The 57,671-nt window shown below is 70.9% G+C and carries 41 protein-coding genes and 4 pseudogenes (1 of these 45 running past the window's edge); 22 read left to right on the top strand and 23 right to left on the bottom strand.

The genetic code is table 11. The annotated features are described in order from the left end of the window. Positions 1-1,585: the 5' portion of a Na/Pi symporter gene (locus PSEJ35_RS16220; RefSeq protein WP_037083252.1), read on the bottom strand. The gene continues 236 nt to the left of window position 1, outside the view; 1,585 of the gene's 1,821 nt are visible here — the first part of the coding sequence; it begins with the start codon at positions 1,583-1,585; its stop codon lies off the left edge, out of view. Between the two features lie 96 nt (positions 1,586-1,681). Here PSEJ35_RS16220 and recC point away from each other — a divergent pair, with 96 nt between their 5' ends. The 4 genes and pseudogenes from recC to rhuM form a co-directional block, all read left to right on the top strand. Beyond that, the gene (gene recC / locus PSEJ35_RS0112615) at positions 1,682-5,053 is read left to right on the top strand and encodes an exodeoxyribonuclease V subunit gamma (RefSeq protein ID WP_028918111.1); all 3,372 of its coding nucleotides are present in this window, start codon (positions 1,682-1,684) and stop codon (positions 5,051-5,053) included. Next, positions 5,050-8,655, top strand: a complete 3,606-nt coding sequence (recB, locus tag PSEJ35_RS16215; RefSeq protein ID WP_037083249.1) for an exodeoxyribonuclease V subunit beta — start codon at positions 5,050-5,052, stop codon at positions 8,653-8,655. Before recC ends, recB begins: the two co-directional genes overlap by 4 nt. Further along, positions 8,652-10,547: an exodeoxyribonuclease V subunit alpha gene (recD, locus tag PSEJ35_RS0112605; RefSeq protein WP_028918110.1), complete on the top strand. Its 1,896-nt coding sequence runs from the start codon at positions 8,652-8,654 to the stop codon at positions 10,545-10,547. The genes recB and recD overlap by 4 nt, the downstream gene beginning before the upstream one ends. A 32-nt stretch (positions 10,548-10,579) precedes the next feature. After that, positions 10,580-11,173, top strand: a pseudogene (rhuM, locus tag PSEJ35_RS16210) (RhuM family protein); the annotation flags it as partial. 5 nt (positions 11,174-11,178) lie between these two features. On the opposite strand, the gene PSEJ35_RS17680 reads toward rhuM, so the two are convergent. Further along, complete coding sequence (locus PSEJ35_RS17680) at positions 11,179-12,243, bottom strand: hypothetical protein (RefSeq protein WP_232207659.1); 1,065 nt, start codon at positions 12,241-12,243, stop codon at positions 11,179-11,181. 132 nt (positions 12,244-12,375) lie between these two features. Here PSEJ35_RS17680 and PSEJ35_RS17670 point away from each other — a divergent pair, with 132 nt between their 5' ends. Next, a complete protein-coding gene (locus tag PSEJ35_RS17670; RefSeq protein WP_028918108.1) occupies positions 12,376-14,487 on the top strand; it encodes a M13-type metalloendopeptidase in 2,112 nt (703 codons plus the stop codon). Positions 14,488-14,692: 205 nt separating this feature from the next. On the opposite strand, the gene PSEJ35_RS0112580 is transcribed toward PSEJ35_RS17670, so the two are convergent. Next, complete coding sequence (locus PSEJ35_RS0112580) at positions 14,693-16,570, bottom strand: 3'-5' exonuclease (protein WP_232207658.1); 1,878 nt, start codon at positions 16,568-16,570, stop codon at positions 14,693-14,695. A 315-nt stretch (positions 16,571-16,885) separates the two neighbouring features. Here PSEJ35_RS0112580 and PSEJ35_RS0112575 point away from each other — a divergent pair, with 315 nt between their 5' ends. Then, positions 16,886-17,104, top strand: a complete 219-nt coding sequence (locus PSEJ35_RS0112575; RefSeq protein ID WP_028918106.1) for a hypothetical protein — start codon at positions 16,886-16,888, stop codon at positions 17,102-17,104. A gap of 348 nt (positions 17,105-17,452) precedes the next feature. Here PSEJ35_RS0112575 and yjjJ read toward each other — a convergent pair whose 3' ends face one another. From yjjJ to PSEJ35_RS0112555, 3 genes are all read right to left on the bottom strand, one after another. Next, entirely contained in the window at positions 17,453-18,850 is a 1,398-nt protein-coding gene (gene yjjJ / locus PSEJ35_RS16205; protein ID WP_037083246.1) for a type II toxin-antitoxin system HipA family toxin YjjJ, read from the bottom strand. A 189-nt stretch (positions 18,851-19,039) separates the two neighbouring features. After that, positions 19,040-21,187 (bottom strand): M3 family metallopeptidase, encoded by a 2,148-nt coding sequence (locus tag PSEJ35_RS0112560; RefSeq protein WP_028918104.1) that lies wholly within the window; start codon positions 21,185-21,187, stop codon positions 19,040-19,042. A 319-nt stretch (positions 21,188-21,506) separates the two neighbouring features. After that, a complete protein-coding gene (locus PSEJ35_RS0112555; protein WP_028918103.1) occupies positions 21,507-22,553 on the bottom strand; it encodes an AI-2E family transporter in 1,047 nt (348 codons plus the stop codon). Positions 22,554-22,799: 246 nt separating this feature from the next. On the opposite strand from PSEJ35_RS0112555, the gene PSEJ35_RS0112550 reads away from it, so the two are divergent. Continuing rightward, positions 22,800-23,018 (top strand): hypothetical protein, encoded by a 219-nt coding sequence (locus tag PSEJ35_RS0112550; RefSeq protein WP_028918102.1) that lies wholly within the window; start codon positions 22,800-22,802, stop codon positions 23,016-23,018. Positions 23,019-23,130: 112 nt separating this feature from the next. Here the strand turns inward: PSEJ35_RS0112550 and arsN2 are convergent, their stop codons facing one another. From arsN2 to PSEJ35_RS0112520, 6 genes are all read right to left on the bottom strand, one after another. Next, the gene (gene arsN2, locus PSEJ35_RS0112545; RefSeq protein ID WP_051412673.1) at positions 23,131-23,562 is read right to left on the bottom strand and encodes an arsenic resistance N-acetyltransferase ArsN2; all 432 of its coding nucleotides are present in this window, start codon (positions 23,560-23,562) and stop codon (positions 23,131-23,133) included. Then, positions 23,559-24,605 (bottom strand): ACR3 family arsenite efflux transporter, encoded by a 1,047-nt coding sequence (arsB, locus tag PSEJ35_RS0112540; protein ID WP_024868333.1) that lies wholly within the window; start codon positions 24,603-24,605, stop codon positions 23,559-23,561. The genes arsN2 and arsB overlap by 4 nt, the downstream gene beginning before the upstream one ends. Before the next feature lie 13 nt (positions 24,606-24,618). Next, complete coding sequence (locus PSEJ35_RS0112535; protein ID WP_028918100.1) at positions 24,619-25,143, bottom strand: arsenate reductase ArsC; 525 nt, start codon at positions 25,141-25,143, stop codon at positions 24,619-24,621. Between the two features lie 8 nt (positions 25,144-25,151). After that, positions 25,152-25,628, bottom strand: coding sequence for an ArsI/CadI family heavy metal resistance metalloenzyme (locus PSEJ35_RS0112530; protein WP_028918099.1), 477 nt, complete (start codon positions 25,626-25,628; stop codon positions 25,152-25,154). After that, positions 25,625-25,972, bottom strand: coding sequence for a metalloregulator ArsR/SmtB family transcription factor (locus tag PSEJ35_RS0112525; RefSeq protein ID WP_028918098.1), 348 nt, complete (start codon positions 25,970-25,972; stop codon positions 25,625-25,627). The genes PSEJ35_RS0112530 and PSEJ35_RS0112525 overlap by 4 nt, the downstream gene beginning before the upstream one ends. Positions 25,973-26,184: 212 nt before the next feature. Beyond that, entirely contained in the window at positions 26,185-28,065 is a 1,881-nt protein-coding gene (locus PSEJ35_RS0112520) for a DUF885 domain-containing protein (RefSeq protein WP_028918097.1), read from the bottom strand. Between the two features lie 149 nt (positions 28,066-28,214). On the opposite strand from PSEJ35_RS0112520, the gene folE reads away from it, so the two are divergent. From folE to PSEJ35_RS0112485, 6 genes and pseudogenes are all read left to right on the top strand, one after another. After that, positions 28,215-28,808, top strand: coding sequence for a GTP cyclohydrolase I FolE (folE, locus tag PSEJ35_RS0112515; protein ID WP_024868328.1), 594 nt, complete (start codon positions 28,215-28,217; stop codon positions 28,806-28,808). A 7-nt stretch (positions 28,809-28,815) separates the two neighbouring features. Next, entirely contained in the window at positions 28,816-29,238 is a 423-nt protein-coding gene (locus PSEJ35_RS16200; RefSeq protein WP_051412672.1) for a YchJ family metal-binding protein, read from the top strand. Between the two features lie 64 nt (positions 29,239-29,302). Beyond that, positions 29,303-30,590: pseudogene (gene egtB / locus PSEJ35_RS16195) on the top strand (ergothioneine biosynthesis protein EgtB). Continuing rightward, positions 30,587-31,571, top strand: a pseudogene (gene egtD, locus PSEJ35_RS16190) (L-histidine N(alpha)-methyltransferase). Before egtB ends, egtD begins: the two co-directional pseudogenes overlap by 4 nt. A gap of 54 nt (positions 31,572-31,625) precedes the next feature. Then, entirely contained in the window at positions 31,626-32,708 is a 1,083-nt protein-coding gene (locus PSEJ35_RS0112490; RefSeq protein WP_084635546.1) for a D-hexose-6-phosphate mutarotase, read from the top strand. A gap of 95 nt (positions 32,709-32,803) precedes the next feature. Further along, positions 32,804-34,036, top strand: a complete 1,233-nt coding sequence (locus tag PSEJ35_RS0112485; protein WP_028918093.1) for a tetracycline resistance MFS efflux pump — start codon at positions 32,804-32,806, stop codon at positions 34,034-34,036. A 162-nt stretch (positions 34,037-34,198) separates the two neighbouring features. Here the strand turns inward: PSEJ35_RS0112485 and PSEJ35_RS0112480 are convergent, their stop codons facing one another. Beyond that, positions 34,199-34,669 (bottom strand): PepSY domain-containing protein, encoded by a 471-nt coding sequence (locus PSEJ35_RS0112480; protein ID WP_028918092.1) that lies wholly within the window; start codon positions 34,667-34,669, stop codon positions 34,199-34,201. Between the two features lie 142 nt (positions 34,670-34,811). Here PSEJ35_RS0112480 and PSEJ35_RS0112475 point away from each other — a divergent pair, with 142 nt between their 5' ends. Both PSEJ35_RS0112475 and bphP read left to right on the top strand, forming a co-directional pair. Further along, complete coding sequence (locus PSEJ35_RS0112475) at positions 34,812-35,459, top strand: biliverdin-producing heme oxygenase (protein ID WP_028918091.1); 648 nt, start codon at positions 34,812-34,814, stop codon at positions 35,457-35,459. Beyond that, positions 35,456-37,351 carry a bacteriophytochrome BphP gene (gene bphP, locus PSEJ35_RS0112470; protein WP_028918090.1) on the top strand — a complete coding sequence of 632 codons (1,896 nt, stop codon included), beginning with the start codon at positions 35,456-35,458 and terminating at the stop codon, positions 37,349-37,351. Before PSEJ35_RS0112475 ends, bphP begins: the two co-directional genes overlap by 4 nt. Positions 37,352-37,599: 248 nt before the next feature. On the opposite strand, the gene PSEJ35_RS0112465 is transcribed toward bphP, so the two are convergent. After that, positions 37,600-38,358 (bottom strand): NRDE family protein, encoded by a 759-nt coding sequence (locus PSEJ35_RS0112465; protein ID WP_028918089.1) that lies wholly within the window; start codon positions 38,356-38,358, stop codon positions 37,600-37,602. 10 nt (positions 38,359-38,368) lie between these two features. Then, positions 38,369-39,250 (bottom strand): hypothetical protein, encoded by an 882-nt coding sequence (locus PSEJ35_RS0112460; protein ID WP_028918088.1) that lies wholly within the window; start codon positions 39,248-39,250, stop codon positions 38,369-38,371. A gap of 137 nt (positions 39,251-39,387) precedes the next feature. Here PSEJ35_RS0112460 and adhP point away from each other — a divergent pair, with 137 nt between their 5' ends. Next, positions 39,388-40,413 (top strand): alcohol dehydrogenase AdhP, encoded by a 1,026-nt coding sequence (adhP, locus tag PSEJ35_RS0112455; RefSeq protein WP_028918087.1) that lies wholly within the window; start codon positions 39,388-39,390, stop codon positions 40,411-40,413. Positions 40,414-40,430: 17 nt separating this feature from the next. Here the strand turns inward: adhP and PSEJ35_RS0112450 are convergent, their stop codons facing one another. Continuing rightward, on the bottom strand, positions 40,431-41,621 hold the full coding sequence (locus tag PSEJ35_RS0112450; protein ID WP_028918086.1) for a benzoate/H(+) symporter BenE family transporter: 1,191 nt from the start codon (positions 41,619-41,621) through the stop codon (positions 40,431-40,433). 379 nt (positions 41,622-42,000) lie between these two features. On the opposite strand from PSEJ35_RS0112450, the gene PSEJ35_RS0112445 reads away from it, so the two are divergent. Continuing rightward, the gene (locus PSEJ35_RS0112445) at positions 42,001-43,365 is read left to right on the top strand and encodes a hypothetical protein (RefSeq protein WP_156924811.1); all 1,365 of its coding nucleotides are present in this window, start codon (positions 42,001-42,003) and stop codon (positions 43,363-43,365) included. A gap of 251 nt (positions 43,366-43,616) precedes the next feature. Next, the gene (locus PSEJ35_RS17295) at positions 43,617-43,895 is read left to right on the top strand and encodes a hypothetical protein (RefSeq protein ID WP_156924810.1); all 279 of its coding nucleotides are present in this window, start codon (positions 43,617-43,619) and stop codon (positions 43,893-43,895) included. Between the two features lie 193 nt (positions 43,896-44,088). On the opposite strand, the gene PSEJ35_RS0112440 is transcribed toward PSEJ35_RS17295, so the two are convergent. The 3 genes from PSEJ35_RS0112440 to PSEJ35_RS0112430 form a co-directional block, all read right to left on the bottom strand. After that, complete coding sequence (locus tag PSEJ35_RS0112440; protein WP_028918084.1) at positions 44,089-45,594, bottom strand: FAD-dependent oxidoreductase; 1,506 nt, start codon at positions 45,592-45,594, stop codon at positions 44,089-44,091. A gap of 127 nt (positions 45,595-45,721) precedes the next feature. Then, on the bottom strand, positions 45,722-50,179 hold the full coding sequence (gltB, locus tag PSEJ35_RS0112435; RefSeq protein ID WP_028918083.1) for a glutamate synthase large subunit: 4,458 nt from the start codon (positions 50,177-50,179) through the stop codon (positions 45,722-45,724). A 320-nt stretch (positions 50,180-50,499) separates the two neighbouring features. Continuing rightward, positions 50,500-50,886, bottom strand: coding sequence for an I78 family peptidase inhibitor (locus PSEJ35_RS0112430; protein WP_028918082.1), 387 nt, complete (start codon positions 50,884-50,886; stop codon positions 50,500-50,502). Between the two features lie 164 nt (positions 50,887-51,050). Here PSEJ35_RS0112430 and PSEJ35_RS0112425 point away from each other — a divergent pair, with 164 nt between their 5' ends. Continuing rightward, entirely contained in the window at positions 51,051-52,112 is a 1,062-nt protein-coding gene (locus PSEJ35_RS0112425; RefSeq protein ID WP_051412671.1) for a DNA topoisomerase IB, read from the top strand. Between the two features lie 43 nt (positions 52,113-52,155). Here PSEJ35_RS0112425 and PSEJ35_RS0112420 read toward each other — a convergent pair whose 3' ends face one another. Then, on the bottom strand, positions 52,156-52,503 hold the full coding sequence (locus PSEJ35_RS0112420) for a hypothetical protein (protein WP_028918080.1): 348 nt from the start codon (positions 52,501-52,503) through the stop codon (positions 52,156-52,158). Between the two features lie 171 nt (positions 52,504-52,674). On the opposite strand from PSEJ35_RS0112420, the gene PSEJ35_RS0112415 reads away from it, so the two are divergent. Both PSEJ35_RS0112415 and PSEJ35_RS0112410 read left to right on the top strand, forming a co-directional pair. Then, the gene (locus PSEJ35_RS0112415; protein ID WP_028918079.1) at positions 52,675-53,988 is read left to right on the top strand and encodes a sugar MFS transporter; all 1,314 of its coding nucleotides are present in this window, start codon (positions 52,675-52,677) and stop codon (positions 53,986-53,988) included. 13 nt (positions 53,989-54,001) lie between these two features. After that, positions 54,002-54,928 (top strand): carbohydrate kinase, encoded by a 927-nt coding sequence (locus tag PSEJ35_RS0112410; protein ID WP_028918078.1) that lies wholly within the window; start codon positions 54,002-54,004, stop codon positions 54,926-54,928. Positions 54,929-55,037: 109 nt separating this feature from the next. On the opposite strand, the gene PSEJ35_RS0112405 is transcribed toward PSEJ35_RS0112410, so the two are convergent. Genes PSEJ35_RS0112405 through PSEJ35_RS0112395 form a run of 3 tightly spaced genes read right to left on the bottom strand, consistent with a single transcriptional unit; the run spans position 55,038 to position 57,402 of the window. After that, entirely contained in the window at positions 55,038-56,231 is a 1,194-nt protein-coding gene (locus PSEJ35_RS0112405; protein ID WP_028918077.1) for an AGE family epimerase/isomerase, read from the bottom strand. Between the two features lie 11 nt (positions 56,232-56,242). Beyond that, positions 56,243-56,638, bottom strand: a complete 396-nt coding sequence (locus PSEJ35_RS16185; RefSeq protein WP_051412670.1) for a PGDYG domain-containing protein — start codon at positions 56,636-56,638, stop codon at positions 56,243-56,245. Next, positions 56,638-57,402 carry a hypothetical protein gene (locus PSEJ35_RS0112395; RefSeq protein WP_028918076.1) on the bottom strand — a complete coding sequence of 255 codons (765 nt, stop codon included), beginning with the start codon at positions 57,400-57,402 and terminating at the stop codon, positions 56,638-56,640. The genes PSEJ35_RS16185 and PSEJ35_RS0112395 overlap by 1 nt, the downstream gene beginning before the upstream one ends. A 16-nt stretch (positions 57,403-57,418) precedes the next feature. Here PSEJ35_RS0112395 and PSEJ35_RS17290 point away from each other — a divergent pair. Then, a pseudogene (locus PSEJ35_RS17290) lies at positions 57,419-57,541 on the top strand (IS5/IS1182 family transposase); the annotation flags it as partial. Positions 57,542-57,671: the final 130 nt, after the last annotated feature.

Below are 57,671 nucleotides of genomic sequence, written 5' to 3'. Positions count from 1 at the left end.
GCAGCCGCGCCGCACCGGCTCCCACGTCGCCGGTCCGGACGATGTCGTGGAGCGTGTGGATCTGCCCGAACAGCTGCCGGCGCAGTTCCACGTAGGCGTCGCGCACCGGCGAATCCGCGCCGCGCAGCTGCCGGCCCAGGTTCTTCTGCAGGTGCTTGGCGTCCTTGACCGCATTGACCAGGTGCAGCGCCGCGACCTGGCTGTTCGCCCAGAAGCGCTGGTGCGCTTCGTCCAGCGGCGCCTCCAGCCGGCCCATGAAGGTCAGCAGGTCGCCGTATACGCCCTTGATCCGCTGCTGGTAGAGCAGTTCCACGTCGTGGCAGCTGTCGCCGGGCGGGCGCGCCTCCAGCAGCGCCGGGTCGACCTCCGGCCGCGCGTACGTGTCCGCCGGCAGGCACAGCGCCTGGCTGATCACCTCCAGGCTCAGCTCGCCCAGGTGGCGCAGTTCCAGCGCCACCGCGGCGGCGGCGGCGTCGGGCGAGTTCAGTGCCGGGCCGCTGAGATGGCGCGCGCGCAACCGCTCGACTGGCGGCGCGGTCGGCGCGGCTGCCGGCACCGCCTGTTCGGCGCGTTCCGGCAGCCAGCGCTCCAGCCATGCGGCCAGCCGCGCCTGCCAGGGCCAGAACAGCAGCACGCCACCGGCATTGAACAGGGTATGGAACAGGGCCAGCTGCAGCAGCGCGTTGTCGCCGAAGCCGACCAGCCCGGCCAACGCATGCGTCAGCCAGGTCAGCGGCACCAGCAGGAGCAGGGCGAGCGTCGCGGTCACCACGTTGAACAGCACGTGCGCCAGCGCCAGGCGCTGGCCGCTGCGGTTGCCGCCGAGCATGCCGACGAAGGCGGTGCTGACGCTGCTGCCGACGTTGGCGCCGACCGCGATCGCCAGGCCCTGGTCGAGCACCAGCTGGCCGCCGGCCAGCGCCGCCAGGGTCAGCATCAGCACCGCATGGGTCGACTGCAGCACCACCGTGGCGACCAGGCCCACCAGCACGAAGGCCAGGGTCTGCCCCCAGCCTTCGCCGCCGACCGCCGACAGGTCCATGCCGCCGTTCATCGCCTCGAAGCCAGCGCGGAGCTGGTCGATGCCCAGGAAAATGAAGGCCACGCCCAGCACCACCCGCCCGGCCGCCTTGCCGCGCGCCCCGGCGATCCCGCCCAGCACGCCGAACACCAGCAGCGGCAGCGCCAGCGGCGACAGGCTCACGTTCTGCCCGGCCAGCGCCAGCAGCCAGATGCCGCTGGTCGCGCCGAGGTTGGCGCCGAGGATGATGGCGATGCCACCGGCCAGCCGGATCAGGCCGGAGCTGATGAAGGCGATCGCCAGCAGCGAGACCAGCGTGCTCGACTGCAGCAGCGCGGTGCCGGCCATCCCGAACAGCAGCCCGCGCAGCGGCGTGCCGGTGCTGCGCGCCAGCAGCCGTTCCAGCCGTCCGCCGGCGAGTTGGCGCAGGCCTTCCTCCAGGCACTGCATGCCGAACAGGAACATCGCCAGGCCCGCGCACAGCTGCAGCCAGCCGCCGTTGCGCCAGAACGACCAGCCCAGCAGCGCCACGGCCAGCAGGGCCAGGAGGATGCGCAGGTGCATGCGGTGCTCGGGCTCCCCTTCGGACGTGGCCCGATTATGGCCGGACCGGCGGCCCTGTCTCGCCCGATGCGACACCGCTGCGGCAAGATGGACGCGATGAGCCTCCCGACCGGCGACTTCCGCCTTTACCACTCCAACGCGCTGGAAGTCCTGGCCGGCATCCTGGCCGAGGTGCTGCGCGAGCCCGCGCCCGGCCAGCCGCTGCTGGCGCCGGACATCGTGCTGATCCCGCAGGTGGCGATGCGCCGCTGGCTGCAGGCCACCCTCGCCGCCGAGCACGGCGTGGCCGCCAACCTCGAGTTCCTCACCCCCGGCGAGTTCGTCGGCCGCGCGCTGGCCGCCAACCCGCCGCCGGGCGAGGCCGCCGCCCGCGACGAACTCGACGCCACCACCCTGCACTGGCACCTCTACGCGGCGCTGACCGACCCGGCGCTGCTGGCGCAGCCGGCGCTGCGCGCGATCGCCGCCCACGTCGGCGACGGCGACCCGCTGCGCGCCTGGTCACTGGCCGGCGAGCTGGCCGGCGTATTCGAGAAGTACCAGGCCTGGCGCCGCGACTGGCTGCTGCGCTGGGAGGCCGGCGCCGATCCGGACGACCCGCAGGCCATCCTCTGGCGCCGCGTCGCCAGCGGCCGCGTCCACCGCGCCCGCCGCATCCAGCAGTACCTCGAACGCTTCGGCGCGCCCGACGGCCCGCTCCCGCAGGGCCTGCCGCCGCGGCTGTCGGCCTTCGCCACGCTCAATGTCTCGCCGGACGTGCTGCGGGTGATCGCTACCCAGGCGCGCGTGGGCAGCCTGCACTGCTTCGTGCCCTCGCCGGTGGCCGACTACTGGGGCGACCTGCAGCGCCTGCGCCGCGGCGAGCTGCGCGACGAGGCCGGCGAGCACCCGCTGCTGCAGCGCTGGGGCGCGGCCGGCGTGGACTTCATGCGCATGGTCGGCGACTACGAGGTGGTCCACGCCTCGGCCGACTTCAACGTGCACGTCGATCCGGGAGAAGGCGGCGGGAAGCTGCACGGCAGCCTGCTGCGGCGCCTGCAGTCGGACCTGTTCCATCGCCGGCCCACCCCCGGCTGGGAACCGCGCGGGGAAGTCGACCGCGCCGACCCGAGCCTGCAGCTGCACGCCTGCCACACCCGCCTGCGCGAGCTTCAGGTGCTGCATGACCAGCTGCGCGGGCTGTTCGACGACCCGCGCTTCGACCCGCCGCTGCAGCCGCGCGAGGTCGCGGTGCTGGCCCCGGACATCGACCCCTACCTGCCTTACCTGGACGCGGTGTTCGGCCGCCGCGGCCAGGACGACGCCATTCCCTACGCGCTGGCCGACGCCAGCCCGCTGGCCAACGAACCGCTGGCCGAGGTGTTCCTGCGCCTGCTGGCGCTGCCGGTCTCGCGCTTCGGCCTGCACGAGGTGCTGGACCTGCTGGCGACCCCGGCGCTGGCCGAGGCCAACGGCCTGGACGCCGTTTCGCTGGAACACCTGCAGACCTGGCTGGAAGCGGCCGGCGCGCGCTGGGGCATCGATGCCGCCCACCGCGCCGGTCTCGACGCGCCGGCCGACGACGCCTGCACCTGGGCCTTCGCCCTGGACCGCCTGCTGCTCGGCCACGCCAGCGGCAGCGACGCGCCGATCGTGCTGCCCGGCGGCCAGGTGCTGGCGCCGCTGCCGCTGCTGGAAGGCGGCGCGCTCGATGCGCTGGACGTGCTGGTGCGCCTGCTGCGTGTGCTCGCCCAGCACGCGCGCCTGCTCGGCGAGGCGATGCCGCCGGCGCAATGGCGTGAACGCCTGCTGCACCTGCTCGAGGCGCTGCTGCCGCGCACGCCCTCCAGCCCGGCCACGCAGCGCGCGCTGGACCGACTGCGCAGCCTGGTCAACGACTTCGCCGAAGGCGCCGTGCGCGCCGGCTACGAGGCCGAAGTACCGGCCGAGGCGGTGCGCGCGCATTTCGCCGACGCGCTGGCCGAGGCCGATACCCGCGCGCCGCTGCTCACCGGCGGCGTCAGCATCGGCCGGATGGTGCCGATGCGCCTGCTGCCGTTCCGGGCGATCTGCGTGCTGGGCATGAACGACGGCGAGTTCCCGCGCCGCGACCCGGCCGCAGGGCTCAACCGCCTCACCGCCGAGCTCGGCACCGCCCACCGCCGCGCCGGCGACCGTTCCACCCGCGACGACGACCGCTTCCTGTTCCTGCAGCTGATGGTCGCCGCGCAGGACGTGTTCTACGTCAGCTGGATCGGCAAGGACCCGCGCGACGGCAGCGAGCGCGAACCGTCGGTGCTGGTCTCCGAGCTGGTCGATGCCGCCGCCGCGCAGCACCTCGACCCGCAGGCCGCCGCCCGCGACCTGGTCGTGCACCATCCGCTGCAGCCGTTCTCGCCGGCCGCGTTCGGCGCCGGCGGCGAGCCGCGCCGTTTCTCCTACCGCGAAGCCTGGCGCGAGGCGGCGGCGCAGCCGGCCACGCGCCGCACCGCCCTGCCGCCATGGTTCGCAGGCGAGGCGCTGGCCGGCGCCGAAGCCACGAGCGAACTGTCGATCGACGAACTGCGCCGCTTCCTGCTCAATCCCGCACGCGTGTTCACCCGCGGCTTGGGAGTGGAGCTGCCGGAAGTCGAGGAACGCGGCGAGGACATCGAGCCGCTGGGCGCCCCGGCCGGCGGGCTGGAACGCAACCAGCTGCAGCGCGCGGTGTTCGAGGCGCTGCTGCGCGGCGAGAATGAAGCGGACGTGCATGCCCTGCTGCGCGCGCGTGGTCTGCTGCCGTCCGGGGCGCTTGGCCGCAGCGTGCTGGCCGGCCAGCGGCGCGTGCTGGAACCGTGGCTGGACGCCTTCCGCCAGTGGCGCGGGAACGCGGAGCCGACTTCGATCGCCGCCGGGACGGTGATCGATGGCGTGCGCCTGCACGGGCGCATCGACGAGGTCTACCCGCATGGCATCGCGCGCCGGCGCTTCGGCGAATGCAACGGCCCTTCGGCGATCCGCGATGGCCTGGACTGGCTGCTCGCTTCCGCCGCCGGCCTCGACGTCGAACTGGTCCAGTTCCACAAGGACAAGGACGCCGAAACCCTGCATGGCCCGCATCGCCGCGCGCCGCTGCCGCCGGAGCAGGCGCGCGACGCCCTGCGCCGCCTGCTGCAGCTGCGTGCCGTCGGCCTGCGCGAACCGCTGCCGTTCGCCCCGTACAGCGGCTGGGAGCTGTACCGCAACAGCGCCGATTTCGAGCGCGCGGTGAAACTCGCCCACGGCCGCTGGAATGGCAACGGCCAGGGCTTCGCCGAAGGCGCCGATCCGGCGATGCAGCTGGCCCTGCGCGGGCGCGACCCGTTCACCGACGAGGCCACCCTGCTGCGCTTCGCCGATGCCGCCATGGCGGTGTTCGTCGCGGTGTGCGAGGGGCAGGTGTACGCAGGCGTCGATCCGGAGGCGCTGGCGGGACTGGCGCTCGCCGACGACGCGGAGGACGCCGCATGAGCGCGCAGGACGCCTACCTGACCCTGCCGCTGTCCGGCGTGCGCGCGATCGAGGCCTCGGCCGGCACCGGCAAGACCTTCACCCTCGCCACCCTGGTGGTGCGGCTGGTGCTGGAACGCGCGCTGCCGGTGGAACGCATCCTCGCGGTCACCTTCACCGAAGCGGCCACCCAGGAACTGCGCGCCCGCGTGCGCCGGCGCCTGCTGCTGGCCGCCGATATTGCCGGCGGCACGCCGTACGACGGCGCCAAGCCCGAAGCCGCGTTCACTGCCGCGCTGATCGACGCGCACGTCGCCGCCAGCGGCGAAACGCGCGAGCAGGTGGCGCGGCGCCTGCGCGCCGCGGCCGATGGCATCGACCAGGCCGCGGTGTTCACCATCCACGGCTTCTGCGCCCGCGTCCTGCGCGAACACGCACTGGAAAGCGGCCAGGGTTTCCACGCCCCGGAACTGCTGGCCAACGACCAGGCGTTGCGCGAGGCCATTGCCGCCGACCTGTGGCGCGCGCACGGCCGCGACGGGGACAGCGTCGATGACCTCGCCGCGCTGTGGCCGCAGGGCTATGCGGCGCTGGCTGCCGACCTGCCGCTGCTGGTGCGCGAAGCCGACCTGCAACCGCCGCCGCCACCGGCCGACCTGCCCGATCCCAAGCCGATGCTGCAGGCCGCCGCCGAAGGCCTGGTGGAATCGGCGCGTGCCCACGCCGACGGCTTCCGCGCCTCGCTGCTGGAGGCGGTGCAGGGCAAGGTCCTCAACGCCAACAGCTACAAGGCCGAGTGGATCGAGGACCTGTTCGCGCAGCTGCGCCGCTGGTGCGAGGCTGGCGATCCGGGCCGCCCGTTCGAACACGCCAAGCTGCCGCAGCTGCACCGCCAGACCCTGCAGTCGCGCACCGCCAAGGCCGCCGCCGGGCGCACGCCGGATTCGCCGCTGTGCGCCGCGGTCGAGGACTACGCCGCCGCGCTGGCGGCGATGGGCGACTACCGCGAGGCGCGCCGCGCCGGCCTGCTGCACCGCATCCGCGAGGACGCGCGCCGGCGCCTGGCCCTGCACAAGCAGCAGCTGCGCGTGCAGACCTACGACGACCTGATCGACAACGTCGCCAGCGCGCTCGATGGCCCGCACGCGCAGGACCTGGTCCGCAAGCTCCGCGGGCAGTACGCCATCGCCCTCGTCGATGAGTTCCAGGACACCGACCCGCGCCAGTGGAAGATCTTCGAGCGCGTGTTCGGCGCCGGCAGTGGTGAGCCGGCACTGTTCCTGATCGGCGATCCCAAGCAGGCCATCTATGGCTTCCGCGGCGGCGACGTGGAGACCTACCTGGCCGCGCGCGCCACCGCCGAGCCGGCGCCGCCGCTGTCGCACAACTTCCGCTCGCGCCCAGCCGTGCTTGGTGCGATCGAGGCGCTGTACGCGCAAGCCGCCGAAGGCAACGCCGCGCCCTTCATCGACGAACGCATCCGGTTCCATCCCGTGCAGCCCGGCGGCAAGCGTGCCGACGCCGACTACCTGCGCGACGGCCACCCGGCGCCGGCGCTGGTGCTGTGGCAGGCGCCGCCGCCGGCAGGCAAACAGAAAGTGCACAGCGCCGGCCGCTCGCGCGAACTGGCCACCGCTGCCTGCGTGGCCGCGATCCACGCCGTGCTCAGCGATGCCCGCGCCGGTCGCGCCACCATCGACGGCCGCCCGGTGCAGCCGGGCGACATCGCCGTGCTGGTGCGCAAGCACCACGAAGCCACCCGCATCCGCGAGGCGCTGGCCAAGATCGGCATCCCGGCGGTGGCCGCGGGCAAGCAGAGCCTGTTCGCCACCACCGAGGCGCAGGAACTGCACGCCCTGCTGCTGGCCCTGCTGCACGGCGACGACGACCGTCGCCTGCGCGCCGCCCTGGCCACCGTGCTGGTCGGCGAGCATGCGCACCAGCTCGCCGCGCTCGACGCCGATGCCAGCGCCCTGGACCGCTGGCGCGACACCGCGATCGACTGGCGCGATCGGCTCGATCGCGGCGGCCCGCTGGCCCTGGTCGGCGACCTGTGCGCGCAGCACGCCACGCGCCTGCTCGGCCTGCTCGACGGCGAGCGCCGCCTCACCAACTACCTGCAGCTGGCCGAACAGCTGCAGGAAGCGCAGCGCCACGCGCTGGGCCTGCACGGCCTGGTCGACTGGCTGGAACAGGCCATCGCCGCGGCCAGCGCCGACGACGAGGCGCAGCTGCTGCGCCTGGAATCCGACGCGCACCGCGTGCAGGTGGTGACCCTGCACAAGAGCAAGGGCCTGGAATACCCGCTGGTGTTCCTGCCCTACGCCGGTATCGGCGGCAAGCCGCCGGACGCCGGCCGCCGCGTGGTGGTCCACGAAGGCCAAGGCCGCGTGCTGCACTGGAAGCTGCAGGAGAAGACCAGCGGCTGGGGCGATGCCTGCGAAGCGTGGAAGACCGCGCAGCGCGGCGAGGACGCGCGCCTGCTCTACGTCGGCCTGACCCGCGCCCGCGACGCGCTGTGGCTGGCCACCGGCCCGTTCTACGAATACATGAAGTCGCCGCTCTACCCGATGGTGCGGGACCCGGCTGCGCTGGCGACGCGCCTGCCCGGCCAGATCGTCATCGATCCGGCACCGCCGCCGGCCTCGCTGCCGTGGCTGCCGCCGCAGGCCGAAGGCGAGGTGCCGCCGGCCCGCCGCGCCACCCGTTCGCTGGCCAGCGACTGGTGGGTCTACAGCTTCACCCAGCTGGCCAATGCCGACACCGGCCACGATCCGTCCAGCGCGGCCACGCAGCCGGCCGCCGGCGGCCGCGACGAACCCGGCGAATCCGATGCCGCGCCCGAAGCCGCCAGCGCCGACGACGGCTTCGACCCGCGCTTCGCCGGCGCGCGCTTCGGCGTGGTCATGCACGAGGTGCTGGAGAACGCCGACTTCGCCGCCTGGCGCAACTGGCGTGCCGGCGATCCGGCACCGGCCGGCGAGCACGAGCGCATCGTCGAGTCGCTGCGCCGCGGCGGGTACGGCGCCGACGAGATCGAGGCCGGCATCGGCGTGCTCACCGCGCTGGCCGGGCACAGCCTCACCGTCGCCCTGCCCGAAGGCACGCGCCTGGCCGAGGTGCCCGAATCGCAGCGCCGCCCGGAAATCGAGTTCCAGTTCGCGCTGGCGCCGACCCGCGTCGACCGCCTGCTCGCACTGCTCCATTCCCACGGCCTGCTGCGCGCCCGCCAGGGTTTCGGCGGCCGCCGCCAGCTCGAAGGCCTGATGACCGGCCTGATCGACCTCACCTACCTCCACGACGGCCGCTGGTACGTGCTCGACTACAAGTCCAACCGCCTGCCCGCCTACGACGCCGCGTCCATGGCCGAGGCGATGGAGCACAGCGAATACCCGCTGCAGGCGCTGATCTACACCATCGCCCTGCACCGCTGGCTGCGCTTCCGCCTTGGCGCGACCTACGACTACGCGCGCGACTTCGGCGGCGTGCGCTACCTGTTCTGCCGCGGCCTGGACGCGGCCCGCGCCGACTCGCCCGGCGTGCAGGCCTGGCGCTTCGATCCGGAACTGGTGCACGCGGTGGACGCGCTGTTCGCCGGTCAGGCGCAGGAGGCGGCGGCATGAGCCTGCTCGACACCCTGCGCCGCGACGGCTACCTGCGCACGGTGGACCACGCGCTCGGCCACGGCCTGCGCCGGCTCGCGCCCGATACGCCCGACGAAGTGGCCACCGCCGCGGCGCTGGCCTCGCTGGCGGTCTCCGCCGGCCATGCCGGCTTCCGCCCCGCGCAGCCGCAGGACCTGGTCGATGCCGCGGTGCAGTGGCCGGAACCGGAGCAGTGGCAGCGCCTGCTCGAAGCCTCGCCCTGGGTCGCCACGCCGCAGGCGCGCGACGCCGAGACCGCGGCCGACGCGCCGCTGGTGCTGGAGCACGGCCTGCTTTACCTGCGCCGCTACCGCGAGTACGAACGTCGCCTCGCCGCCGGCCTCCGACGCCTCGGCGGGGCCGACGCCATCGACGAAGCCGCCCTCGCCGCGCTGGCGCCGCTGTTCGCACGCCTGTTTCCGCACGCCGCCGGCGGCGACGACCGCCAGGCCCGCGCCGCCGCGGTCGCCCTGCGCCAGCGCCTGCTGCTGGTCACCGGCGGCCCCGGCACCGGCAAGACCACCACCATCGCCCGCCTGCTGGTGCTGCTGGCCGCGCGCGCCAGGGCCACCGGCAGCGAGGCGCCGAAGATCGCCCTGGCCGCGCCCACCGGCCGCGCCGCCGAGCGCATGGCCGAGAGCCTGCGCAAGGCCGCGCAGCTGCTCGCCGGCGAAGGCATCGAGGAAGAACTGCTGGCGCCGCTGTCCACCGCCGGCTCCACCCTGCACCGCCTGCTCGGCACGCGCCCGGACGTGCCGGAGTTCCGCCACCACGCCGGCAATCCACTCGAGTACGACCTGGTCGTGGTCGACGAAGCCTCGATGATCGATCTGCCGCTGATGGCCAAGCTGGTCGAGGCCGTGCCCGATGGCGCGCGCCTGATCCTGCTCGGCGATCCGGACCAGCTGCCCTCGGTGGAAGCCGGCGACGTGCTCAGCGGCATCCTCGCCGCCGCCGGCGACGGCCTGCGCCTGGCGTCCGACGATGCCACCGCGTTGCATCCCCTGCTGGGCGACATCGATGCCGCGGCCACCGACGACGCGCGCAGCGCCTTCCCCGCCCGCCACGTGCACCTGCTGCGCGGCTGGCGCCAGTCCGCGGCGCTGGACCTCGCGCCGCTGGCCGCCGCCGTGCGCGCCGGCGACGCCGGCGAAGCGCTTCGCCTGCTGCACGCCGACCAGCTCGACGGCGTGCACTACCACCCTGCCCTCGCCGACCCGCTCACCGAGCCGGTACAGCGCGAGCGCCTGCTCGCCCACTGGACCGCGCTGGCCGACGCGCCCGACCCGGCCGCCGCGCTGGCCCGCGCCGGCGAACTGCGCCTGTTGACCGCCGTGCGCGAAGGCCCGCAGGGCGCGCGCAGCCTCAACGCGCGGATCGAAGCGCTGCTCACCGGCCGCCTGTCCGCCGCAGCCGCGCGCGGCCATGCCCGCCACGCGCGCGACGGCGGCTTCTTCCACGGCCGCCTGATCCTCATCACCGAGAACAGCTACCGCCGCGGCCTGTTCAACGGCGACACCGGCATCTGCCTGCGCGACGACAACGGCCAGCTGATGGCCTGGTTCCCCGGCGGCCACGACGGCGCACCGCGCGCGTTCCACCCGGCCACCCTGCCCGCCCACGACAGCGCCTTCGCCATGACCGTGCACAAGGCGCAGGGCTCGGAGTTCGACGCGGTGTGGCTGCTGCTGCCGGCGCGCGACAGCCGCGTGCTCTCGCGCGAACTGGTCTACACCGGCCTCACCCGCGCCCGCCGCGAACTGCACCTGGCCGCCAGCCCGGAGATCCTCGCCACCGCCCTGCCCCGCCACGCCCGCCGCGTGTCCGGACTGGCGTGGCGGCTGGGCGCGGATGAAGAGGCGTTAACCTGATGTCGACCCGTGCTTCTGCGCCCCGAGGTGAAATGAAGCCCCAGGACATGGACCGTCCGAAGTCGGAGCTCATCCTGTACCGCACCGGCGATGCGCAGACCCGCATCCAGGTGCGGCTGGAGGGCGATTCGGTCTGGTTGACCCAGGCGCAGATGGCGGAGCTGTATCAGGTCACGCCACAGAACATCACCCAGCATCTCCGGGCCATCTACGCCGAGGGCGAACTCGAGGAAGGGGCAACTTGTAAGCATTTCTTACAAGTTCGCCAGGAGGGTGGGCGTGAGGTCGGGCGCCAACTCAAGCACTACCATCTCGACGCCATCCTCGCCGTCGGCTATCGCGTCCGTTCACCACGGGGCACGGAGTTCAGGCAGTGGGCAACGGCCCAGCTGCGCGAATACCTGGTCAAGGGCTTCGTCATCGACGACGAACGCCTGAAGAATCCCGGAGGATGGGACTACTTCGACGAGCTTCTGGCCCGCATCCGCGAGATCCGGGCCTCGGAGAAGCGCTTCTACCAGAAGGTCCGGGACCTGTTCGCCCTGAGCGTCGACTACGGCGACAGCGAGGCGCAGTCCAGCCAGTTCTTCGCGGAAGTCCAGAACAAGCTGCTCTACGCCGTAACGGGACATCAAGGAATTCGATTACGACTCTTTTCGAGATGGGCTGAGATTGGTCTTTGAGGCCAATGGATACCCTGACCACTACAAACAAATGGCGAAGATTGGTCGACGCTGAAGCTGGCTTCCAGTAACCCTTGCATCCGCCGCCGGCGTCTTCCCGAATGGGCGACCGCACTCGCAGGTGAACTGCGGAGCGTTTTGTAACCGGACGCATACGCTACGCGGCTGGCGCTGGTGACGCATACTGTCTCACGCGTCGCGTCGCGTCGCGTCGCGCCGTCGGTGAGGTGAGGTGAGGTGCTCAGGCCTGGTCCATCGGCCCGGGCTAGCAGATGGTCGCGCTGCTGGCCGATGGCGGCCGCATCGTCAACTTCTCCAGCGGCCTGACCCGCTTCGCCTATCCGGGCTACGACGCCTACGCCGCGGCCAAGGGCGCGGTGGAGACGCTGACCGTGTACATGGCCAAGGAGTTCGGCAAGCGCGGGATCACCGCCAATGTCGTCGCGCCGGGTGCCATCGCCACCGACTTCGGCGGCGGCGTGGTCCGCGACAACGCCGAGGTGAACCGGCAGCTGGCCGCGATCACCGCGCCGCCACGAGGCCTGGCCGAACAACATATGGCTGGCCCTGTTGAACAGCCTTGGCGGGGTGAACGGCAGGAACGGCGAGGCGAAGGCCGTCCTCGGCGAGATCGGGATCAGCATCGTGCCGATCGCCGGCACGCCCAGTGCCTCGGCCACCGACAGGCCGACGAAGGCAGTGAGCCCGGAGACGATGACCGCGTCGCAGCCGCGGCCGGCCTCCAGCGCCTGTCGCATCCAGTCGCCGGTGTGCCCGATCGCCAGGCGGCTGAGGTTGGCGGTGATCCGCTTCATCGCGCCCTCGGCGGCGAGGGTGGCGCGGATGTCCCCGGCCAGCGCGCTGCAGGGCAGGCCCATGGCCTGGGCGGTGTCCAGCGTGGACACGTCGGCCAGCAGGTGCACCGAATGCCCGGCCTGGACCAGGGCATGGCCCAGCGCGGCCAGCGGGCGGGTGTCGCCCTCGGTACCGTAGGTGAGGATCAGCAGGCGCATGCGGCCATGGTAGGCGGGTGGGTGCATGCCTGCCGTGGCGGCCGCCCCCCACTTCCGGCACCCGTGCGCGGTGTCGGCTGCAACTATCCTGAAGGGCCAACCGGCCTCACCGCCCGCACCGGAGACCCTCCCTTGAAGAAGACCCTGCTGACCGCCGCGACCCTGCTGGCCCTCGGCCTGGCCGCCCAGGCCAACGCCCACGAATCCCATGCCTGCGCCGACGAGTCTTGCACCCTGCAGGCGCTGTACGAGGCCGGCGATACCGGTGCCGGTGCCGCCACCGCCGCGACCCGCTTCGGCACCTGGGGCTTCGACACCGCCGGCATGGACACCAGCGTCCCGCCGGGCACCGACTTCTTCGCCTACGCCAGTGGCACCTGGGCCAGGAACACCCAGATCCCGGCCGACCAGTCCAGCTACGGCGCCTTCCGCGCGCTGCGCGACCTGTCCGAAGTGCGCGTGCGCGCGCTGGTAGAAGGCTACGCGCTGGGCGACCCGGCCACCGGTGGCGACACCGCCAGGATCGCCGCGGTCTACCAGGGCTTCATGGACGAGGCGACCATCGAGAAGCTCGGCGCCGCGCCCCTGCAGCCGGTGCTCGAGCGCGTCCGCCAGGCCGACAGCCACCTGGCCCTGGCACGGCTGATGGCCGCGCGCGACACCTTCAACGCCACCCTGTTCGGCCTCAGCGTCGCCGACGACGCGCGCGATCCGGACCACTACACCCTGTACATGAACCAGTCCGGCCTGGGCCTGGGTGACCGCGAGATGTACCTGCGCGAGAACTTCGCCCCGCAGCGCGAGCGCTACGTCGCCTACATCGCCCAGCTGCTGGAGCTGGCCGGCTGGGAGAACCCGAAGGCCAGCGCCGAGGCGGTGATGGCGTTCGAGACGAAGATCGCCCAGGCGCACTGGACCCGCGCCGAAAGCCGCGACCGCGACAAGACCTACAACCCGGTGCCGTTCGAGCGCTTCGACGCCTACGCGCCGGGCTTCCCGTGGGCCGAGTACTTCAAGGCCGCCGGCGTCGACCACGGCACGCGCGCGGTGGTGCGGCAGGGCACCGCGGTGCCGAAGATGGCGAAGATCTTCGCCGGCACCGACGTGGCCACGCTGCAGGCCTGGCAGGCGTTCCACGCCGTCGATGGCGCCGCGCCGCTGCTGTCCAGCGCCTTCGCCAACGCCCATTTCGAGTTCCGCGACAAGTTCATGTCCGGCCAGCCGCTGCCGCGCGAGCGCTGGAAGCGCGCCGTCGGCCTGGTCGAGTCCAGCCTCGGCGAGGCGGTGGGCCGCGAGTACGTGAAGCTGTACTTCCCGGCCGATTCCAAGGCCAAGATGGATGCGCTGGTGGCCAACGTGAAGGCGGCGATGGGCGCGCGCCTGGAGACGCTGGAGTGGATGAGTCCGGCGACCAAGGCCGAGGCCCAGGCCAAGCTCAAGGGCTTCGGCCTGAAGATCGGCCACCCGGAAAAGTGGCGCGACTACAGCGGCCTGCGCATCGCCAACGGCGACGTGGTCGGCAACGCGCTGCGCTCGCGCCAGTTCGAGTGGGATTACCGCCGCGCGCGCCTGGGCAAGGAAGTGGACAAGGGCGAGTGGGGCATGACCCCGCAGACGGTCAACGCCTACTACAACTCGGTCAAGAACGAGATCGTGTTCCCGGCGGCGATCCTGCAGCCGCCGTTCTTCGATCCCAAGGCCGACCCGGCGGTGAACTACGGTGGCATCGGCGGCGTGATCGGCCACGAAATCATCCACGGCTTCGACGACCAGGGCCGCAAATCCGACGGCGCCGGCGTGCTGCGCGACTGGTGGACCGCCGAGGACGCCGCCAAGTTCGAGGCGCAGGCGGCGAAGCTGGGGGCGCAGTACGAGGCCTACGAGTTCCCGCAGCTGCCGGGCCTGCACATCAACGGCCGCACCGCGATGGGCGAGAACATCGGCGACCTCGGCGGCCTGACCATCGCCCTGGAGGCCTACCGCCGCTCGCTGGGCGGCAAGCCGGCGCCGGTGATCGACGGCTTCACCGGCGAACAGCGCCTGTTCCTGGGCTGGGCCCAGGTGTGGCGCACCCTGTGGCGCGACGACGCCCTGCGCCAGCAGCTGGTCAACGGCACCCACTCGCCCGGCCACATCCGCGCCTTCGCCCCGCTGCGCAACATCGACGCCTGGTACGACGCCTTCGGCATCAAGGAAGGCGACCCGCTGTACATCGCCCCCGAAGACCGCGTCCGCATCTGGTGATGCCTGCTTGAGCCCCTCCCCCCGGAGGGGGAGGGAGCAGCACAAAGGCCCGCTCGCGCGGGCCTTTCTTTGTCGATCTTCGCCACCTTGAACCCCTCTCCATCCGGGAGAGGGGCAGGGGAGACGGCCGGCACCCGGCGAGGCCGGGTTCGCCGGCACTCCACCCCCGCCTCTGAGGGAGACTGGGCCCCTGTGCCGTGCCGCGTCAGGCCGCCAGCCGCTGCGACACGCTGTCGACGACGCGGCGGATCTGTTCGACCACCGGCCCGTCGCCGTGGTGCGAGATCTCCAGCTGGCGCAGCGCCCGGGTCATCGCCACGTACAGCAGGCGTACCTGCTGCTGCCGGCGGTCGGCGTCGGTATCCAGCGAGGCCATCTCGCAGATTCCGGGGATGAACACCGAGTCGAACTCCAGTCCCTTGCTGGAATGCATGGTCATCACCTTGACCGCCGGCTGGCCATTGAACAGCTCGCGCCGGCGCTGGTCGGTGGCGACCAGGACCGGCAGGCCGCGTTTCTGCAGCTGGTTGCCGACCAGGTTGGCCAGCCGGTTCGAGTGGCACAGCACGGCGAAGTCGTTCGGGTTCGCGCCGTTGGCCAGCGCCTCGCCGATGCGTTGCGCGATCAGGTCGGCTTCGCCCCAGATGCTCCGCGCGCGCCACACTTCCGGCATCGGGCCGCGGCGCCCGGCGCTCTCCGGCGGGATGACCGGCACGTGGTCGTCGTCGGTTTCCTGCGGGGTGAGGACCTCCTCGGCGAAAGCCTTGGCCACCGACAGGACCTCCAGGGTGTTGCGGTAGTTCAGGCGCAGGATCGTGGTGCGTCCACGGGCCTGGATGCCGACGCTGGCGAAGCTGAACTTGCGACGTCCGCCATTGCCGTAGAGCGTCTGCGCGTCGTCGTACAGGAGCAGCAGCGAATTGGTCTCCGGGTCGACCATCTGGGTGACCAGCTGCAGCCATTCCGGGGCGAAGTCGTGCCCCTCGTCGATCAGCACCGCGCCGTACTGGGCCCGTGGAATGGCCCTGGCTTCCACCGCGGCGACAACCGCCTCGACCAGCAGGGCGACGTAACGTTCGGCGCTTTCCTGGGGCGGCGGCAGTGGCACGCCGTAGGTCTTCAGCTGCTCGGCGCACCAGCCGTGGAAATGGCGCACGGCCACGCGGTCGTGCACGCCGTGGGACACCATCAGGTGCTCGAGGCGGCTGGCGAGGGTCTTGTTGAAGCACAGCACCAGCACCGGCATGTGCAGCGTGCGGGCCAGTTCCACGCAGCGGTAGCCGAGGATCATGGTCTTGCCGGAACCGGCGACGCCGTGGATGACCCGGTGCCCTTCGCCCAGGGACCGGGCCAGCTGTTCCTGCTGCAGGTCCATCACCCGGATGATGTCCGGAATCTCCACCGGTGCCGGCTGTGGCTCCGGTGTCATCGGCGGCAGCAGTTGCCCCTGCTGCTGGATCCGCAGCTGCGGGAACAGATGCCAGCGCACGCGGTCGATCTGCGGCAGGGTCAGCTGGCAGGGGAACGGCATCATGAACATGTCCCACAGCCGCTTCTGGAACGCTTCGCCGTCGACGCCCTCGGTCATCTCATCGCGGCAGATCACGCTGGCGGCGCCGATGAAGGCATCCAGCTCCATCTGCTCGAACTGGTTGCGGGTCACGCCCGTGAGCACCACCCCGAACCCCCAGGGCATCACCAGCTTGCCCTCGCGCCTGTGGCCGGGTGGATGCAGCAATGCCGGATCGGACTGGAGGAGGCGCTGGATCTCCATGGCGTAATCCCGCGCCTGGCGTAGCGGATTGGCCTCGACCACGCGTCCGCGCCCGGTGTTGAGCACGACGCGATCGCGGTCTATTTCCGCCAGCGTTTCCGGCTTCCAGTCCTTGACCTCCAGGACCAGGATCCCGCGGTTGGGATGCAGCACGACGAAGTCCGGGTGCCGGTAGCTGGGTCCGACCGGGACGTCGTACCAGCACACGTAATCGTCGTCGAGTTTGTCTTCCAGGCGGGCCGCGAAGCGCCGTTCGCCGGCGGTCATCCGCCCGCCGCACGCGCTGCGGCTGGGAATCAACGTGGCCATGGCTTCCCCCGTTCCATGGAACGGGAAATATACCCAAGCCGCCCGGCCGCGTCCCAGCCCTGGGGGGCGCGGAGTCTGGCGATCTGGCGCCACAACCCTCTCTCCCTCGGGGGTAGGGAAGGACCCGGCGAAGTCAGGTTTGCCGGTACTCCGCCCTCTCCCCCGGTCCCTCCCCCGGAGGGGAGGCCCACTTTCCGGGGGCTCCCTCCGTCTATCCGGCTGCGTGCCACGCGCCTGCTGGACAGGCCACCTTGTCACCCTGGCGCGGTGCCGCATCAGGCAAGATGGCCGCCCCAGGCCTGATCCGGAAGTTCCATGGACGTTGAAGAAGTGATGCGCGCCGCGCTGCGCGAAGCCGGCTATGGCCCGGACGTGGTCGGTTCGGCCTTGCCGAGGATCATGCGCATCCTGCAGGCGGAGGACGTGCGCCTGGAAGTCGGCCGCACGCTGTCGCGCAAGGAACGCGAGTACGTGCGCGTGCAGCTGGAGATCGGCCTGACCGTCTCCGAGATCGTCGCCAGCCTGAAGCGCTGACGCTGCATTGGATGCCGGCATGTTGCCGTGCGCCGCTCGATGCACTCCATGACCCGCAAAAGGCCGAAGGCCGCATCCGGGGAGTCGTCCGGCAGTGAGCCGGCAGCGCGTGGGGACGGGCCACGCCTCGCCAGCGCCACGGGCACTGCAGCAGCGCGGGGCGCTTCGCTTACGCGGGCTATGCGCTATTTGTGGACCATTGGTCCAGAGTCCCCTTGGCGGCCTCGCTTGCGCGAGGGCCTGGATGCTGAGCTTATGGAGAAGGCAGGCCGGCGCCGCAAAGGCAAAGAACCTCAGCGGGGCTCGTCGGCATCCGACTATCTCCCGGCCACCTGTTGTCGTCCCACGCTAGGCAAACGTGCGCGCGAACTTCGCGACTGCTTCGCGGTTCGCCCGGGCCACCTTGCGGATCTCGTCGTCGAGGATCCAGCCCGATCTTTCGGTCCTTTCCCAAAAGGCGACAGCGGCTGTCGCTGCCCGGGCGATATGTCCAGCTTGGCCAGCGTTCTCAGGCGGTGTGAGTAGGAGCGGCTCGGCTGCCCTCACCACGCCGGTGCGGGATGGAGCCAGATACATCGGCAGCATGTCGTAAGCCGGAGCCAAGGCCAAGGGCCTGGCATCAGCCAGATGGAAGCCGAGATTGCCTAGGTGCATGTCGCTGTTTCCGATCAGGCGCCCGAACCAGTGCAAAACCGCCATGTCACGAGCAGTGTCCGGCGTGATCCAGCCCAACCGAGCCAGTTGTTCACCGAGCACGCCCCAGTCGCGTTCCCCGCTGCCAACGAAAGCGGCATCCAGTACCTGCAGGGAGACGAAGCCGCGCCGTCCTAAACAGTCAGGCGTTCGGTCAAGCCGGCGCACTTCTAGGCAAAGGTGGCGCTCGGCCTCGACGAGCTCCGATTCTGCTGCCGCTATGTCGTGATCCGCCAGAGTCTGCAGAGCCAGATGCTCGCAGACGAGTAGGTCCGCCCAGCGCGCGGTCGTACGTTCTCCATCGCGCTGCGCAAACTTGACCAGTGCGGCACGACGTCCGGTCGGGGTGATGATCGTACTCGTGAACTTGGGCTGTTCGCCGCCGGGGGACGATCCGGGTTCTTCACCGGCAAGGGTCTCTTCTGCCCAGACCGAATAACGTTCCTGCCGTTGCCCAACGCCTACTGCATCGGAAGGCGAGTCGACTTCCGCCAGCGCCAGCTTCACTGCGTTGCTACCTAGCAGGAGGTCGCCGATGTTGGTGCCGCCGGTTCGGGTTATTGCCAATAAGACATCGCGTTGCCGCCACCGGTCCAGGTCGCTTGGAACTCCCAGGGTTGCGCCCCCTCGGTGAGCTAGGTTGCGTCCCAGGAAGCCCTGCGGGCGCAAGTCGTCCAAAAACCAAGGCAGGCCCGGGAAGTGGCCGGGTACGTCTTCTACCGGTTGGACCAGGTTGGGACGCTCGCCCGTGGCGATGAACTGGAACCGCTCACCACGCAACAGGTACAGGGTGCCCAACTCTTCCAGCGTGGCGTCCGGTCGCATCCGCCATAACGGCCAAGAGCTTCCAGCAGCGCTTTCCGCACGCGCCATGTATCGGGTGGCGCGTGCGCTGCCTATTTGCAGCACTTGCTCGCCTGCCTCGCGGACCAAGCGCAACACGACTGGCCGGGAGACGCCCAGGCGCTTTGCTAGAAGCGAGGCGGATGTCGGCTCCCCGGAGGCAAGCAGGGCCAGTAGGTCCTGGACGGTGGCAGAACGGGGACGGGCCATGGCACCATTTCTTTACGATTAAATTAAAGATAATTCATCAGGAGGTGTTCTGCAAATTTAATTTAATCAATAAGTTACATACGGCGGTCGCCCGGATTGTTTTACGTTACGCGCGTAACTCGCCTCAGGAGTCAGAAGAAGGCCCGCTCGCGCGGGCCTTCCGGTGACGCGTCGTTGCCGCCGCGCGGCTCACTTCAGCCCGCGGAACTCCAGCAGCGGTTCCACGCCCGGGTCCTTGCCGCGGAACTCGCGGTAGGCCTGGGCCAGGTCGCGGGAGTGGCCGACGGAAAGGATCTTCTCGCGGAAGATCCGGCCGTTCTCGCGGGTCAGGCCGCCGTTCTGCTCGAACCAGTCGAAGGCGTCGTGGTCCAGCACCTCGGCGCCGAAGTAGGCGTAGTAGCCGGCCGCGTAGCCGCCGCCCCAGACGTGGTTGAAGTAGTTGCTGCGGTAGCGCGGCGGCACCGCCGCGAGGTCGATGTTGTACTTCGCCAGTGCCTGCTTCTCGAACGCGTCGATGTCCGGCACCTCGGTGCCGGCCGGCAGCATGTGCCAGGCCAGGTCCAGCAGCGAGGCGGCCAGGTACTCGGTGGTGGCGTAGCCCTGGTTGAAGGTGCGCGCGCGGTTGACCTTCTCCGCCAGCGCCTGCGGCATCGGCTCGCCGGTCAGGTAGTGCTTGGCGTAGTTGGCGAACACCTTCGGGTACAGCGCCCAGCGCTCGTTGAACTGCGAGGGGAACTCGACGAAGTCGCGCGGCACGTTGGTGCCGGAGATGCTCGGGTAGGTGGTCTTGGAGAACAGGCCGTGCAGGGCGTGGCCGAACTCGTGGAACAGGGTGGTGACCTCGTCGTAGCTCAGCAGCGCCGGCTGCCCGGGCGCGGGCCTGGTGTAGTTCTCGACGTTGTAGATCACCGGGAGGGTGCCGGCCAGGCCGTCCTGCTCGACGAAGTTGCCCATCCACGCGCCGCCGCGCTTGCTCGGGCGCTTGAACGGATCGAGGTAGAACAACGCCAGCTGGCTGCCATCGGCGTCGAACACGTCGAACACGCGCACGTCGGGATGGTACACCGGCAGGTCGTGGCGCTCGCTCACGGTGATGCCGTACAGCTCGTGCGCGGCGAAGAACACGCCATCCTTCAGCACGCGGTCCAGCTCGAAGTACTGGCGCACCTCGGCCTGGTCCAGGTCGTACTCGGCCTTGCGCACCTGCTCGGCGTAGAAGTCCCAGTCCGCCGCGCCGGCGCTGAAGCCGCCACCCTGCGCGTCGACCACCGCCTGGATCTTCGCCAGCTCGGCGCGCGCGCGGGCGGTGGCCGCCGGGACGGTGTCGTTGAGCAGCTTCAGCGCCACTTCCGGCCGGCCGGCCATCTGGTTGGCGATGGCGTACGCGGCGTAGTTGTCGAAGCCCAGCAGTTGCGCCTTGCGTGCGCGCAGCTGGACCAGGCGCTGGATGGTGGCGCGGGTGTCGTTGGCGTCGCCGCGGGCGGCGCGGTTCATCGACGCGGCCAGGAGTTCCTCGCGCAGGCTGCGGTCCTTCAGCGCGGCCATCGCCGGCTGCAGGGTGGTGTTCTGCAGCTCCAGCAGCCAGCCCTCCTTGCCCGCGGCCCGCGCCGCTTCGGCGGCCGCGGCGATCGTGCCTTCGTCCAGGCCGTCCAGGCGCGCGCGGTCGGTCACCAGCACGGCGCCAGCGTTGGTGGCGGCCAGCAGCCTGGCGCCGAAGGCGGTGGTCAGCGAGGATTCCTCGGCGTTGAGCTGGCGCAGCTCGGCCTTGTCGGCTTCCGACAGCAGCGCGCCGGCGCGGACGAACTGGTTGTAGCGGTGCTCGACCAGGGTCTTCTGTTCCTCGGTCAGGCCCAGCGAGTCGCGCTGTTCGTGGATCGCTTTGACCCGGGCGAACAGCGCCGGATCCAGGAAGATGGCGTCGTTATGGCCGGCCAGCTTCGGCGCCAGCGCTTCCTCGGCCGCCTGCAGGACCGGGTTGGTGTGTGCCGAGGTCATCGCCTCGAACGCCAGCGAGGCGCGGGTGAGCAGCGCGCCGGCGCGTTCCATCGCCTCGATGGTGTTGGCGAAGGTCGGCGACTCCGGGTTGTCGGCGATGGCGCGGATCTCTGCCAGGTGCTGGCGCATGCCTTCCTCGATCGCCGGCTGGTAGTCGGTGTCGCGGATGCGCTCGAACGGCGGCGCCTGGAAGGGCAGGGTGCTGGCGCTCAGCAGCGGGTTCGCGGCTTGCGCGGGGAGGGCGGCGGTGGAATCGGGCATGGCGGTATCGATGGCCGGGCGCTCGCCGCAGGCGGTGAGGGCCAGGGCGATCGCCGAGGAAAGCAGCAGCTTGCGCAGCATCGGGGACTCCGGGAAAGGGTAAGACCAGCGGCGTCGCGCCGCACCTCCGGCAGGATCGCCGCCGCCTTGCCGTTCAGGCAGTGCCGGAGAGCCCGCGCTGGCGCCAAACCCGGTCAAGTGCGACGGCCCGGGCCGGGTACGCCCCGGCTCGCGGCCGGCAAGGCGTCCGCGCCAGGATCGGCGGCGAGGGACGGGGGCAATCCATCACTCTGGGGGAGTAAGGGAACGCGGAAACTGTTCATGGCCAGCCTGGCGCTGGCGATCCGCGGCGCGGCGGGGACCGCGGCCGCCTGCGCGGGGAACGGCCGCCGCGCGCCGCTTACACCTCGCCCTTCTTCGACAGCAGCACCGCGATCGGCCGGCTGCCGGAGAACTCGGCCAGCACCATCACGATGCTGGCGGTGAGCGGCACGGCGAGGAACGCGCCAGGCAGCCCCCACAGCGCGGTCCACACGGTGAGGCTGACCAGGATCACGAACGGGCTGAGGTTGAGCGAGCTGCCCATCAGGTAGGGGTCCAGCAGGGCGCCGTTGAGGAACTGCAGCAGCGACAGCCCGCCGGCGAGCAGCAGCGCGGTGCGGAAGTCGCCGAACTGGAGCAGGGCGAACAGCGCCGGCAGGGCCACGCCGAGCACCGAGCCGACGTATGGCACGTAGTTGAGCAGGCCGATCAGCAGCGCCCAGAACGGGGCCAGTTCCATGCCCAACGCCGCCATGACGACCCAGCTGGCCACGCCGAGCAGCACGCCCAGGAGGGTCTTCAGCGCCAGGTAGCTGCCGATGCGGCGGTTGATGTCGGCGATGACGCGGCGGATCCGCGCGGCGCGTTGCGGATCCGCGGCGAGGCGGTCGATCTTCGCGTCGAAGTGGCGGCGTTCGATCATCAGGAAGGCCACGTACAGCGCCACCACCACCATCGTGCCGAGCAGCGAGGCGGCCCAGCCCAGGGTCGAGCCGGCCAGGCGCTGCAGGTCCACCTGCGCCAGCACGCCACGGCGGATGCCGTCCCAGCTCGGTTCCGATTCGATGCCCAGCAGGGCCGCGCCCTGCTGTACCAGCGCCACCAGCTGCGCCTGGTAGTGCGGCATGCGCGCAAGCAGCCGGTCGACGCTGTCCATCGCCACGCCGCCCAGCAGCACCAGCGCCCCGGCCATCACCAGCATCGCCAGCGCGTAGCGCAGCCATTCGGGCAGGCGCGGGCCGAGCACCGGCATCTGCCCGAGCAGGCGCGCGCTACCGAGCACCACGTACAGGGCCATCACCCCGAACGCGACCGGCACCAGGATGTCGCGGGCCACGTACAGCACCCAGCCCACCAGCACCGCGAACACGGTGCCATGCACGATGGCGCGGAATCTCTCGTTCATGCCGGTGCGTCCTGTTGGAGCGCGGGCCGGGTGGCCGGAGGCGCGGCCGCACGGGGCAGCCGCGGCCATTGTGTGGCATGCGCCTGGTAGCCGCATCCGGCGTCGCAGCGCGGCGGTTCCGTCGACGCCGGCCGGGTTTCGTCGGCGTATTCCCGGATGCGTCGGACGCGGTCTTGCGGCCCCGGCGGCGGCCGCGCAACCTGCATCCGTGGGCCAATGGTGGCCCGGGTGTGAGGAGACCGCACGATGAAAGTCCTGATCGCGCTGCTTGCCTGGTGCGTGCTGTTCGTACTGTGCTGGCCGCTCGCCCTGCTGGCGCTGGTCCTGTGGCCGCTGGCGTGGCTGCTGTCGCTGCCGTTCCGGCTGGTCGGGATCACCTTCTCGGCGCTGTTCGCCTTCCTGCGCGCCCTGCTGATGCTGCCGGCCCGCCTGCTGGGCGGCGCCGCCGCCAGGGCGGTGGCGTAGTCCCGACCACGCCGGCCCCTCGTCGACCCTCCCTCAAACCCCTCTCCCTGTGGGAGAGGGGCTCCCGAGGCCGGCAACCGGTCGGCCATGGGGACCGGGGCCATGAGGCGCGTTACAGCGCCTTGCCCATGAAGTGCGAGGAGGCCGGACACAGCCCGGAGAACTGCGCGGTGCGGGCGATGCCCGCTGGCGCTTCGCTGCGGGCCAGCTCGCGGTAGCCGCGCGCGGCGAAGAAGCCGTGCGCATCGGTGGTCAGCAGGTAGACGGCGGCGTGGCCACGGGCTCGCGCGTGCTGTTCGGCCGCTTCGACCAGCGCACCGCCGAGTCCTTCGCCGCGCCGCTGCCTGGCTACTGCCAGCGAGCGCAGCAGCAGCGCGTCGCCGCAGTCCTCCAGGGCCACGCAGCCGGACAATGCCTGGCCATCGTGCGCGCCGAGGAAGTCGACGCGCGCACCCTGGCCGAGGTCGGCGGTGGGCAGGCCGCTGTCGCGCAGCAGCGTGGCCACGGCCTCGGCGAACGCGATCGGGGCGATGCGAAGGTTCATGGCGCCGTCTCCATGGGCCGGGCGCCGCGAAGGTACCAGCCGCGGCTGCGGTTGACGATCGCCACCACCGACAGCATCACCGGTACCTCGATCAGCACGCCGACCACGGTCGCCAGCGCCGCGCCGGAGTGGATGCCGAACAGGCCCACCGCGGTGGCCACGGCCAGTTCGAAGAAGTTGCTGGCGCCGATCAGCGCGGACGGCCCGGCGACCTCGTGGGCCACGCCCAGCCGGCGGTTGAGCAGGTAGGCGAGGCCGGCGTTGAAGTAGACCTGCAGCAGGATCGGCACGGCGAGGATGGCGATGACCAGCGGCTGGGCGATGATCTGTCGTCCCTGGAAGCCGAACAGCAGCACCAGCGTGGCCAGCAGCGCGGCCAGCGACAGCGGCGACAGCCGCGCCAGCACCGCCTCCAGCCGGGCCATGCCGCCGCGGGCGAGCAGCCAGCGCCGCAGCGCGAAGGCCACCGCGGTCGGCACCACGATGTACAGCGCCACCGACAGGGCCAGGGTGTCCCAGGGCACGCTGATCGACGACAGCCCCAACAGCAGCGCGACCAGCGGCGCGAAGGCCACCACCATCACCGCGTCGTTGAGCGCGACCTGGCTGAGGGTGAAGTTGGCGTTGCCGCGGCACAGGTGGCTCCACACGAACACCATCGCCGTGCACGGCGCGGCCGCCAGCAGGATCAGCCCGGCCATGTAGGAATCGACCTGGTCGCCGGGCAGCCAGCCGGCGAACACATGGCGCAGGAACAAGCCCCCCAGCAGCGCCATCGAGAACGGCTTCACCGCCCAGTTCACGAACACGGTGACGCCGATGCCGCGCCAGTGCCGGCCCACCTCGCGCATCGCGCCCAAGTCGACCTTCATCAGCATCGGCACGATCATCAGCCAGACCAGCACCGCCACCGGCAGGTTGATCTTCGCCATCTCCATCGCGCCGAGCGCGGCGAACGCGGCCGGGAACAGGTGCCCCAGCGCGGTGCCGGCGACGATGCACAGCGCCACCCAGGCGCTGAGCCAGTGCTCGAACAGGCCCATGCGCGGCGCCGGCTCAGCCATCGACGGCCTCCCGGTCTCCGGCTTCGACCAGGGCGATCCGCTGCAGGGCCTGCTCCAGTGCGGCGCGGTCGTCCCAGGTTGCCGCCGGCAGCGCCAGCAGGGCCAGCAGGCGCGCCTTGATGGTGCCGTGGGCGCGGGCGACGGCCGCGCGCCTGGCCGCGTCGTCGCCCTCCGCCGCGGCCGGATCGGGCAGGCCCCAGTGGACGCGGAGGAAGTCGCCGAACACCACCGGGCAGGCTTCGGCCGCGGCCGCGTCGCAGACGGTGATCACCAGGTCCATTGGCGCCGCGTCCGCCGCGGCGAACTCATCCCAGGACTTGCTGCGCAGGCCCGCGGTGGCGATGCCTTCGGCGGCCAGCTGCTGCAGCGCGAACGGATTGACCCGTCCGGTGGGCTGGCTGCCGGCGCTGGCGACCTCGAAGCGGTCGCCGGCCCAGGCGCGCAACGTGGCCTCGGCGAGGATGCTGCGCGCCGAGTTGCCGGTGCACAGGAACAGGATGCGGCGACATGGCTCCATGGCGCGGCTCAGCAGCAGCCGGACTTCGGCGAGCAGCAGCCGGTGGCGGCGGCCGGTGCGCTCGCCGGGGCCGGCGCGCATGCCGCGTCGGTGGCGCAGGCCGCGCCGAGGGCGTGGTAGGTGGTCGCCTCGCCGAGGGTGTGGAAGGTCTCCCAGCGCGTGCCCTGCGGGTCCTCGGTCCAGTACTTGTCCGAGTGCGCGTAGCAGCAGATCGCGTCGGCTTCGGGTGTGACCGCGCCGCCGGCGGCGTCCAGGCGCCGTCCGAGGTCGGCGAGGCCGGCGGCATCGTCGACCTGGATGCCCAGGTGGTCGATGCCCGGCGCGCGGCCGGTACTGGAGATGGCGAAGTTGACCTGCGGGTCCTCCAGCATCCATTTGGCGTAATCGTGCCTGACCACGCTGGGCGGAGTGGCGAAGAGCCCGGTGTAGAAGCGGATGCTGGCGTCGAGGTCGTTGACGTTGAGGTGCACGTGGAAGCGGTTCATGGCGATGCCTTCTTCTTCCTGGGAGCGGGGGCGCAGGTGCGCGCGGGGCCGCAGTCGGCGAGGCCGCCGCAGCAGTTGTCGGTGAGGTAGCCGATCAGGCTGTCCATCTGCGCGTAGTGGGCGCGAACCCGGATCACCCGGCCTTCGCGCTGGTCGGTCACCAGCGCGGCGGCGCGCAGCACGTTCAGGTGCGCGGTCAGCGTTGCCGCGGGGATGTCCAGCCGTTCGCGCAGCTCGCCGACCGGCAGCCCGTCGGGGCCGGCCTGGACGAGGATGCGGAACGCGGCCAGGCGGGACTCGTGGCCGAGGGCGGAGAGGACCTTGAGCGCGGTTTCGGTTTCCATATTTCCAGAATAATCGAAATATAATTATCGTCAAGGCCCTTCGTCTTTCCCCTCTCCCAACCTCGCTTCGTGTCCCGGCTCGCGTCCCATGGACGCGGGCGTCCGGCGGCATCCGCGCCAGTGGTGCGCGAGCAATGCACGCCGGGGGGTAGGGGCCAGAAGAAAAGGGCCAGGCTTGCACCGGGCCCTTCGTGTTGCGTGGCGGTCGCGGCTCAGGCCGCCTTCTTCTCCGCGATCCAGGCGTCGACGCGGCGCTCGAGCAGGTCCAGCGGCATCGCGCCGCCGCCGAGCACGGCGTCGTGGAAGCCGCGGATGTCGAACTTTTCGCCCAGTTCGCCCTCGGCCTTCCTGCGCAGCTGCTGGATCTTGATCATGCCGATCTTGTACGCGGTGGCCTGGCCCGGGTTGACCAGGTAGCGCTGCACCTCGGACTTGATCGCCGCATCCGGCACCGAGCTGTTGGCACGGAAGTAGTCGATCGCCTGCTGCTCGGTCCAGCCCTTGGCGTGCAGGCCGGTGTCCACCACCAGGCGGATCGCGCGCCACATCTCCGACATCAGGCGGCCGTACTCGGAATAGTCGTCCTGGTAGGTGCCCGGCATCTCCTTGGCCAGCCATTCGGCGTACAGGCCCCAGCCCTCCGCATAGGCGGTGGTGTTGTACTGGGTGCGGAACTGCGGGATGCCAGTCAGCTCCTGGGCGATGGAGATCTGCATGTGGTGGCCCGGCAGGCCCTCGTGGTACGCGATGACCTCCAGCTCGGTCTTCGGCATCGCGTTCATGTCCGACAGGTGCGCGTAATAGATGCCCGGGCGCGAGCCGTCCGGCGTGCCGGGGTAGTAGTGCTGCGCGGCGCCGTCCTGCTCGCGGAAGGCCTCCACGCGCTTGACCACCAGGTCCGCCTTCGGCAGCAGGCCGAAGTAGTCGGGCAGCTGCTTCTTGATGTTGTCGATGTGGGCGGTGGCCGCGTCGATGTAGGCCTGGCGGCCGGCGTCGGTGTTCGGGAACACGCGGTCCGGGTCGTTGAGGACGTGCTTGAAGAAGGCCTGCAGGTCGCCTTCGACGCCCATCTTCTTCTGCAGCGCTTCCAGTTCCCCGCGCAGGCGCGCCACCTCGGACAGGCCGAGCTGGTGGATCTCCTCGGCCGTCATCGCGGTGGTGGTGTTCTGCTTGAGCTGGTACTCGTAGTACTTCATGCCGTCCGGATGGGTCGTGCCCACGCCGGTGGCGTTCTCCAGCGACTTCGGCAGCTCCTCCTCGGCGAAGGCGATCACCTTCGCGTAGGCCGGCGCCACACTCTCCAGCAGCGCCTTGCGCGCCAGCTCCTTCAGCTCGGCCGCGCGCTCGGCGCTGACCTTGCCGTCCCTGGCCAGCGCGTCGGCCTTGGCCTGGGCGTCGGTCCACAGCGCGCTGGGCTTCCCGCCGTCGAACGGCGCGCCGCTGACCACCTTCTTCGACTGGTCGATCACGCCTTCCCAGGCGAACTTCGGCGGGCGGATGTCCTGCGCCGAGGAGGCGCGGGTGCGCTCCAGCAGCTGGTCGAACAGCACCGGCACCTTCTGCAGGCGCGAGACGTAAGCCAGGTAATCCTTCTCGTCGTCGACCTTGTGGAAGTTGATCAGGAAGGTCGGCACCAGGTTCTGGATGCCGCTCATCTGGTCGAACGGATAGGCGTGGAGCATGAACGGCACGCCTTCGCGCGCGCTCTCGTACTGGTGCTTCCACAGGTCCCAGGACAGCTTCGTTTCCGGGTCCAGCTTGTTGTAGTCGAAGGTCGACTCCATTTCCCTGACCGACGCTTCCAGCCAGGCCAGCTGCTTGCGGATGCCGGCCTCGGACATGTCGTCGATCTGGTCGTTGAGTTCCTTGCGGCCGAGGAAGGTCAGCTGGATCGGGCTGAACTGCAGCTGCTCCTCGTACTTGGTATCGAACCAGGCGTTGAGCCGACCGGACTCTGCCTTGATCTCCTCGGCGCTGGGCGCGGCGGTGGCGGCGGTGGGCTGGGATTCGCCGCCCTGCTGCGAGCAGGCGGGCACGAGCAGGGCGAACGACAGGGCGAGGGCGAGCGGGGTCAGGACGGAGGCGTGGCGCACGGCATGTTTCCCGGAGGGTGGACAGCCGATTCTGCCCCCGAGCGGTTGCCGGCGCACCCTGAAAATGGTCATGGTCGGCGCGGCATCGGGCGGCTCGCGGTGCCGGTCGGGTACCATGTGCTGCCCAGTCCGCCGCCCGCGAGGCCGCGATGAGCACCAAGCCCGACAGCCCCGTCACCCAGGATCAGGCCGAGGAGGCCGTGCGCACCCTGCTGCGCTGGGCCGGCGAGGATCCGCAGCGCGAGGGCCTGCTGGACACCCCGCGCCGCGTGGCCGAAGCCTACGGCGACTGGTTCAGCGGCTACCGCGAGGACCCGCGCGAGTACCTGGCGCGCACCTTCGAGGAAGTGGCCGGCTACGACGAGATGATCGTGCTGCGCGACATCGAGTACGAAAGCCACTGCGAGCACCACATGGCGCCGATCATCGGCCGCGTGCACGTGGGCTACCTGCCCGACGGCAAGGTGGTGGGGATCAGCAAGCTGGCGCGGGTGGTCGAGGCCTACGCACGCCGCTTCCAGGTGCAGGAGAAGATGACCGCGCAGATCGCCCAGTGCATCCAGGACGTGCTGCACCCGCTGGGCGTGGGCGTGGTGGTGGAAGGCGTGCACGAGTGCATGACCACCCGCGGCATCCACAAGCGCGGGGTGAGCATGGTCACCTCGAAGATGCTCGGCAGCTTCCGCGAGGACGCGCGCACCCGCGCCGAGTTCCTCCGCTTCATCGAAACCGGTCGCCGCTGAGCCGCCGGTGGCCGGGACGCGTGGATCGGACCAGGCCGCTGGCGGCCCATGCCCCTGCGGCAGCGGCCAGGCCTACGCGGCCTGCTGCGGCCGCTGGCATGCGGGCACGCCCGCGCCGGACGCCGGCGCGCTGATGCGTTCGCGCTACAGCGCCTACGTGCTGAAGCTGCGCGACTACCTGCTCCAGACCTGGCACCCCGACACCCGACCGGCGCCGGCCGAGCTGGACCTGGACGACGCCGGCGGCCCGCGCACCGCCTGGCTGGGCCTGCAGGTGAAATCCGAGCGCAGCACCGGCGCCGATACCGCCGAGGTCGAGTTCGTCGCCCGCTTCCGCGTCGGTGGCGGCCGCGCCCAGCGGCTGGTCGAACGCAGCCGTTTCGAGCGCATCGACGGGCGCTGGTACTACCGGGACGGCGACCTTAGCTGAACCCGGCCCAGCCCTTCGCGTCCGCATGACGCGGCGCTCATGGGGTGCCCGCCAGCGTGCCGGCATGGAACTGGCCGTCACCGACAACCCCTGTGGCATCGCCGCCGCCGGCGCCGCGGCCCGCTACCTCGCCGTGCGTGCGACCAGCGTGGCCTTGGCCTCGCCGCTGTCGCCGGAGGACGCCATGCTGCAGAGCATGGAGGATGCCAGCCCGGCGAAATGGCACCTCGGCCACATCACCTGGTTCTTCGAGCACTTCGTCCTCGCCGCCGCCGGCATGGCCCCGCTGCGGCCGGACTGGCACTACCTGTTCAACAGTTACTACGACAGCGCCGGCCCGCGGCAGCCGCGTCCACACCGTGGACTGCTGTCGCGGCCCTCGCTGGAGGAGCTGCTGGGCTGGCGCGAGGCGGTGGACGAACGCGTGCTGCGCGCGCTGTGGGCAGGCGACCTGGACGGCACGGCGCGGCGCCGGCTGGAGCTGGGCCTGAACCACGAGCAGCAGCACCAGGAGCTGCTGCTGACCGACATCAAGCACGCGCTGTGGAGCCAGCCGCTGCGCCCCGCGTATCGCCAGGACCTGCCCGATCCGGCACGGCGGGCCGCTGCCGCCGCGGAACTGCACTGGCATGCGGTGGCCGAACAGGTCGCCTGCATCGGCGCGCCGGCCTGGCCGCAGGCGGAAGCCTTCGCCTACGACAATGAATCGCCGCCGCACCGCGTGCTGCTGCCGGCGCACGCGCTGGCCTCGCGTCCGGTGACCAATGCCGAGTACCGCCAGTTCGTCGAGGACGGCGGCTACCGCGACCCGCGGCTGTGGCTCAGCGACGGCTGGGCGCGGGTGCAGGCCGAAGGCTGGCGGCGGCCGCTGTACTGGGAAGAGGACCTGGAGCGCGCGTTCACCCTGGGCGGCATGCGCGCTGCCGGCGCATGCGCCGGTGTGCCACCTCAGCTACTACGAAGCCGACGCGTTCGCGCGCTGGGCCGGGGTGCGTCTGCCGACCGAGGCCGAATGGGAACGCGCGGCATCGGCGCAGCCGCCGCAGGGCCACTTCGCCGACGACGGCGTGCTCGAACAGTGCCCGGCGGGATCGCCGGTGGAGGGGCTGGCGCAGGTGTTCGGCGACACCTGGGAATGGACCTCCAGCGCCTACCTCGCCTATCCCGGCTTCCGCCCGTGGCAGGACGACACCGGCGAGTACAACGCCAAGTTCATGAGCGGGCAGTTCGTGCTGCGCGGCGGCAGCTGCGCCACGCCGTGCCTCCACGTGCGTGCCAGCTACCGCAACTTCTTCCCGCCGCACGCGCGCTGGCAGTACGCGGGGCTGCGCCTGGCGATGGACCTGCCATGAGCCCGCTGCTGGCGTCCTGGGACGAGGCCGGCTACGGCGTGCCGCCCGCCGAAGGCTCGATGTTGGAGGACGTGCTGGCCGGCCTGTCCGCGTCGCCGCGGCGGCTGCCGACCAAGTACCTGTACGACGCGCGCGGCTCGGCGCTGTTCGAGTCCATCACCCGGCAGCCGGAGTACTACCTCACCCGCACCGAGCTGGCGCTGCTGGACGCGCACCTGCCGGCGATCGCCGACGCGGTGGGGCCCGACGTGCACGTGGTGGAGTACGGCAGCGGCAGCGGCCGCAAGACCGAGCGGCTGCTGGCCGCGCTGCATGCGCCGCTGGCCTACACGCCGGTGGAGATCTCGCAGGCGGCACTGGATGCCTGCGTGGCGCGCCTGCGGCCACGCTTCCCCGCGGCTGGCGATGCTGCCGCTGCGCGCCGACTTCAGCCGGCCGCTGCAGTTGCCGCGTCCGCCACGTCCGCCGGCGCGGACCCTGGTGTTCTTCCCCGGTTCGACCCTCGGCAACTTCACCGACGACGACGCGGTGGCGCTGCTGGCGGCGATGGCCGCCACCATCGGCGACCACGGCTGCGCCCTGGTCGGCATCGACCTGATCAAGGACGCGGCGGTGATCGAGGCGGCGTACAACGACGCCGCCGGCGTCACCGCCGCCTTCACCCTCAACCTGCTGGCGCGGCTCAACCGCGAGCTGGGCGCGGACTTCGACCTGTCGGGCTTCGCCCACCGGGCGCGCTACGTGGCCGCGCGCGAGCGGGTGGAGACTTCGCTGGTGAGCCTGCGCGAGCAGCGCGTGCACCTGGCCGGGCAGGTGTTCGGGTTCGCCCGGGACGAGGCGATCCACGTCGAATACAGCCACAAGTACCGCGACGAACGCTTCGCCGCGCTGGCCCGGCGCGCCGGGCTGGAGGTCGCCGGCGGGTGGGGCGGCAGCGCCGAAGGTTTCCGGTTGCGCCTGCTGCGGCGGCCGGCGCGCTGATCGGGCCCCGGTCGGCGGCGCTATCATGCGGACCTTTCCGCGTCCGCATCCTGCATGAGCCCGATGTCCCGTTTCGTTCCGCTGCTGTGCTGCCTGCTGCTGGCCGGTGGCTGTGGCGTGGAGCGCACGGCGCGCGTGCCGGATGCGGCGGCCGCCGTGCCCTCCACCTCTGCCGAATCGGGTCCCGCCGTGTCCACGCCTACCGTCTTCCGCCTGCCGTCCGACTTCGCTGCCTGGCAGCAGTCTCCCGTCGTCGCGCCGGACGCGGCGGTGCTGGCCGTGCCGGGCGTGTCGATCGGCCGCTTCCAGGGCCTGGATGCGGTGCTGGTGGAGACGCCGCTGGCCACCGCGGCGGTGTCGCTGGTCGGCGGCCAGCTGCTGTCGTGGGTGCCGGCCGGGCAGGAGGACGTGTTCTGGCTGTCGCCGCTGCGCGCGGAACTGCCCACCCCGATCCGTGGTGGCGCGCCGGTGTGCTGGCCGTACTTCAGCCGCCATGGCCAGGGCAACGACGTGCCGTCGCACGGCTTCGTCCGCACCTTGCCGTGGACGCTGGTCTCGGCCGCGCGCGAGGACGACGGCACGGTATTGCTGGAGCTGGCCCCACCGGCGCTGCAGGGCCTGGCGCTGGGCCTGCGCATGCAGCTGCGCATCGGCCGCCAGCTGGAACAGCGCCTGGTCACCACCAACAACGGCAGCGAACCGGTGCGCTACACCGAGGCGCTGCACAACTACTTCCACGTCGCCGACGTGGACGCGGTGCGCATCGAGGGCCTGGCCGGGCGCACCTTCCTCGACAAGAACGACGGCGGCAACGCGCACGTGCAGCAGGGCGAATGGACCCTGCACGACCCGCGCGATCCCGGCCGCAGCGACCGCCTGTTCGCCGACGCTGGCGGCCGCTACAGCCTGGTCGATCCGAAGCTGGGCCGGCGCATCGACGTGAGCGTCGAGGGCGGGCGCACTGCGGTGGTGTGGAATCCGGGCGAGGCGGCCGCGGCGCGGATGGCCGACGTCGGCCCGCACTGGCGCGGCTTCGTCTGCCTGGAAGCGGCCAACGCCGGCCCCGACCTGGTCGAGCTCGCGCCGGGGCAGACCCATGTGCTGGTGCAGCGCATCGCGGTGGCGCCGCTGGACTGAGCGGCGTGCGGAGCTAAACTGCGCCGTTTCCAGTGGTGACGGCGGCAGGCCACCTGCGGCGGGCGCCACCACTTCCCCCGACCCGAGACGCGACCGTGGATCCATCGCCGCAGCGGCCCGGCGCGCGACGCGCGGCGCTGGCCTTCATCTTCGTGACCGTGCTGATCGACGTCCTCGCGTTCGGCGTGATCATCCCGGTGCTGCCGCACCTGGTGGAGGAATTCACCGGCGGCGACGTGGCCAGCGCGGCGCGCTGGGTCGGCCTGTTCGGCATGGTCTTCGCGGCGGTGCAGTTCGTGTGCACGCCGGTGCAGGGCGCGCTGTCGGACCGATTCGGGCGCCGGCCGGTGATCCTGCTGTCCTGCCTGGGCCTGGGCCTGGACTTCATCTTCATGGCGTTGGCGACGTCCCTGTCGATGCTGTTCATCGGCCGGGTCATCTCCGGCATCGCCTCGGCCAGCTTCACCACCGCCAACGCCTACATCGCCGACGTCACCGAACCGGAGAAGCGCGCGCGCAGCTTCGGCATGATCGGCGCGGCGTTCGGGCTGGGCTTCGTCGTCGGCCCGCTGGTCGGCGGGTGGCTGGGCGGGATCGACCTGCGCCTGCCGTTCTGGTTCGCCGCCGGCCTGGCCCTGCTCAACTTCCTGTACGGCTGGTTCGTGCTGCCCGAATCGCTGCCGCCGGAGCGGCGCGCGCGCCGTTTCGACGTGGCCCACGCCAACCCCTTCGGTGCGCTGGTGCTGCTGCGCAGCTACCCGCAGGTGTTCGGCCTGGCCGCGGTGGTGTTCCTGGCGCAGCTGGCGCATTACGTGTACCCGAGCATCTTCGTGCTGTTCGCCGACTACCGCTACCAGTGGGGACCGCGCGAGGTCAGCTGGGTGCTGGCAGCGGTGGGCGTGATGAGCATCGTGGTCAACGCCGTCCTGGTCGGACGCTCGGTGAAGGCGCTGGGCGAGCGGCGCACGCTGCTGCTGGGCCTGGGCTGCGGCGTCACCGGCTTCGTGATCTACGGGCTGGCCGACAGCGGCTGGCTGTTCCTGGTCGGTCTGCCGGTGAGTGCGCTGTGGGGCCTGGCCGCGCCGGCGACGCAGGCGCTGATCACCCGCCAGGTCGGTCCGCAGGTGCAGGGCCGCATCCAGGGCGCGCTGATGAGCCTGACCAGCCTGGCAGGCATCCTCGGCCCGCTGCTGTTCGCCAACGTGTTCGCGCTGTTCGTCGGCAGCAGCGCGCCGGCGGAGATCCCCGGCGCACCATGGTTCGTCGCAGCCATCGCCCTGGCCTGCGCCTGGGCGGTGGGCTGGCGCTACGCGCGCGTGCCGGCCTGACCGCAGGCTCCCGTGGAGTCGGGCTTGCCCGACTCCCACGCCTGATGTCCCGGCTGGCGGGGAAAGCAGCGGGGCAGGCCCCGCTCTACAAGAACGGCCAGACGAGAACGTCGGAGAACCGCCGACCCCTCTCCCGGAAGGAGATGGGCGTTGCAACCTCGGTCAATCGTTCTCGACCGCCAGCACCTTGCCGTCCTTCGGGTCGACGCGCAGCTTCACGTCCTTGCCGTTGTCGCGCTCGGCCTCGGCCTCCCAGACGCCGTCGTCGAACTCCACGTCGTGGACCTTGGAGTAGCCGGCCGCGGTCAGCCTGGCCTTGATGTCGTCGGCGGTCATGGTCGAGACGATGTCCTCGGCATGGATGCGGCCGTTGGCGTCCACGCGCACGTCGACGCGGTTGCCGTCGGCGCTGGTGGCGTCGGTCTCCCACATGCCCTCCTCGAACTCCGGATCGTCGATGCGGGTGAAGCCATTGCGGGTGAGCAGTTCGCGCACCTGCACGGCGGTCAGTCCGGTCTGCGTGCCGGCCCCGGCCGCAGGTTCGGCGGCCGGCTTCGCCGGCTCGGCGGCGGCTGCCGGCAGCGCCAGCGCCAGGGCGAGCAGCGGGGAGAAGGTAAGGGCGGTACGTTTCATCGCAGGCTCCTGCGGCGGGTGTGGCAGGCACCGTGCCGTAGCCCGGCTCAGCGGCAGGTGAATCGCACGAACTGGCGGCGGGAAGGGTTCAGTACGGTGAACCCGCCATGATCTACACGGCCTGTTTGCTAGGCTCGGGCCCATGGAGGGATCCAATCCGATTCACACCGCCCCCGGCGTCCCGGCCACCGGGTCTTCCCGCACCGACGCCGCGTGGCGCGCGCTGCAGGCCGCCACCGCGGCGCTGCACGCGCAGGTCGAGGCGACGCCGTTGATGGCGGCATTGATGTCGCCGGCGGTGGACCGGGGCCTCTGCGTGGAGGTGCTACAGCGGCTGCTGCGCATCCATGCCGGTTGGGAAGAGGCCAATGCCACGCGACTGCAGGCGCTGTCGTGGCCATGGCGACCGCGTGCACACGGCCTGCGCCACGACCTGATGGCGCTGGGCGTGCGCCCGGCCACGCAGACCCTGGCCGCGCCGCGCGCGGACTGCGATGCCGACGCCTGGGGCATGCTCTACGTGGTCGAAGGTTCGGCCCTTGGCGGCCGCCTGATCGCGCGCCACCTGCGCGCGCATGTGCCGCGGCTCGCGGAGGCGATCCAGCATTTCGAAGCAGCTGAAGCGGGCCCCGGCTGGCCCGCGTTCCGCGCCGCGCTCGAGCAGGCCCTGCCCGACGAAGCCAGTCGCGCGCGCGCCGCCAGCGCGGCGCGGGCGATGTTCAGCCATTTCCACGGGCAATTTGTCCGTCCCATCGCCGCGCATGGCGACGCAGGAACCGTAACCGCATGAGTGTTGCCGCACCCGCTGCTCCCGACCTCGACGCCTGCGCGCGCGAGCCCATCCACATCCCCGGCTCGATCCAGCCGCACGGCATCCTGCTGGCGATCGACCCGGACAGCGGCCGCGTGCTGCAGGCCAGCGCCAACGCCGCCGCCGAGCTGCTCGGCGGGCAGGGCCAGGTCCAGGGGCAGGCGTGGGACGCGCTGCTGCAGGTCGATCCGGCGCAGGCGGCCGCGCTGCGGCCGGTGCAGGTGCCGGTGCACCTGGGCCACGCGCCGTGCACGGTGGTACGCACCGGGCTGTCGCGCTGGAAGGCGGCCTGGCACCTGTACCCGGACCGCTGGCTGCTGGAGCTGGAACCGGCACAGGGTGCGCAGATCATGGCGCTGGGCGATGCGCTGCGCGCGCAGCGCGAGATCGATCGCGCCCCCGGCATCGCCGAGGCCGCGCGCCACGCCGCCGCCGAGATCCGCGCGCTGGCCGGCTACGACCGGGTGATGGTGTACCGCTTCGACGAGGAATGGCATGGCGACGTGATCGCCGAGGTGCGCCGGCCCGGGCTGGAGAGCTACCTCGGCCTGCATTACCCCGCCAGCGACATCCCCGCGCAGGCGCGCGCGCTGTACCTGCGCACGCGCATCCGCCAGATCGTCGACGTCGGCTACACCCCGGTGCCGGTGGAACCGGCGATGGATCCCCGCGACGGCCAGCCGGTGGACCTCAGCGACTGCGGCCTGCGCAGCGTCTCGCCGGTGCATTGCGAATACCTGTCGAACATGGGCGTGGCCGCCACCCTGGTCACCTCGCTGGTGGTCAACGACCGCCTGTGGGGCCTGGTCGCCTGCCATCACTACCAGCCGCGCTTCGTCGACCACGACGTGCGCGACGCCTGCGAGGCGGTCAGCCAGGCGCTGGCCGCGCGCATCGGCAGTCTCGAGGCGATCGCCCGCAGCGACGTTGAACAGTCGCTGCTGACCGTGCGCGAGAAGCTGATCACCGCCTTCTCCGAAGCCGACGGCTTCACCCCGGAGCTGCTGACCGACATGGCCGGCGACCTGCTCGACGTGGTCGATGCCGACGGCGTGGCGGTCTTCCACGGCGAGCAGCTCAGCCGCCTCGGCCGCACCCCCGACGAAGCCGGCCTGCGCCGCATCCGCGCCGCGCTGGAGGACAACGTGCAGGTCCACCGCGAGACCGACCACTCCGGCATCCTGCACCTGTCCGCGATCGGGGCCGCGTTCCCGGAGCTGGCCGACCTGGCGTCGGACGCCGCCGGCCTGATCTACGTGCCGCTGCAGCCCAAGGCGCGCAGCGCGCTGCTGTGGACCCGCCACGAGCAGGTGCGTACGGTGAATTGGGCGGGCAATCCTTCGCTGGCCAAGCTGGAGGACATCCCCGGCCGGCTGTCGCCGCGCAAGAGCTTCGAGCTGTGGCAGGACACCGTGCGCGGGCGTTCGCGCAGCTGGTCGCCGCTGCACCTGGACTCGGCGCGCAGCCTGCGCGTGCTGATCGAACTGATGGAGCGCAAGCGCGACCGCCAGGACCTGCTGCTGCTGGAAGCGACGCTGGCGCGCCTGCGCCACGGCGTGGCCATCATCGAGTGCCGCGGCGAGCCGGTGCGCAGCCGGCTGGTGTTCGTGAACCCGGCCTTCGTGCGCGCCGGCGGCGCCACCGCGACCGCGGCGCTGGGCATGGAACTGCGCGACCTCGACCCGGCCCTGGCCGCGGCGATCGACGAAGCCGGCCTGGAAGCGCGCCTGTCCCAGGGCGAAGCCCTGCGCCTGCAACTGCCCCTGCGCGACGAACGCGGCCAGCTGCGCACCTGGCTGTTCGAACTCGAACCGCTACCGGAAGCCGGCGCGCACTGGCTGCTCCAGCTGCGCGAGCCCGGCGAAAGCTGACCTGCGCGCGCCGAAGCCCGGCAGGAACGCTGAAGTCCCTGTCGCGGCCAAGGCAACAGCCCCTTTCCCTGCGGGAGAGGGGCTGGGGAGAGGCTCGGCCGCCCTTCGAGGCTCGTCGGATTGCGGCCCTCGCCCCTGGCAACCACTCCGCGCCCCGGCCCTCGCGCAGGCGCGAACCCGCCCAGGGCACCGTGGCCCAATGATCCACAAGCAGTCCCCTTCGCCCCGGAGGGAGAGGGGAGGTCCTCTCAGAGATCCACGCGCGTTTCGCCCAGTGGCACGCCCATCGGCCCCCAGCGGCGTTCGATGATCGCGCCGCCGCCGGCGCGGTCGAGCAGGACCACGGTGCTGGCGCGGGTGCCGTAATCCTCGCCGCGGATGAAGGCGGACGACAGCCAGCGTTCGCGTTCCAGGCCGATGCCGGTGTCTGGCAGCGTGTCGTCCGGATACGTGCGATCGTCGGCCAGTGCTTCGAACAGGGCGGCCGGATCGCCGTCGCGGTCCTCGCGCAGCCAGGCCTGCAGCCGCGCGCCCAGCGCCATGGCCTTGGGCCAGCGCGAGTCCAGCGCGGCGTTGGACAGCACGTGCACGCCGGGCGTGACCGCTTCGGATCGCGGGCCGGGCAGGTTGCTGGTCCACACGCAGTGCGCGCGGTCGGCCAGCAGCAGGTTGAACGGACGGTACCCGCCTGCCCGCGCCAGCAGCGCCAGCGAGGCGCCGGCCGCATCCTCGCCGCCGCGCAGCCAGTCGCTGGCCAGCAGGCCGCGCGAAAGGCCGTCCTGCGGCGCGCGCAGGTCGCGGACGTTGGTCACCAGCGCGCAGCGACCCGCATCGTCCACGCCCAGCCAGGTGCCGCCGGCCTCCAGGTCGCGCCCGGCGACGATGCCCGGTGCATCGTCCCAGCGCGCCAGCGCCGCGCTGGGACGCGCATGGAACTCGTCGCGGTTGCCGGCCAGCACGAAGCGCCAGCGCGGATGCGCGTCCCAGGCGAAGGCGACCACGCACATGGGGCGTCGCTCAGAGCGGCCGCAGCTGCGCGCGACGGCACACCGCCGCCACCCAGTGCGAGGCCACCGCCGGCGAAGTGATGCACACCGCCTCGTCGGTCACCGTGGTCACCGCGCGTTCCAGCAGCTGGATGTCGGCCTCGTGCTGGCGCGCCACGTGCGGGTCTTCGAAGAACACCGCGCGCTGGCAACGCCGTTCCAGCACCAGGTCGGCGATCTGCGCGTCGCCGCCCATCGGGCCGCTGAGGAAGCGGTGCACCCACGGCGTGTCCTGCGGCCAGCCCCGGCTCCAGGCCAGTTCGTTGAGGCGCTGGCCGGTGGTGCCGGTGCCCACGCGCCGCGCGAAGCGCGAGAGCACGTCGAAGTGCTCGGCGGCGAAGGCCAGCATCTGCGGCTTCATCGCATCGTGCGCGATCAGGGCCAGGGTCTGCGCTTCCAGCGCATGGAAACGGTCGGCGGCCGGGTCCGGCGCCAGCCCGGCGTGGATGCGCTCGTTCTCGACCCAGTCGCGCGCGCTGGCCACGGTGGAGATGAAGGGCTTGCCGTGGATCACGCACTGGCGCTTGAGCGCCACCGCCTCGGGGAAGATCGAGGACGGATCGACCGGGTCGATCAGGTAGATCGCGCCGTCCAGGGTGCGCCCGTCGCTGCCCATGCCGACGATCTCGGCGACCAGCTTCATCAGCCCGCCCTCGCGGCCATAGGGGTAGCGGCGCAGGCCGGCGTAGCCGTGCAGCATCCCGGCCGCGGCGATCGCGTCATGGGTGCGGCCGACCGCATGGATCTCCAGCCCCAGCTCGCGGATGCCCGGCTCGCTGGCGCGCAGCCAGCGGAACAGCGCGGCATCCTCGGTGGCGTGGTGCAGGCGGTTGGCGGCAAGGCCCAGGCGCATCGGTGCATGGCTCCGGAATCGGTCCGGAGGCAGTCTACCCGGCCGCATCCGCCAGGTGCGGACGTTTGACCGTGGTCTGGTGCGCGCCGCCGCTTCGGCGTAACGTGGTGGCAGCTCCCCTGGCTGGAGGACAGGCGATGGACAGGACCATGAAGGCCGCGGTGGTGCATGCGTTCGGGCAGCCGCTGCGAATCGAGGAGGTGCCGGTACCGCGTCCCGGGCCCGGCGAGCTGCTGGTGAAGATCGAAGCTTGCGGCGTCTGCCATACCGACCTGCACGCCGCCGGCGGCGAATGGCCGGTGAAGCCGCAGCCGCCCTTCATCCCCGGCCACGAAGGGGTGGGTTACGTGGCCGCGGTCGGGGCCGGCGTCAGCCATGTGCGCGAGGGCGACCGCGTCGGCGTTCCCTGGCTGTATTCGGCCTGCGGCCACTGCGAGCACTGCCTCGGCGGCTGGGAAACCCTGTGCGAGCAGCAGCAGAACACGGGCTATTCGGTCAACGGCGGCTTCGCCGGGTACGTCCTGGCCGACGCCGCCTACGTCGGCCACCTGCCGGCGAACGTGGACTTCGTCGGGATCGCGCCAGTGCTGTGCGCCGGGGTCACCGTGTACAAGGGATTGAAGATGACCGATACCAAGCCCGGTGACTGGGTCGTGGTCTCGGGCATTGGCGGACTGGGCCACATGGCGGTGCAGTACGCGCGGGCGATGGGCCTGAACGTGGCCGCGGTCGACGTCGACGACGCCAAGCTCGGTCTCGCGCTCCGGCTCGGCGCCACGCTCGCGGTGAACGCGCGCAGGGCCGAGCCGGTGGAGGTGATCAGACGCGAGATCGGCGGCGCGCATGGCGTCCTGGTGACCGCGGTGTCGCCGAAGGCCTTCGAGCAGGCGCAGGGCATGGTCCGCCGCGGCGGCACGGTGTCGCTGGTGGGCCTGCCGCCGGGCAGTTTCCCCCTGGACATCTTCGGCATGGTCCTCAACGGCATCACCGTGCGCGGTTCGATCGTCGGCACCCGCCTGGACCTGCAGGAATCGCTGCAGTTCGCCGCCGACGGCAAGGTCGCCGCCACCGTGTCCACCGACCGGCTGGAGAACATCAACGACGTCTTCGACCGGATGCGCGACGGGCGCATCGAGGGCCGCGTGGTGCTCGACTTCGCCTGACGCCTCGCGCGCCGCGGTTATGCGGCGCGCGGCGGACGCAGCACCAGGCGCACGATCACCCCGGCCACCAGGCCCCAGAACGCCGCGCCCACGCCCAGCAGCGACAGGCCCGAGGCGGTGACCAGGAAGGTGACCAGCGCGGCGTCGCGTTCGTGCGCGTCGTGCAGCGCCGTGGCCAGGCTGCTGCCGAGGGTGCCGATCAGGGCGATGCCGGCGATCGCCAGCACCAGCGCCTGCGGGAAGGCGGCGAACAGCCCGGCGACGGTCGCGCCGAACAGCCCGACCAGCAGGTAGAAGATGCCGGCCCACACCGCGGCCATGTAGCGCCTGGCCGGATCGGCGTGCGCCTCCGGGCCCATGCAGATCGCCGCGGTGATCGCGGCCAGGTTCAGGGCGAAGCCGCCGAACGGGGCGAGCACGAGGTTGGCCGCGCCGGTCCAGCCGATCGCCGGCGACACCGGGATCGGGTAGCCGGAGGCGCGGATCACCGCCACGCCCGGCACGTTCTGCGAAGCCATGGTCACCACGAACAGCGGCAGGGCCACGCCCAGCACCGCGGCAACGCTCATGCGCGGCGTGGTCCATTCGGGACGCGCCAGTTCCAGACGCAGCTGCCCCAGGTCCAGCTGCGAGGTGACGCCGGCGACCGCGGTGCCGACCAGCAGGGTGAAGATCACCGCGTAGCGCGGCCAGAAACGGCGCGCGGCCAGCCAGGTGCCCAGCATCGCCAGCACCAGCAGCGGCTGCGCCTGGATCGCGGCGAAGGCGTCGATGCCGAAGCGCAGCAGCACGCCGGCGAGCATGCCGGAGGCCAACGACAGTGGAATGCGTCCGAGCATGCGTTCGAACACGCCGGAGAAGCCGGCGATGGCGATCAGCAGCGCCGACAGCAGGAAGCCGGCCACCGCTTCTTCCATCGGCACGCCGGCGGCGCTGGTCACCAGCACCGCCGCGCCGGGCGTGGACCAGGCGGTGACCACCGGCATCTTCCAGCGCAGCGACAGGCCGATGCAGGTCGCGCCCATGCCCAGGCCCAGCGCCCACATCCACGAAGCGGTCTGCGCCGGCGTGGCCCCTAGCGCCTGCGCGGCCTGGAACACGATCGCCGCGGAGCTGGCGAAGCCCACCAGCACGGTGACGAAACCGGCGGCAATGGCGGATACGGACTGGTCGCGCCACAGGCGCGCTGGAAGGGATTCGGCCGGCATGCGGGGATTGTGGGGCAAGGGCGGCGGGCTTGTGGCGGGAAGGATGCAACAGTCCTTCCGACCGCGGGGCGGGGGCTACGAATGCGGATTGCGTCCCAACCTTTTCACCGGCCCACTAGACCGTCGTCCCGGCGCAAGCCGGTACCCCCGTGACCTTGTCCCTTCAGGCTCACCGGTCTGCGTTCGCTTCAAGAGGCAAAAGGCAACGCATCCCGTCAGCCGTGGCGGGATTTAGCGACGCACTTCTGCTACAAGGCTTACACGGGGGAAATGAATGTAGGGAATTGCCGACTACCAAGAATCACCGGGTATGCCTATGCCAAGGCAGAAAGGGCGTGGTCGAGGCGTGGCCAAACAGGGATGACAGGAGAGAGTCGTGGTGAACAGGCGCGAAAAGAAGGATGGCCGCATTGATGCCGACACCAAGCTGGATCGGTGGGTCGGAAGACGTCCGATTATGACGTTCTTGGTAATGGCGCTGTTGGCGGGGGCCATCTTCGTCGCAATGTACGGGGTGGCGGCTTCGTATCTGTCCGGTGGGGACCGGATCAACGATGGTCTCACGAACTACGTCGGTTACTTGGTGACCACGGTAGTTTCGCTCGCAGGTGCCCTTGTATCGATCATGTTGGCGCGGCTTGCGCTGAAGCTTGGAAGGGAGGCCAAAGACGCGGCCGAGCGCGGCAACGAAATCCAGGACCAGATGCGCAAGTTCGATGACCCCAAGCTTGCGGAGACCCGCGAGGGCCATAAGGTGGCGGCTGCCCTGGATCTGCTGGGAACCCTTTTGTGTGTATATGCATCGGAGGCCTTCGCTGCCCCCTCGAGCTCGCGCCCCATAGAAGCCATCGCCAATACCTACAAGCGGGGAAACGACTTGGTTTCCGATCCGGCGTTCTACAGGTATTGCACGCAGCTTCTAGGGCCGGCGACGACTGCAGACAGGCTTACGGCGCTGCAGTCCAAGCTCTATGAAGCTGCAAAGGCGCTAAGGCAAGGTGTCGATGCTGATCGCGACGGCGTGGTCACCGCAAGCTATGCGGAACAGATGGCAATCGAGATAGCCAAGCTCGCCAGGACCGTTGAGAGCGCCAAGCAGCAGGTACTTGCCGACCCTTTCCACCCCTTGTACCAATTGGCGATCGATCTGGACTGGAAGAATCCTGAGAACAGCATCTCCGGATGCGAGTCCACGGCGCGTTCCAAGTTCAATGCAGCGACTGCTGGTGCGGTTGAGGTCAGTTCCCTGGCGGAAACATTCGGGAAGTCTCCGAAAGTACTGATGTTCGTGCTGGAAATCGGACTCGAAGAGCTGCTGGAAGATCTGAGGTCCATGAATGGCGTCATGGTGCACGACAGCCTGCGTGACTTCGCCCTTGCCTGCGCCGGCCACGCTGATATCGAAGACGCAAATACCCACGTGGTTGTTGCCCGTTGGACGTCTTCCCTGCTGGACACGCCCTCGCGTATTGAATCGGAGTTGAGACCGAGGCCGGATGTGGATGCGCTGGTTCCAAGTGCGCCTATTGAATCGATGGGTTTGTGGAACAAGGCAATACATCTGTCAAAGAATCCGCTGCTCGACAAGGCGCTCACCGAGGCAATCAAGGACGAGAAGTTCATCCGGTCGCTGAACATCGAGGGAGTTTCGGAATACCTCGAGCTCCATCAGGGGATTGATCTTTCCACCGCCGACGAGCAGGAGCTGGATCGGGAGTGGCACCTCGCCTGCAAGACTGCATAGCGTCTTCACTACATCCACGCCGCGATCCAATGGCTGAAAGAGCGCCACAAGGGCAGGAACTGCGTAACGGTGCCGGACTATGATCCTTATGGCCCGCTAACGGATCCTGCGATGGAAAGGGTAATTATCATCAGGCCCTACTTCGCCAGCATATCCATGCACCTTCCGGGCTCGAGAGATGAAAGGCAGGACCAGTGGTTCGAAGACCATGTGGGAAGCTATGAGAAGGTCCGTTGGGTTGGGAGTGCGTGATGGCGTTCAATCCGAACCGCAAGCCGTGGATGGACAGGGTCCTCCGCGCAGGGATGATTGCAATTGAGCGGGGCGACACCGTGATTGGCTTGGAGGACTGGCAGTGTGCGGCCGAGGAATCGCGCCGCAAGCTTTCGAGCGATGCCGGAAGACTGAAAGATGTCTCGGTTAGCGATGATGTCGTGCGCGCAGTGGCGGACATCATGTCCAGGCCATCGCCGCCTCAAAGAGGCTTTGAACGCACGCGGGCCGTGCGGCCGTCCAGCAAGTCCGACTGAGTAACCGGGTAGGTTGGTCACCCTGGATCCGCCACCATGGATTGCGCCGGCGCAAAGGAGACAAGCGTAGCTGGCGCGCCACCCCGGATGCGGCCTTCGGCCTCATCCGGGCGACGGGCGACGGGAGATGCGGGTTTGGCAGGGCCCCCGGCCCTCTGCCCAACCCCTCCCCCGGTGGGGGAGGGGTTGTCGCTCAGGCCACCGCTTCGGCGTACTGCGGCGTGCGCACCGGCGGCTGGGCACCCAGCAGCTCGGCGATGCTCTGCGCCGCGTCGCGGCCTTCGGCCACGGCGGTGACCACCAGGTCGGCGCCGCGCACCGCGTCGCCGCCGGCGAACACGCGCGGATGGGTTGTCTGGTACGGCAGGCGGCCGTCGCCGCCGGTGACGATGCGCCCATTGGGCGTGCCCTCGATGCCCAGCGCGCTGGCCCACGCCGGCAGCTCCGGCGAGAAGCCGAAGGCGATGATCACCACGTCGGTGTCGATCACCGATTCGCTGCCCTCGACCGGCACCGCCACGCGGCGGCCGCGGGCATCCGGTTCGCCGAGGCGGGTTTCGACCATGCGCACGCCGGTCACCCGGCCGTCGGCATCGCTCTCGATGGCCAGCGGCTGGCGGTTGAACAGGAAGCGCACGCCTTCCTCGCGGGCATTGGCCACCTCGCGCGCCGAACCCGGCATCGAGGCCTCGTCGCGGCGGTAGGCGCAGGTGACCCGCGCCGCGCCCAGGCGGATGGCGCTGCGCACGCAGTCCATGCCGGTGTCGCCGCCGCCGAGCACGACCACGCGGCGCCCGGCCAGGTCCGGCAGCTTGATCCGGTCTTCCCAGCCGGCGATCGGCCGGCCCATCGCCGCCGTGCCGTCCTGGGCGATGCCGGAGACGATGCGCCCGTTCTGCACCAGGAACGGCAGCGCCGGCAGCACGCCTTCGGCCTCCTGGCCCGGCAGGCCGCCGTCGGTGTAGCGGTAGGCGCCAGTGCCGAGGAACACCGCGTCGAACTCCTCCAGCAGCTGCTCGAGGGTGACGTCGCGGCCGACCTCCACGCCCAGGCGGAACTCGATGCCCATGCCTTCCAGCACCGCGCGGCGCCTGGCGATCACCGACTTGTCGAGCTTGAAGCTGGGGATGCCGAACTGCAGCAGGCCGCCGATCTGTTCGTAGCGGTCATACACGACGGCATGGATGCCGGCGCGCGCCAGGCGGTCGGCGCAGGCGATGCCGGCCGGGCCGGCGCCGACCACGGCCACGCGCTTGCCGGTGGGCTGCACTTCCGAGAGGTCCGGGCGCCAGCCGCGCTCGAAGGCGGTGTCGACGATGTACTTCTCCACCGCGCCGATGGTCACCGCGCCGAAGCCGTCGTTGAGCGTGCAGCTGCCCTCGCACAGGCGGTCCTGCGGGCAGACGCGGCCGCACACCTCCGGCAGCGGGTTGGTCGAGTGGCACAGCTCGGCCGCCTCGAGGATGCGGTTCTCCTGCACCAGCTGCAGCCACTGCGGGATGGCGTTGTGCACCGGGCACTTCCAGCTGCAGTACGGGTTGCCGCAGTCCAGGCAGCGACCGGACTGGTAGGCGGCCTCGGCATGGGCGAACTTGCCGTATAGCTCGCCCCAGTCGCCGGCGGTGCGCAGCTCGAGCGGGATGCGCCGTGGCATTTCCCGCGGCAGCTCCAGGAATTGAAATACCTGCTTGCGACTCATGGCAGTGCCACCTGGACCAAAGCCCCCTTGGCAAGGGGGCGCCCCGAAGGGGCAGGGATTGGAAGAGCGTAGTGGGTCCCGCGGTTTGCGCAGCAAACCGTGGGGGGGGCCGTGCGGAGCGCGGAAGTCACGCGGCCCTCCGCAGCGTGTCGGCGAGGGATTCGATGCTGGCGGCCTTCGGCTTCACCAGCCAGAACTTGCCGACGTAGTCGCGGAACTCGTCGAGGATCTGCTGCGCCCAGATGCTGCCGGTCAGCTCGCGATGGCGGGTGATCAGGCGGTGCAGGTGCTGGCGGTAGCTCTCGAAGCCTTCCGGCGAGATGCGGTGGATGTCGATCAGTTCGTGGTTGTAGCGGTCGACGAAGTCGCGGTCCTGGTCGAGCACGTAGGCCAGGCCGCCAGTGAAGCCGGCGCCGAAGTTCAGGCCGACCTTGCCCAGCACCAGCACCACGCCGCCGGTCATGTACTCGCAGCAGTGGTCGCCGGCGCCTTCCACCACGGCCAGCGCGCCGGAGTTGCGCACCGCGAAGCGCTCGCCGGCGCGGCCGGCCGCGAACAGTTCGCCGCCGGTGGCCCCGTAGAGGCAGGTGTTGCCGAGGATCGGCGTGCTGCGCGCCTCGAAGCGCGCGCCGCGCGGCGGGCGCACCACGATGCGGCCGCCGGCCATGCCCTTGCCGACGTAGTCGTTGGCCTCGCCTTCCAGCTCCAGGTTCAAGCCGCCGGCGTTGAACGCGCCGAAGCTCTGCCCCGAGGTGCCGCGGAAGTGCAGGGTGATCGGCGCGTCCTCCATGCCATGGTTGCCATGCGCGCGGGCGATGGCACCGGACAGGCGCGCGCCGATGCTGCGGTCGGTGTTGTGGATGAGGTAGCGGTGCTCGGCGCCGGTCTTGTTGGCGATGGCGCCCGCCAGCTGCAGGTCCAGCTGGGTGGCCAGGCTGTCCGGCGATTCGTACAGGCGCGGCGCGGCGCAGTGGCCCTCGTCGCGCGGCGCCGGGTGCAGCAGCCGCGACAGGTCCAGGCGCACGCCTTCGCGCGGGACCACGTCCAGCTGGCGCAGCAGGTCGGTGCGGCCGACGATCTCGTCCAGCGAACGCGCGCCCAGGTACGACAGCCAGCCGCGCACTTCCTCGGCCAGCAGCCGGAAGAAGTTCTCCACGCGCTCCGGCAGGCCGGTGAAATGCTCCGAGCGCAGGCGCTCGTCCTGGGTGGCCACGCCGGTGGCGCAGTTGTTCAGGTGGCAGATGCGCAGGTACTTGCAGCCGAGCACGATCATCGGCGCGGTGCCGAAGCCGAAGCTGTCGGCGCCCAGCAGCGCGGCCTTGACCACGTCCAGGCCGGTCTTCAGGCCGCCGTCGGTCTGCAGGATGGCGCGGTCGCGCAGGTCGTTGGCCACCAGCGCCTGGTGCGATTCGGCCACACCCAGCTCCCACGGGCCGCCGGCGTAGCGGATCGAGCTGACCGGGCTGGCGCCGGTGCCGCCGTCATGGCCGGACACGGTGATCAGGTCGGCGCCGGCCTTGACCACGCCGGCGGCAATGGTGCCGACGCCGGCGTGCGAGACCAGCTTCACCGAGACCAGTGCCTGCGGGTTGACCTGCTTGAGGTCGTAGATCAGCTGGGCCAGGTCCTCGATGGAATAGATGTCGTGGTGCGGCGGCGGGCTGATCAGACCGATGCCCGGGCGCGCGTAGCGCAGCCGCGCGATCAGCTCGTTGACCTTGTGCCCGGGCAGCTGGCCGCCCTCGCCGGGCTTGGCGCCCTGGGCGATCTTGATCTGCAGCACCTCGGCGTTGACCAGGTACTCGGGGGTGACGCCGAAGCGGCCGGACGCCACCTGCTTGATCTTGGAACGCTTCTCGGTGCCGTAGCGGACCGGGTCCTCGCCGCCTTCGCCGGAGTTGGAGCGGCCGCCGAGGCGGTTCATGGCGATGGCCAGGGCCTCGTGCGCCTCCGGCGACAGCGCACCGAGCGAAATGGCGGCGGTGTCGAAGCGGCGCAGCAGGTCGGAGGCCGGCGCCACCTCCTCCAGCGGCGCCGGCGTTGCGGCCGGCACCAGCTCCAGCAGGTCGCGCAGCGCCGAGGCCGGACGCGAGTGCACCGCCTCGGTATAGGCCTTCCAGTCGGCCGGGTCGCCGGTGCGCGTGGCCTTCTGAAGGGTCATGACCACGTCCGGGTTGTACATGTGGTACTCGCCGCCGTGGACGTACTTGATCAGGCCGCCGATCTCCGGCTTGCGCAGCTCGTTCCAGGCCGCCGCCTGCAGCTCGCGGGCGTCGCGGTCCAGCCTCTCGAAGCCGGCGCCGCCCACCCGCGAGGGCGTGCCGGCGAAGCACAGGTCCACGACTTCCTGGTCCAGGCCGACGATCTCGAACAGCTGCGCACCGCGGTAGCTGGCGATGGTGGCGATGCCCATCTTCGAGATGATCTTGCTCAGGCCCTTGTACAGGCCCTTGCGGTAGCTGCGGCCGATCTGGGCGACCTCGCCCTTCTTCAGCTGCAGGATGCCGCGCCGGCCCATGTCGAACAGGGTCTGGTACGACAGGTACGGGTAGACCGCGGTGGCGCCGTTGCCGAGCAGGCAGGCCATGTGGTGCGCGTCGCGCGCGGTGCCGGTCTCGATGATCAGGTTGACGTCGCAGCGCAGGCCGACGTTGCACAGGTGGTGGTGGACCGCGCCGGTGGCCAGCAGCGCGTGCACCATCGGCCGCTCCGGCACCGGGTAGCGGTCCGACAGCAGCAGCATGACCATGCCGTCGCGCGCGGCCTGCTCGGCCTCGCGGCAGATCCGCTCGATGCCGGCCTTGAGGCCTTCCTCGGGCGAGTAGGAGAGGTCGATCAGCCGGTTGCGGCTCTCGTACTGCGGCATCTTCAGCAGCTGGCGCAGCTTGCGCTGGGACAGCACCGGCGAGTTGAGGATGACGTGGTTCACCGTCTCCGGGCCGGCATGGAAGATGTTGGTCTCCTTGCCGAGCTGGGTGGACAGCGACATCACGCAGTCCTCGCGCAGCGGGTCGATCGGCGGGTTGGTGACCTGGGCGAAGGCCTGGCGGAAGTAGTCGTACAGCGGGCGGTTGCGCCGGCTGAGCACGGCCATGGGCGTGTCGTCGCCCATCGAGCCGGTGGCTTCCTGCTCGATCTCGGCCATCGGCCGCAGCACCAGTTCCACCTCCTCGGTGCTGAGCTGGAACAGCTTGTGGTAGCTGCGCAGGGTCTTCTCGTCGAACGGCTCCTCGGCCAGCGACGGGTCGATCAGTTCGGTCTGCAGGTAGGTGACGCCCTGGTGCAGCCACTGCTTGTACGGGGCGCGGCCGCGGTTGATCCGGTCCACCGCGTCGCTGTCGAGCAGGTCGCCGCGCTTGAGGTCGATGGCGATCATCTCGCCCGGCCCGAGCTTGCCCTTGCGCACCACCCGCTCGGTCGGCACTTCCCACACGCCGGCTTCGCTGGCGACGATGAAGTGGCGGTCGGAGGTCAGCAGCCAGCGCGAGGGGCGCAGGCCGTTGCGGTCCAGGGTGCAGGCGGCGTAACGCGCGTCCAGCGAGACGATGCCGGCCGGGCCGTCCCACGGTTCGGTGTTGAGCCCGTAGAACTCGTAGAACGCGGCCAGGTCCGGGTCCTTGAACTCCAGCGACTGGGTCGCCGGCGGGACCAGGATGCGCAGCGCCTGGATCAGCTCCATGCCGCCGGCGACCAGCAGCTCGAGCATGTTGTCCAGGCTCTGCGAGTCGGAGCCGTGCATCGACACCAGCGGCTGCAGCTCGGCGACGTCGAACTTCGGCGTCTTCCACACCTTGCCGCGGGCCTGCGCCCAGCGCCGGTTGCCTTCGATGGTGTTGATCTCGCCGTTGTGGGCGAGCATGCGGAACGGGTGCGCCAGCGGCCAGCGCGGCAGGGTGTTGGTCGAGAAGCGCTGGTGGAAGACCACCGCGCTGGAAGCCAGCTCGGCGCGCTGCAGGTCGGGATAGAAGCGCGCCAGCTTGTCCGGCAGGACCATGCCCTTGTAGCCGATCGAATGCGGCGCCAGGGTCACCACGTAGTAGTCGGCGACCTCGCGCAGGCGCTGCTCGCTGCGGCGGCGTGCCAGGAACAGGGCCAGGGCGAAGGCTTCTTCGTCCTGGCCGTTGCCGGCCTCGACGAACAGCTGCTGGATCGCCGGCAGGGTGTCGCGCGCCAGCTGGCCGCAGACGCTGGCGTCGGTGGGCACCACGCGCCAGCCCTTCACCTCGACGCCTACGCGGTGCAGTTCGCCTTCGAGCACGTCGCGGCAGTGCGCGGCCTGCGCCTCGTCGTGCGGCAGGAACACCAGGCCGGCGGCGAAGCGCGCATCCGGCGCGAGGTTGATGCTGGCCTCGTGGGCGAGGGCGCGCAGGAACGCGGTCGGCTTGCGGATCAGCAGTCCGCAGCCGTCGCCGGTGAGGCCGTCGGCGGCGACGCCGCCGCGGTGGGTCATGCGCGAAAGCGCGGCGATCGCGGTATCGACCAGCGCACGCGAAGGCTGGTCGTCGAGCTGGGCGATCATCCCGAATCCGCAGGCGTCGCGTTCGGAGGTCGGGTCGTAGAGCCCGTGGCGGTTGCGAGGGGCCATCTGCATCTCGAAGAGCGTGCGCACCGGGCGCTGTTTCCCGGACGCGAGGGAAGGCGGCTCCGCACACAGTTTCCGAGGAAACTGGCGCGACCTGGAATACCGCCGGAAGCCCGACTAAAGCACAGATGTTGCGGTGCCGCAACCGCGGTGCGGATGCGTGGAAAAGGTACTTCTGAAACCGTCTGGCCGCGCCGGAAGTGCCGGTGCGCGTAGCAGGGCCGGCAAGTCGCCCGCGCACGAAAAGCGGGCGGGGCACTGCCCGCCCCGTCGATGACGGAAACGCAGCGCGACGCCCGCGGCGGTGACGCCGCGCGCGATGCTCAGCCGCAGCGCACGGAAGTGATCGTGCCGGCGTCGTCGACTTCGATGTTCAGGCGCGCGCCGTCGAACTCCATGGTCACCATGTCGCCCGGCTTGAGGATGCGCACCTTGTCGGCGCCGGCGTCGGTGCGCGCCTGCTCGGCCCTGGCGTCGTCGACCGCCTGGCCGATCAGACCCTGCACCTGGCTGGCGTCGCAGGTCGGCGGCGCGTCGGCGTCGGCCGGCGGCGGCGGTTCGGCGGCGGAATCGGCGGCCTGCTGCGCGGCGACCAGCGCCTGTTCCTGCTCGGCGGCATCGTCTTCCTGGGCGACTTCGGGAGTGCAGGCGGAAAGCAGGCCCAGCAGGGCCAACGACGGAAGCAGGCGAAGGGTGGCGCGCGCGCGCATGGGAATCCCCGGTGGAAGTGCGGCGGCAAGCTTGCCGCAGGCCGCATTCGCGAACCGTTAACCGCGTCCGCCCGCATCACGGTTTGACGTTGCCGATGCGCGGCGACGACGCGCCCCATGCACCACGATGGGGACACTGGCGTCCCCCGCCGCCCGCTTCGTCCATGCCCAGCCCGCCCGAGATCCCCGATTGCGCCCGCGACGCCGACCGCGCCGGACTGGTGCACGTGGGCGACGATGCCGCGGGGATCCACCGCGTCCGCCGTGGCAAAGGTTTCGCCTATCGCCTCGGCGGCCAGCCGGTGCGCGACGCGGCGACGCTGGCGCGCATCCGCGCGCTGGCGATCCCGCCGGCCTGGGCCGACGTGTGGATCTGTGCCGATGCCTGCGGCCACCTGCAGGCTACCGGCCGCGATGCGCGCGGGCGCAAGCAGTACCGCTACCACCCCGGCTGGGTGAAGCAGCGCGGCGACGGCAAGTTCACCCGGGTGGTGGCCTTCGGCGAAGCGCTGCCGGCGCTGCGCCGCAGCCTCAGGCGCGACCTGGGCCTGCCCGGCCATCCGCGCGGCAAGGTGCTGGCGCTGGTGGTGGCGGTGATGGACGAGACCCTGCTGCGCATCGGCAACGATACCTACCGGCGCAGCAACCGTTCCTACGGGCTGACCACGCTGCGCAACCGCCACGTCGATTTCCTCGCCGGCGGGCGGGCGCGGATCGCCTTCCGCGGCAAGTCCGGGCAGCCGCAGGAAGCGGTGCTGGACGACGCGCGGCTGGTGCGGCTGATGCGCCGCTGCCGCGAACTGCCTGGCCAGGCCCTGTTCCAGTACCGCGACGACGATGGCGCGGTGCTGCCGGTGCAGTCGACCCAGGTCAACGACTACCTGCGCGAGGCGATGGGCGAGGCGTTCACCGCCAAGGACTTCCGCACCTGGGGCGGCACGGTGGCGGCGATCCGCCGGCTGGTCGCGCTGGGCGAGGCGGAACCCAGCGAACGCGGCCGCGCCGCGCAGCAGATGGACGTGGTCCGCGAAGTGGCCGCGGCGCTGGGCAACACGCCGGCGGTGTGCCGCAGCGCGTACATCGATCCGTGCGTGTTCGAAGGCTGGGTGGATGGCAGCCTGCAGCGCCAGTGCGCGCGCTGCCGCGGCCAGCGCCAGTGGGAACGGGCGGCGCTGGCTTTCCTGCGCCGCGCGCATCGCGTCCGCCGCGCTCCGCCCCAGGGCTGACGCCGGTGGAGCGGGGCACGCCCCGCTCCACAGGGATGGAGGGTCAGCTGCAGGACATCCCGGTGATCGCGTTGTTGCGGCCGGTCTCCACGGTCAGGCGCGAGCCGCCGCTGCTGGCCGGGACCGGCTGGTTGGTGGAGCCCTGGCGGTCGCCCGCGCCGCGCACCACCTGCAGTTCGGTGCTGTCGCTGTCCACCCGCGCGCGGGCAAGGGTCGCCGCGGAGGCGGCCAGCCCGACCGCGCCACGGACCATGTCGGTGTGGCATTGGCCGGAGATCGCGCCGTCGATCGGCGCCACCTCGGCGACGCGCGGCCCGGCGCAGCCCGCCAGCAGGCAGGCGGCGAGCAGGCTGGTGCCGGTGGCGGCGAGGGGATGGAGGGAGCGCGCCATGGCCGGACTCCATGCGGCAAGGGGAAGCCAGCGTGCCGCTGCCGCCGTGGGCACGGGATGAAGACGGGTATTCCACGGCACCATGCCGGCCCCGCGCGCCTGGAATAGGCGGACGCGGGACGCGCGGATGCGCCATGATCGGCGCCACCACAGCGCGGGGAGACCGCACCGATGCATATCCAGGAAACGCCGTCGCCGGCGGCCACCGGCGGACAGGCCGCGGTCGCGTCATGGCTGCTGCCGCTGGTGATCACCCTGTTCTTCGCCTGGGGCTTCTGCACGGTGCTGGTGGACGTGCTGATCCCCAAGCTCAAGGCGACGTTCTCGCTGAACTACGCCGAGGCGATGCTGACCCAGTTCTGCTTCTTCCTGGCGTACTTCATCGTTTCGATCCCGGCCGGCCTGCTGGTCAGCCGGATCGGCTACATGCGCGGGATCGTGCTGGGCCTGGCGGTGATGGCCGGCGGCTGCCTGATGTTCTCGCCGGCCGCGTCGCTGGGCTGGTACCCGGCGTTCCTGGCTGCGCTGTTCGTGCTGGCCGGCGGCATCACCCTGGTGCAGGTGGCGGCCAATCCGCTGGCCGCCGGCCTCGGCGACCCGGCGCGGGCGCACAGCCGGCTCACCCTGGCGCAGGCGTTCAACTCCTTCGGCACCATGCTCGGGCCACTGTTCGGCTCCTCGCTGATCCTGGCCGCGGGCGTGAGCGAGCCCACGCCAGGCATGGACGCCGCCGCGCTGGCCGCGTTCCGCGTCGAGCAGGCCGGCCACGTGCGCCTGCCGTACATGATCATCGCCGGCGTGCTGCTGGTGCTGGCCGCGCTGTGCTGGTGGTTCCGCCGCGCGCCGGTGCCGGTGGTGCGGCCGGTCGGCCAGGCCGACTACCTGCGCCTGCTGCGGGTCCCGCGGCTGAGCCTGGGCGCGCTGTCGATCTTCCTGTACGTGGGCGCGGAGGTGGCCATCGGCAGCGCGCTGGTGAACTACCTGATCATGGTCGGCGCGACCGGGTCGGAGCATGCCGCCGGCAACCTGATCTCGGTGTACTGGGGGCTGGCGATGGTCGGCCGCTTCATCGGCGCGTGGGTGCTGCGCTCGGTGCCGGCCGGCGTGGTGCTGGCGACCTGCGCGACCTGCGCCGGCGTGCTGGCGCTGCTGGCGGGCACCACCCTGGAAGGCACCGCCGCGGCGGTGGCGATCCTGTCGATCGGCCTGTTCAACTCGGTGATGTTCCCGACCATCTTCACCCTGTCGATCGACGGGCTGGGCGAGGACACGCCGGGCGGTTCCGGCATCCTCTGCCTGGCCATCGTCGGCGGCGCGATCGTGCCGCTGCTGACCGGCGTGACCGCCGACCGCTTCGGCCTGGCCCTGGCCCTGCTGGTGCCGGCCGTGTGCTACGTGTGGATCGCCTGCTACGGGCTGCTGGTGCGGTTCGGCGTGCTGGCCGGTCGCCCGGCGACGGATGCGGTTGTCGCTGGCGAAGCCTGAGGCGCGGTCGCGGATGCAGGCACGGGCGAGCACGGGCGGGTTGCCGCGCCTGGTGGTGTTCGGCGAGGCGTTGACCGACATGGTCCGCACCGGGCCGGACCGCTGGCGCAGCGTGCCTGGCGGCGCATGCTGGAACGTGGCGCGGGTGGCGGCGCGACTGGGCGTGGCCACCGGCTGGGGTGGGGCGGTGAGCGGCGACCTGTTCGGCGCCGAGATCGTCGGGCTTTCGCGCGAGGCCGGCCTGGACCTGCGTTTCCTGCAGGTGGTGGACCGCGCGCCGCTGGTGGCGATGGTCCACGAGCTGTCGCCGCCGCGCTATTTCTTCCTGGGCAACGACACCGCCGACCTGGCCTTCGATCCGTCGCGGCTGCCGGCCGGCTGGGAGCGCGCCTGCGAATTCGCCCACTTCGGCTGCATCAGCCTGGTGCGGCAGCCGCTGGGCGCGCGGCTGCTGGCGTTCGCCGAAGCGCTGCACGCGGCCGGGGTGCCGCTCAGCTTCGATCCGAACTGGCGCAACCTCATGGGCGAGGATTACCCGGCGCTGTTCGAACGCCTGGCGGCGCTGGCGACGGTGGTGAAGCTGTCGGACGAGGACCTGCGTCACATCTATCCGGCGCGGGCGACGGAAGAGGCGATCGCGCACGTGCGAGCGCTCGCGCCTGCGGCGACCCTGCTGTACACGCAGGGCGCGGACGGCATCACCGCGTACCAGGGCGATGTGTGCGTCCACCAGCCCGCGTTCCAGGTCGAGGTGTCCGACACCGTCGGTGCCGGCGATGCATGCATCGGCGGTTACCTGGCCAGCCGCCTGCAGCGCCCGCAGGCCCCGCTGGCCGAGCATGTGCGCTTCGCCGCGGCCACGGCCGCCGTCGCCTGCACGACGTCCGGCGCCTACGCCCCCACCGCCGCCGAGGTCCAGGCCCTGCTGGCGCCTCCGTAGAGCGGGGCAAGCCCCGCTCCTCCGCTTCCGGAGTCGGCGTGTTCGGGCAGGAAAAGCAGCGGGGCAAGCCCCGCTCTACAGGAACCGCATTTCCCTGCGTCGCGGGCAGTCAAAGCACCCGCAACACCTCGTAGCACGCGCCCATGGTGTGGTAGTCGGTCTTGCCGGCCGGGCTCTTCTCGTCGGTGAGCTTGCGGTTGTCCGGTCCGAGGATGCGGTACCAGGCGCCGTGCTCGTGGTCGACGAAGTACGTCCAGCTGTACGTCCAGAGGCGCTCGTACCACTCCCGGTAGGCGCCGTCGCCGGTGCGTTCCGCCAGTACCGCCGCGGCGGCGATCGCTTCGGCCTGCACCCAGAAGTACTTGTCGGCGTCGTAGACGCTACCGTCGATGTCGTTGCCGTAGACCAGGCCGCCATGGTCCGGGTCCCAGGCCATCGCCACCGCGCGGTCGAACAGCTCGCGCGCCCGTGGCAGGCGCCATTCCTGCGGATCGTGGCGGTCCAGGCCGAGCAGCAGCTTGGCCCATTCGACCTGGTGGCCGGGCTGGAAGCCCCAGGGTCGGAAGATGTTGCTGCGGTCGCTGCGGTTGTATTCCCAGTCGACCGACCAGTCCGGGTGGTAGTGCTCCCACACCAGGCCGCCGGCCAGCGCGGCCTGGCGGCGGGTCATGTTGTCCGCCAGCAGCGACGCGCGCTGCAGGTAGCGGGTTTCGCCGCTGGCCTCGAACGCTGCCAGCCAGGCCTCGCAGGCATGCATGTTGGCGTTCTGGCCGCGGTAGGGCGAGACGTTCCAGTCCGGATCGGCCTCGTCGGCGTAGAGCCCGAATTGCGGTTCCCAGAAACGGCGCTCCATCAGCGCCCAGGTTTCCTCCAGCCAGCCGCGTGCCTCCTCCATGCCCGCTTCCAGCGCCTTGGCGTAGGCGAGGACCACGAAGGCCAGGCCGTAGCAGTGGTTGGTCGCTTCCTGCACCTTCCCGTCGTGCAGCACCCAGGCGTAGCCGCCGGTGGCCGGGTTGCGGTGGGCATCGCGCAGGAAGGCGATGCCGTGGCTGACGGCGTCGCGGCAGGCGTCGTCGCCGAACGCCTGCCAGGCCATCGAGTAGTTGAAGACGAAGCGCGTGCTGCTGACCAGGTGCCGGGTATGCGCGTCGTAGACGCGGCCATCGTCCTTGAAGAACTGGAAGAAACCGCCGCGTGGATCGATGCAGCGCGGGTGGTAGAAGGCCATCGTGCGGCGCACGTGGTCGAGCAGGAACGGGCGGGAGTGGAAGTCGGGTGCGTCGGTCGCCGGTTTACCGCTCATGCCGCTGATCCTCAGTCGTCCAGGGGTTCCAGCGTTATATAGGACTCGCGGAACACGTCGTCGCGCACGATCCACCGGCGGCCGTCCGCGGCGGTCACCAGCCAGTCGCCCGCCGCTCCCTGCAGCACGCCGCCTTCGACTTCCACGCTGAAGGCCGATTCCATCCGCACCGCGTCCACCTGGGCCGGCTGCTTGACGTAGCTGCCCGCAGCGCCGGCCGCCACGCCCGGTGCCGGCCTGTAGCCGGCGAGGAAGGCCTCGCGCGGGATCGGCCAGCGTTCGCCCTTGACGCCGGTGGCGAGGGCGTCGCCGGCGCGGTAGCGCACCGGTCCCTCCAGCGTCTGCAGCGTGCCGTCTTCCGTGGCGAACTCCACCGCCACGGAAACCGGCTTCTTGGTGGCGCGCATCAGGCCGGTTCCTCCAGCTCGGCGTGCTCGACCAGGCTGAGCCAGTTGCTGTGTTCGGCGGTCAGCTCGTCGGCGGCGCGCTGTGCCAGCCGTTCGAGCTCGCGGCCATTGTCCGGACCCAGGCTTTCCAGTTCCAGCTTCAGGGTCGAGAGCCGGGCCGCCATCGCCCCGGCCTGCGAGGCGAGGCGCTTCACCTCGAGCTTGCTGGCGATGCCGTGCAGGCAGGCGGCGAACGCCAAGCCGGCCGCGGTGATGATCAGCCACTTCGGGCTGTGGAAGAAATGCGCCACCGCCTCGACGGCGTGCGGCACCGCGTTGCCCATCGCGCGCCACGACTCGACGCCGATCGGCACCAGGTGGCCCGCCGCCGCCGCCAGCACCAGGTAGAAGGTGCCGCGGGTCGCGCGCTCGAGCCCGGCGTGCAGCTTTTCCCAGCGCCGGTGGGCCCGGGTCTGGTAGCCGATCTGGTCCTCGAGCAGGGCCAGGATCGCCGCACGCCGCGCAGCGTCACTGGCGATACCGGGGGCCGCGGGGATCCGCGCCAGCGCCTCGGCCCGGAAGCGTTCGGCCTGCTTGCGGCAGGACAGCCAGGCGTGGTGGGTCGAGGATGCCGGGCGGCGGTCGCTGCGCACCATGGCGACGATGCTAACCAGGATCACCACTTCCGCCAGCGCCCAGACCAGGCCCATGGCGTGGCCGAGGAAACCGATCGCGCCCAGCACCGCCGTCAGCACCGCCAGCGCGGCCAGGAAGTGCAGCAGCACGACGCGGTCGCGGTGGCAGTTCGGTTACACCAAGGTGCGCTACCGGGGCTTGGCGAAGAACACGGCGCAGGTGCTGACGCTGTTCGCGCTGTCGAACCTGTGGATNGCGCGGCGACGTCTGTTGCTGCCGACGGGCTAAATCCGTCCGTTGGACGGGGAAACCCGTCGAAAAGCGCCAGAAATGGCGAGAAAGTGATCACATCGAGGTCGATCAGGCGCCTTGGCGCTGAAATCNAAGCATCAGCGCGCTTTGATCAGACCTTCCCTAG

Origin of the sequence: Pseudoxanthomonas sp. J35 (assembly GCF_000513995.1) — a bacterium.
In the GTDB taxonomy this organism is placed as follows: Bacteria; Pseudomonadota; Gammaproteobacteria; order Xanthomonadales; family Xanthomonadaceae; genus Pseudoxanthomonas.
This window is presented reverse-complemented; position numbering and strand designations above follow the sequence as displayed.

Coding starts and splice junctions, on each gene's coding strand:
- PSEJ35_RS0112555 (WP_028918103.1), bottom strand. CDS start 22,553: ATGAACGAGAGATTCCGCGCCATCGTGCATGGCACCGTGTTCGCGGTG.
- PSEJ35_RS0112560 (WP_028918104.1), bottom strand. CDS start 21,187: ATGCTGCGCAAGCTGCTGCTTTCCTCGGCGATCGCCCTGGCCCTCACC.
- PSEJ35_RS0112410 (WP_028918078.1), top strand. CDS start 54,002: ATGCAGGCACGGGCGAGCACGGGCGGGTTGCCGCGCCTGGTGGTGTTC.
- PSEJ35_RS0112460 (WP_028918088.1), bottom strand. CDS start 39,250: ATGCGCCTGGGCCTTGCCGCCAACCGCCTGCACCACGCCACCGAGGAT.
- PSEJ35_RS0112465 (WP_028918089.1), bottom strand. CDS start 38,358: ATGTGCGTGGTCGCCTTCGCCTGGGACGCGCATCCGCGCTGGCGCTTC.
- PSEJ35_RS0112425 (WP_051412671.1), top strand. CDS start 51,051: ATGCCCAGCCCGCCCGAGATCCCCGATTGCGCCCGCGACGCCGACCGC.
- gltB (WP_028918083.1), bottom strand. CDS start 50,179: ATGGCCCCTCGCAACCGCCACGGGCTCTACGACCCGACCTCCGAACGC.
- PSEJ35_RS0112490 (WP_084635546.1), top strand. CDS start 31,626: ATGAGCCCGATGTCCCGTTTCGTTCCGCTGCTGTGCTGCCTGCTGCTG.
- PSEJ35_RS0112580 (WP_232207658.1), bottom strand. CDS start 16,570: ATGGCCACGTTGATTCCCAGCCGCAGCGCGTGCGGCGGGCGGATGACC.
- recD (WP_028918110.1), top strand. CDS start 8,652: ATGAGCCTGCTCGACACCCTGCGCCGCGACGGCTACCTGCGCACGGTG.
- PSEJ35_RS0112525 (WP_028918098.1), bottom strand. CDS start 25,972: ATGGAAACCGAAACCGCGCTCAAGGTCCTCTCCGCCCTCGGCCACGAG.
- arsN2 (WP_051412673.1), bottom strand. CDS start 23,562: ATGAACCTTCGCATCGCCCCGATCGCGTTCGCCGAGGCCGTGGCCACG.
- PSEJ35_RS0112550 (WP_028918102.1), top strand. CDS start 22,800: ATGAAAGTCCTGATCGCGCTGCTTGCCTGGTGCGTGCTGTTCGTACTG.
- PSEJ35_RS0112530 (WP_028918099.1), bottom strand. CDS start 25,628: ATGAACCGCTTCCACGTGCACCTCAACGTCAACGACCTCGACGCCAGC.
- PSEJ35_RS0112480 (WP_028918092.1), bottom strand. CDS start 34,669: ATGAAACGTACCGCCCTTACCTTCTCCCCGCTGCTCGCCCTGGCGCTG.
- PSEJ35_RS17680 (WP_232207659.1), bottom strand. CDS start 12,243: ATGCGCCTGCTGATCCTCACCTACGGTACCGAGGGCGACACCCGCCCG.
- PSEJ35_RS0112535 (WP_028918100.1), bottom strand. CDS start 25,143: ATGGAGCCATGTCGCCGCATCCTGTTCCTGTGCACCGGCAACTCGGCG.
- folE (WP_024868328.1), top strand. CDS start 28,215: ATGAGCACCAAGCCCGACAGCCCCGTCACCCAGGATCAGGCCGAGGAG.
- bphP (WP_028918090.1), top strand. CDS start 35,456: ATGAGTGTTGCCGCACCCGCTGCTCCCGACCTCGACGCCTGCGCGCGC.
- PSEJ35_RS0112430 (WP_028918082.1), bottom strand. CDS start 50,886: ATGCGCGCGCGCGCCACCCTTCGCCTGCTTCCGTCGTTGGCCCTGCTG.
- recB (WP_037083249.1), top strand. CDS start 5,050: ATGAGCGCGCAGGACGCCTACCTGACCCTGCCGCTGTCCGGCGTGCGC.
- PSEJ35_RS0112575 (WP_028918106.1), top strand. CDS start 16,886: ATGGACGTTGAAGAAGTGATGCGCGCCGCGCTGCGCGAAGCCGGCTAT.
- arsB (WP_024868333.1), bottom strand. CDS start 24,605: ATGGGCCTGTTCGAGCACTGGCTCAGCGCCTGGGTGGCGCTGTGCATC.
- yjjJ (WP_037083246.1), bottom strand. CDS start 18,850: ATGGCCCGTCCCCGTTCTGCCACCGTCCAGGACCTACTGGCCCTGCTT.
- PSEJ35_RS0112450 (WP_028918086.1), bottom strand. CDS start 41,621: ATGCCGGCCGAATCCCTTCCAGCGCGCCTGTGGCGCGACCAGTCCGTA.
- PSEJ35_RS0112420 (WP_028918080.1), bottom strand. CDS start 52,503: ATGGCGCGCTCCCTCCATCCCCTCGCCGCCACCGGCACCAGCCTGCTC.
- PSEJ35_RS17295 (WP_156924810.1), top strand. CDS start 43,617: ATGGCGTTCAATCCGAACCGCAAGCCGTGGATGGACAGGGTCCTCCGC.
- PSEJ35_RS16185 (WP_051412670.1), bottom strand. CDS start 56,638: ATGCGCGCCACCAAGAAGCCGGTTTCCGTGGCGGTGGAGTTCGCCACG.
- PSEJ35_RS0112415 (WP_028918079.1), top strand. CDS start 52,675: ATGCATATCCAGGAAACGCCGTCGCCGGCGGCCACCGGCGGACAGGCC.
- PSEJ35_RS0112475 (WP_028918091.1), top strand. CDS start 34,812: ATGGAGGGATCCAATCCGATTCACACCGCCCCCGGCGTCCCGGCCACC.
- recC (WP_028918111.1), top strand. CDS start 1,682: ATGAGCCTCCCGACCGGCGACTTCCGCCTTTACCACTCCAACGCGCTG.
- PSEJ35_RS0112440 (WP_028918084.1), bottom strand. CDS start 45,594: ATGAGTCGCAAGCAGGTATTTCAATTCCTGGAGCTGCCGCGGGAAATG.
- PSEJ35_RS0112405 (WP_028918077.1), bottom strand. CDS start 56,231: ATGAGCGGTAAACCGGCGACCGACGCACCCGACTTCCACTCCCGCCCG.
- adhP (WP_028918087.1), top strand. CDS start 39,388: ATGGACAGGACCATGAAGGCCGCGGTGGTGCATGCGTTCGGGCAGCCG.